Consider the following 46,422-nt stretch of genomic DNA (forward strand, 5'->3'; position numbering starts at 1 on the left):
TTAATTATGAGCGCCTTTTACAAAACGCTTCGCCTTTATTAGAACTCTCTCAAAACACCACTTTTAAAATCTATCGCAAAGCTTATCAAAAATCCTTGCCTTTGTTGCGCGTAATAAGAAAGTTGATTAAAAAATAGGGTTTGTAAAATTGGGGGGTAATCAAACCCCTTGCGCTATCATCGCAGACGCTACTTTTCTAAACCCAGCGATATTAGCCCCTAAAACAAAATTAGTAGGGTCTTTAAACTCTTTAGCGGTTTGAGAGACATTTTTATAAATCTCTTTCATAATATGGTGCAATTTCGCATCCACCACTTCAAAACTCCATGGGTGCATGCTCGCGTTTTGCGCCATTTCCAAGCCGCTCACGCTCACCCCCCCAGCATTAGCCGCCTTGCCCAAACCATAAGAAATTTTAGCCTGCAAAAACAATTCAACCGCTTCATTGCTTGAGGGCATGTTCGCCCCTTCAGCCACGCATTTACACCCGTTAGAAAGGAGGATTTTGGCGTCTAAAACGCTCAATTCATTCTCTGTTGCGCTAGGAAAAGCCGCAAAACAAGGCACATGCCATATTGTATTCCCCCCTTTGGGGTAGTTTTCTGTGGGCGTGTATTTCGCGCTCTTTTTTTCTAAAGCGTATTCTTCAATCCTCTCACGACGAACCTCTTTAATCTCTTTTAAAAGATCTAAATCAATGCCCTCTTTATCATAAATCATGCCATTAGAATCGCTTGCAGTTACCGGTTTAGCGCCTATTTGAAGCAATTTTTCAATCGTATAAATAGCGACATTACCGCTCCCAGAAACGCTGCAAACCTTACCCTCTAAAGAGCTGTTTCTTTCTTGCAACATTTCTTCAGCAAAATACACGCACCCATAACCGGTAGCTTCTTTTCTGCACAAGCTCCCCCCATAAGTTAGCCCCTTACCGGTCAATACGCCCTCAAAACGATTGACTAATTTCTTGTATTGCCCAAACAAATAGCCAATCTCTCTTTCACCCACTCCAATATCCCCAGCTGGCACATCGGTTGTGGCTCCAATATGGCGGTATAATTCATTCATGAACGCCTGGCAAAAACGCATGATTTCATGCTCGCTCTTTCCCTTAGGGTCAAAATCGCTCCCCCCCTTAGCGCCCCCCATGGCCAAAGTGGTGAGCGAATTTTTCAACACTTGCTCAAAGCCTAAGAATTTGATCACGCTTTCATTCACGCTAGGGTGGAACCTCAAACCCCCTTTATAAGGGCCAATAGCCGAATTGAATTCAACCCTACACCCCCGATTGACTTGGATTTGATTGTTATCATCTAGCCAACACACCCTGAAAAAAATCTCTCTTTCAGGCTCAACTAAACGCTCTAAAATTGCATGCTTTTCATAGCTTTTATCGCTGTCTAAAAGGGGTTTTAACGAAGTGATAGCCTCATAGACGGCTTGGTGGAACTCTTTTTGATAAGGGTATTTTTTTTGTAAAGACTGGAGAATTTTTTCAATATACATGAGCGGCATTCCTTTATTGTTTTTAGGTTTTTATTGTAACACTAAAAGGGTAATTAAGTTTTAATTCTTTTGGTTTTTCTCATTAAATAGGGATAGTTAAAATTTTGTTTTTAATTTTTCAAACTCAACTACTGCTTGATTAAATCAATTTTTTTATTTTAAAAAACTTTTTAAAATGCCCACAAACCCTCTATCAAAGCCGCTCAAATCCTTGTAAAACTCTGCATCATAACCGCAAAATTCCAAGCATTCTTTCAAGCTTTCCAACTGATCATGCCCCATTTCACAAACCAAAAAAGGGATTTTCAATCCAGCGGCTAAAAAAATGATTTCTTTTAAGATTTCATCGCCTTTAACCCCCCCAAAAAGGGCTTCATGCGGTTCTTTTAAAACGGATTTATCCAAAGGATAATTTTTAGCGATATAGGGCGGGTTAGAAACAAGCATGGGTGTTGTTGGCATATGATCCCAAAGATGCGTTTGTTTTAAAAAAATACGCTTTTTTAAGTCAAAGCGTTCAATATTTTTTGACGCCACTTCTAAAGCGTTGGGTGAAATATCGCTCGCATGAATAGAGAGATTAGGGTTTTCTAAAGCCAAACTCACCGAAACGCAAGCGCTCCCTATGCCTATTTCGCCTATTTCTTTTAAATGGTATTGAGTAATAATATCCAGCGCTTTTTGGACTAAAATCTCGGTTTCAGGCCGTGGGATTAAAACATGTTCGTTCACAAAAAAAGAGCGCCCATAAAAATTACAGCTTTCTAATAAATACTCTAGGGGGTAGTCGTTCAAACGCTTTTCTACCAGTTCAAAAAAGCGCATTTCTTCTTTATGGTTCAATTCTAAATGCTCATGCGTGTGCAAAAAAACCCTTTCTTTTTGCAAAACAAAGCCCAGTAAAATTTCAGACTCTAACCCCCCCCTAAAACCTTTTTGGGATAATTCTTTTTTGGCTTTGTTTAGGGCTTGTGAAAGGGTCATTCAATTTCGTAATCCAAAGCTTTCAAGCGTTCTAAAAGCGGCGGGTGCGTGAAATGCAAGAAAACATAAAAGGGGTGCGAATAGGGGAAGGCTTTATTTTCATTAACGATGGACACTAAAGCTTTGGCTAGAGTTTCTTTAGAGCTTAAGCTCGCCCCGAATTTGTCGGCATTGTATTCATTTTTGCGGCTAAAAAACCCGATCAAAGGCATGGCGTAAAAGGAAAATACCGGCAAAAATAAGAGTAAAATCGCAATCAAACTCGCTGGCGTTTGCGAGACATTAAAGCCTTCAAAAACCAATGGCGGCAAATGAGCGATCAAAGCAAAAACCAAAGCGAGCAAGCCTCCCATAATCCCTAAACTTTTCAACAAATCGTTATTTTTAAAATGCCCTAACTCATGCCCTAAAATCGCTAAAAGCCCCTCTGTGCCAACTTTAGAAAGCAAAGTGTCAAACAACACCACTCGTTTGTTTTTTCCCAACCCTCCAAAATACGCGTTCAAACGCCCATCTCTCTTGCTAGCGTCCATCACAAAAATGCCTTCGGATTTAAAGCCCACTTTATCCATCATGCTTTCAATTTGCTTTTCTAAATCCCTGTTGTTTAAGGGGGTGAATTGGTTGAAAAGCTGAGCGATTTTAGGGTAAAAAAGATTAGCCAAAATCATGAAAACAAACACGACAAAAAACGAGCTGATCTCCCAATGCTCCACATGTTCAATGATCATAATGAGAGTGTAAATCAACAACAACCCCACGCCTAAAGTGAGCAAAAAGCCTTTGAAAAAATCCTTAAAAAACAACGACAAACTCACCTTAGAAAAGCCAAATTCCTTGTCCAAATGCATGGTGGTGTAGTAATTAATGGGTAAGGATAAAACGCTTTGAATCGCTAAAAACAACAACGCAAACACCAAGTAACCGAGCGTTTCAGGAAGATTCAAATAATGCATCAAATCTTCTAAATGCGTCAAGCCAAAAAAGACCCAGCCAGCAAAGATGATGCCGTCTAAAATTTGAGAAATGATAGATAATTGCATTTTTCTAATTGCATAATGACCCGCTTCTTCATAATCCTTTTGAGAAAGTAAAATAGGCTTCTCGCAGAGCTTTTGGCGGATGCATTTCAATTGCAAAATATCGCCTACAATGTAAGGAGTCGTAAAAAAGAGCAAGTAGAAAATACAAATTATCATATCTATCCATACATCAAGCATGTTCTAAACTCCTTTCTCCATTAAATTTACCAATAAAAGTGTAGGAATTATAACAATTTTTCAAAAATTTACCATAAAATTAAATAAATATGGTAGAAAAAAGAGGCTGTTTTTGAGCGTTTTTAATCCAATCGTAAAAAGCTGTGTTATCCAACCCGCTATCAACAAAAAGGTCTGTCATGCCCTATTCTTTTAAAAAGCGTTTTTTGATGGTTTATCTTTTTTCTACCTTGCTTTTAGTGGGGGTTTTGTTGGTGCTATTTTTCTTTTATGCGAAAAACAACCTCTTAGAAAATACCCAAATACGCATGCAATACACCGCTGATGTTATCGCTAAAAGCCTTTTAGAACTCAATAACACCTCTTCTTTAGAGCCTTTAAAGATCTTAGAAGAGCGATTCAAAAACACTCCCTTTGTCTTATTGGATACAGACAACAAGGTCAAGTTTTCCAATGTTGGGGCGTTTGTGATTTCTTTTAAAAAGGAAGCCTTAATCAAAACCCCCTATTTTGTGCTTAAAAAACAGGGCTTTTACCTCATAGATGACGCCCCAAATAACCGCTTAGGGGTTTCTAAAATCATTATTATAGAAGAAGAAATTCAAAAAACCTTTATGCCCCTTTATAAAATGATAGGCTATGCGTTTTTGGGTGCGAGTTTGTTTGTTGCATTGATAGCCATGTGGCTTTATAAGATAAAAATCCAATAAGATCGCTTTTTAAGAGATGATCGCTTGATTAAAAACAAATTCTTTTATTAAATGCTTTTGAGTTTTTTTATCACCAATGCTCCGTTAAAAAGCTATTAAGAATTGGAATTAAAACAATCATTTTTCCACCAACACGGGCTTATTTTTAAAGCTTTTAGCCGCATTTTCAAGCTGTTTTAGGGCTTCTTCTTTGATCTTGTAAGGGCCAATAAAATAATGCGTGAGAGAGTCTTTTTTCTCTGTTTTATAAGGGAAATTTTTGAGCGTTTGCAAAAAATCCTTACTGGGCACGTTCAAAAAAGCCCCCACTTGCAAGTAATACCCTTTAGGGATACTCGCATCTTTTAAGCTCGGTTTTGTCAGGTTTTTTTGACGCTCATTTTTAGGCGGTTCTTTTTTTGCGGATTGGGATTGATTGATAGCAACCTCTTGCTTACGGGCTTTTTTGATTTTTCTTTTCACCTTTTTGCTCTCTATATAAAAATCATATAAATCATGGATTCTTTGCTTCACATAAGCTTCATAACAATTTTTATAAATGGGGCTATGTTCAATAGAAGCTTTTGGGCTTACTAACATGACTAACGCTATGCATTCTTCATGGGCGACTTTGAGCCATTCTTCTTCGCTTTGCTCTAGGATTTCTTTGATTTTAGGGAACTCATACTGCGTGCCTTTCCCCATATTTTCTAACATTTCTATAAGTTCTTCATGGACTTGATTGAGCCTTAATTGGATAGGGGGTAAATCTTTGGGCGTATTTTGAACGCTCTCAGGCTGGGTAGTCGCTTTTTTGTCCTCTAAACCAACAGCGTTTCTTAAAAAGAGGAAAACCAACAACAGAGTCATTTTCAATATACTTTTTTGCATTCACCACTCCCATGCCAAGCTTTCTGTCTTGTTGCTTTATGGTAGTAAAAAATACTAAATACCGCCATAAGAATGGTTTAAAACATGGGGTTTTAGTTACTTTATTTAAGGGGATAGGGGTATTTTGCGATAATTTAATAGCTTTGATATAATAACTTTCAAAAACCATGAAAGGCTTATGATGCAATCTTTAAGTTTGTTAAACCAATTGGGTGCTAAAATTGATGAATTGATTGAAAAAATCCAAAAACAAGAAGAAGAGTTGAACGCTTTACGCCAAGCAAACACCACCTTGAATGCGCAAAATGAAGAAAAAGACATTCAAATCGCTATTTTATACGATGAATTGAGCGCTAAAGATAAGGGCATTCAAGGTCTTTATGACAAAATCTCTGATTTATTGTCATAAACCATTAAAAACATGTCTTTAGAAAACGACAGCTTAGAAATCACTTATTTAGGCAAACGCTATAAAATCTCTCTCAATAACACCTTTAGCGATGAGATGAAACGCACCCTAAAGGAGCGTTTCCATAACCAAGAATTAAACGCCTTAGAGCTTTTAAAGGACTATTTGCATGAAAGTTGTCAAAACGAGTATTTGCATAATGAACTCCAAAAGCTTTTAGAAAAAATCTCATCATGTTCTATCACTTGATCGCTCCTTTAAAAAATAAAACCCCCCCTCTAACTTACTTTTCTAAAGAGCGACACCTTAAAGGAGCGTTAGTCAATATCCCTTTAAGGAATAAAACGCTTTTGGGCGTCGTTCTTGAAGAAGTTTCAAAACCCTCTTTTGAATGCCTAGAGTTAGAAAAAACCCCTTATTTTTTACTCCCCTTTCAAATAGAGCTCGCTATTTTTATCGCTCAATATTACTCGGCCAATCTTTCTTCAGTCTTAAGCCTTTTTGCCCCTTTTAAAGAATGCGATTTAGTGGGGTTAGAAAAAATTGAGCCTGTTCTTAATGCGTTGAGCCAAACGCAAACCAACGCTTTAAAAGAATTGCAAAAACATTCAGCAAGCTTGCTCTTTGGCGATACGGGCAGCGGGAAAACCGAGATTTATATGCATGCAATCGCTCAAATATTAGAGCAAAAAAAAAGCACTCTGTTGTTAGTGCCAGAAATCGCCCTCACCCCTCAAATGCAGCAACGCCTTAAAAGGGTCTTTAAAGAAAATTTAGGCTTGTGGCATAGCAAACTCTCTCAAAATCAAAAAAAGCAATTTTTAGAAAAGCTTTATTCGCAAGAAATCAAATTAGTGGTAGGCACACGAAGCGCGTTGTTTTTGCCCCTTAAGGAGTTGGGTTTAATCATTGTAGATGAAGAGCATGATTTTTCTTATAAATCCCATCAAAGCCCTATGTATAACGCTAGGGATTTATGCTTGTATTTATCCCATAAATTCCCTATTCAAGTGATCTTAGGCTCTGCTACGCCAAGTTTGAATAGTTACAAACGCTTTAAAGATAAGGCTTTAGTGCGCTTAAAGGGGCGCTACACCCCCACGCAAAAAAACATTATTTTTGAAAAAACCGAGCGTTTTATCACGCCCAAACTCCTAGAAGCGCTGCAACAAGTGATAGACAAGAACGAGCAAGCCATTATTTTTGTGCCTACAAGGGCTAATTTCAAAACCTTGCTGTGCCAAAGTTGTTACAAAAGCGTTCAATGCCCCTTTTGCAGCGTGAATATGAGTTTGCATTTAAAAACCAACAAACTCATGTGCCATTATTGCCATTTTTCAAGCCCTATCCCTAAAATTTGCAGCGCATGCCAAAGCGAAGTTTTAGTGGGTAAAAGGATAGGCACCATGCAAGTGTTGAACGAGTTGGAAGGCCTTTTAAAAGGTGCTAAAATAGCGATTTTAGATAAAGATCACACCAGCACGCCAAAAAAACTCCACAATATTTTAAACGATTTCAACGCTCAAAAAACCAATATCTTAATCGGCACGCAGATGATAAGCAAAGGGCATGATTACGCTAAAGTGAGTTTAGCGGTTATCTTAGGCATAGACAATATCATTAAATCTAATAGTTATAGGGCTTTAGAAGAAGGCGTGTCGTTACTTTATCAAATCGCTGGGAGGAGCGCTAGGCAAATTTCTGGCCAAGTGTTCATTCAAAGCACCGAAACCGATCTATTAGAAAATTTCTTAGAAGATTATGAAGATTTTTTACAATACGAATTGCAAGAAAGGTGCGAACTCTACCCGCCTTTTTCAAGGCTGTGTTTGTTGGAATTTAAGCATAAAAACGAAGAAAAAGCCCAACAATTGAGCCTAAAAGCCTCCCAAACCCTTTCTTCGTGTTTAGAAAAGGGTGTAACGCTCTCTAATTTCAAAGCCCCCATTGAAAAAATCGCCTCTTCTTACCGCTACCTGATTTTGTTGCGTTCCAAAAACCCTTTAAGCCTAATCAAAAGCGTGCATGCGTTTTTAAAAACCGCCCCTAATATCCCTTGCAGCGTGAACATGGACCCTATAGATATTTTTTAAAACACTTAAGTTTTCTATATTATCTTAAAAAACTTAAGTTTTTCTGGCGGCTAGCAGCGTGAAATTCACCCATTTAAACACCGCTTCCACATGCTTAAACCCCACGCTTTCTAAAAGCGCAATATTTTCTTTTAAACTATAAGGCACAAGCACATTTTCTAACGCTTCCCTTTTGAAAGCGATTTCATTGTGGCTGTAGCCTTGATTTTGTTTATAAAGGTAGTATAGCTCTATCATTTGCTTGTCTAATATCCGATCTTCGCTCATGGTCTTTTCGCCCACCAATAAAACCCCATTCAACGCAAGGCTGTTATAAATCTTTTTGAGCAACACCTCTCTTTGCATGGGGCGGACAAATTGCAACACAAAAAGCAATGAAAACGCATTCGCTTCTTTAAAATCAACCTCTAAAAAATCCATGCATTCAAAACGAGTATTTTTAAAATCTTTTAATTTTTCTTGCGCTTTTTTGAGCATGGGCATGGAGTTGTCAATCCCTATAAGTTCAATATCTTGTTGGATTTGTTGGTTAAGCACGATAAAAAAGTTTCCGGTAGAACAACCCAAATCATAGATCAAGGGTTTAGGATTGATGCTTTCTTTTAAATTTTGAGCGATAAAATACGCCCCTAAATTTAACATTTCATGGTAATAAGGGATAGAACGCTCTAGCATGTCATCAAAAACATGGGCGACTTTTTCATCAAAACAAAAGCGTTTGTTTAGAGCTTTGTTAAAAAGAGTGTCTTTCATCAAACAAAAAGCGTGGTTTAAAAGCTTTAAACCACCCTATTAAAATAACGCTTAAGCCTTTTTATGCACCAATTCGTTGATGTAGTAATCCACTGAGCCTAAGCCTTCTTTTTTCGCCCATTCATAGCATTGAGAGACAAAATGCCAGTTAATATGCCCATAGAATTTTTCCAAATACACAGGGCGTGCGTTTTTATGGTCAATATAATAAGCATGCTCCCACACATCTACCACTAAAAGCGGCACTTTTTTATCCGTTACTGGGGTTTGAGCGTTGCTGGTTTGAAGGATTTCAATTTTTTGAGTGTCTGAATTATACGCCGCCCAATTCCAACCAGAGCCAAACAAAGTGGTCGCGCTCTTAATGAATTCTTCTTTAAATTTCTCTAGTGAGCCAAAATCTTTTTCTAAAGCCCCTTTCAATTCATCGCTCAACGCAGTCGCTTTAGGGCTTAAGCAATCCCAATAAAAATCGTGGTTATAGATTTGAGCGGCGTTATTAAACACCCCTCCGCTAGACTTCGTCAAAATGGTGTATAGGCAACTTTCTTCAAACTCTGTGCCTTTGATTAAATTATTCAAATTATTCACATAAGTTTGGTGGTGTTTTCCATGGTGGAAATCAAACGCTACAGGGCTTAAAAAATCTCCCATGCTGTCTTTAGCAAAAGGTAATTCTCGTAATGTAAACATGTTTTCTCCTTGTGATTAGGTGAGCTTATTGTAATCATTTTTTAATACTTTTTGGTAAATCTTTTCTTAAAAATGGATCGTTATGCAAATTTTGTGGATTTTAGGGGGATTTTTCAAATTAAAACAACTTTTTTAACAAATCTTTCTTGAATTTTTTAATAGTTAATCTTAATGGACTATTATTCTAACGCAATATAGCAATTCAATGAGAAAGGATTTAACCATGCAAAAAGTTACTTTTAAAGAAGAAACATACCAATTAGAAGGGAAAACCCTAAAAGTGGGCGATAAAGCTCCTGATGTGAAATTGGTGAATGGCGATTTGCAAGAAGTCAATTTATTGAAACAAGGCGTGCGTTTTCAAGTCATTAGCGCGCTCCCTAGTTTAACCGGATCGGTTTGCTTGCTCCAAGCCAAACACTTCAACGAACAAGCCGGCAAACTGCCTTCTGTGAGTTTTAGCGTTATTTCTATGGACTTGCCTTTTTCTCAAGGACAAATTTGCGGCGCTGAAGGCATTAAGGATCTAAGAATTTTAAGCGATTTTAGGTATAAGGCTTTTGGGGAAAATTACGGCGTGCTGTTGGGCAAAGGTTCTTTGCAAGGCTTGCTCGCTCGATCCGTGTTTGTTTTGGACGCTCAAGGGGTACTCATCTATAAAGAAATCGTTCAAAACATTTTAGAAGAGCCCAATTATGAAGCGCTTTTAAAAGTGTTGGAATAAAAAATCCCTAAAAGGAGGGGGCTATAATCTGATAAATCTCAACGCAAAAACTTCGTTTATTAAAAGTGTTGGCAATAAAAATAAAAAGTTCTTTTGAAATCCGTTTGAAAAATTTCACGCTATTTTAAAAAAAGATTAAAAAAACTCTGTTTTGAACCAAACGCTAACAATAGATTATCGCTTAATTAAGCTTTTTTAATGGAATAAACCTTAAGCCCATGATAGGGGGCTTAGCTAAAAGTTTTAGAAGTCTTTTTTTAGGATTTCTTCCACCCTTAAAATGGTTACCAATCGGTCGTTTTGCTTCCCAATGCCATAGGTTAGATTGTTATTATCACTTAAAGTCTCTGGCACCGGGTCAATATCCGTTTGTTTGATGCGAATGGCTTCAGTCAAGCGATCTATAAAAAACCCAGCGATCTGGTCGTTATGACGCACCACTAGATAACGAGTGTCTTTATTTTGTTTTTCGGCTTTCAAGCCAAATTTCAGACGCAAACTAATCAAAGGGAAAACATTACCCCTTAAATTGAACACGCCAAGCACATAATTCGGCGTTTCAGGGACTCGTGTGTAGCCGATGGGTTTGACGATCTCTAAAATATTCAAAATGGGAATGGCATACTCTTCATCGCCGATAATAAAGCCAATGAATTGCAAAATTTCTTCACTATCTTCTGGTTTAGAACCCGCATTAGCTTCTTTTTGTTTTTCAAATAAATCTTTTAGTTGGTTACTCATGACTCGCCTCCTTCTAATTTAATACTGCGCTTCACTACGGTAGTTAAATACTCACCGCTATAAGGTTTGGTGATGTATTCAGTCATGCCGGATTCAACGCCACGCATCCTGTCGGTTTTGGTTACCCGACTAGTAACTGCAATCAAAGGCAAGTTTTTGAATTTATTGTATTTACGCACTTCAGAAGCGAAAGTGTAGCCGTCCATTTTAGGCATTTCAATATCCACTAAAATAGCGTCCGGGATTTTATCGCCATTTTTAAGCATTTCTAAGCCCTCCAACCCGTTAGTGGCCTCTAAAAGCGTGATGCCTAATGGTTTTAAACATTTGCGGATAATCGCCCTGTCTGTGCTGCTGTCATCAATCGCTAAAACAATATAATCGCTAGGAGAATTTTTGCTTTTCGTGTTTTCTGATTCATTCATTAAATTAGTGATATTGACCTTGATGCTTTTTGCCATATCCATCATCGCCCCCACATCTACAATGAGAGTGATTTTCCCATCGCCTCTTACCGTAGCCCCAGCAATGCCTCTAGTGTTTTTAAGGTAATAGCCTAAAGACTTTATGACCACTTCTTCTTGACCGATCAAATAATCCACGATCACGCCAATTTTTTGATCAGCCAAGCCAATGATGACCACATACACATCAGAGTTAGATTCCAAAATAGCATCCACTTTAAAAATATCAGAAAGGCGTACCAAAGAAAGCACCTCATCTCTCAAGCGCAACACGCTTTTGCCATCAACGGTGTAAATTTCATCTTGGCTGATGCGCACGGTTTCTAAAACCGAAGAAAGCGGAATAGCGTAATATTCTTCTTGAACGCCCACGAGCAAAGCTTGAATGATAGCCAGAGTGAGAGGGATTTTAAGCTTTTGAGTCGTGCCTACCCCCACTTCTGAATCAATTTCAATGATCCCATTAAGCTTTTCAATATTGGTTTTCACCACATCCATGCCCACGCCTCTGCCTGAAACATTAGAAACGGTTTTTGCAGTAGAAAAGCCTGGCTTGAAAATAAGGTTAAACGCTTCCCTATCGCTCATGCTTTCAGCGTCTCTTTCGCTAATCACCCCTTTTTCAACCGCTTTTTCTTTAAGCATTGCAGGATCTAAGCCCTTACCATCATCAGAGATTTTAATCACAATGTGGTTACCCTCATTATACGCGCTCAATTGCACTTTACCGGTTTCAGGTTTGTTAAGCCTTTTTCTTTCTTCCAACGGCTCAATCCCATGATCGCATGAGTTGCGGATAATGTGAATGAGCGGATCGCCAATTTCTTCCACAATGGATTTGTCCAGTTCGGTTTCTTCGCCTTCAATGATCAATTCAATGCTTTTGCCTAACTCTCGGCTCAAATCCCTTACCATGCGAGGGAATTTGTTAAACACCTTGCCCACCGGTTGCATTCGGGTTTTCATCACCGCAAGTTGCAAGTCTGTCGTTACCGCTGAAATAGAAGAAACCACCTGGTTTAATTCCTCTAAAAATTTCTCCCCATCATAGCGTTCTTCCACATCGCTATAGATTCTAATCAAGCGATTCTTGCCCAACACAAGCTCACCGATTAAATTCATCAAGTGATCCAAGCGGCGCACATCCACCCTAACGGTTTGCTCCACGCCAATAGAGGGGGCTTTATTTTCTTCAGTATCGGCTTTAGCCTTAGCTTTAGTTTCTGTTTTAGGGGCTTTGGGGGTTTCTGTTTTGGGGGGTTCTTTTGTTGGGGTAACTTCTTGTTTGGCTTCTTGTTTTTTTTGGGCTCTTCGCTCTTTATCGGCTTCTTGGCGTTTGTTCAGCAGGCGTTCAATTTCCGCTTCCACTTCTTCAGCGCTCATGTTAGCGTAATCCAAATCCGGCTCATCGGCTAGCGGGTTATCGCTTGCGGGATTTTCTGCAGTAGGGGTTTTATTTGCTTTAACTTCTTCTTTCGTTTTTTCTTTAATTTCTTCTTTTACTTCTTTTGGGGCTTCTTTAGTCCCTGAAGTTTCTTTAGCACCCTCTAGATTTTGGCTCGTAATGGCTTGAAGCTGTTTGACCGCTTCTTCAATCTCGTTTTCCTTGCCGTTATTGGTATCCGAGCCGGTATCTCTAATCGTTACGAGTAAAGTTTTCATCAAATCAATGGAGCGCAACACGACATCCATAATATCAGGCGTGATCTTGATTTCGCCTTTTCTGGCGCGATTTAAGACATCTTCCATGTTGTGCGTGAGGTGCGTGAGAATGTTGAGATTCAAAAACGAGCTAGAACCTTTAATGGTGTGAGCGACTCTAAAAATGCGATTGAGCAAGTCTAAATCTTCAGGATTATGCTCTAACTCCACCAAATCCTGATCCAATTGTTCATTCATTTCAAAGGCTTCAATCAAGAAGTCTTCCATTATTTCTTGCAAATCATCCATTTAAACCCCTTTAGCGTTTGAGATAAGAGTATTTTACAATTTTATAAAAAGAATTACGCATTCTTGTCTAAAATCTTAGAAATTTCTTCGGTGAATTTTTCTGCATCAAACTTGACTAAATACGCCACAGCCCCCATTTCTTTAGCCCTTTCAGCGCTATAATTATCGCAAATAGAAGAATTAAAAATCACCGGGATATAAGCAAACCTGGGGTCTTTTTGGAGCTTGAACAAGAAATGATAGCCATCCATTTTAGGCATTTCAACATCTGAAATAATGAATTTTAAATGATTTCTTAAATCGTCCCCGTATTTTTTAAATAGCATTTCTAGTTTGTTCAACCCGTCTTCCCCATCCACGGCTTCAGTGATGTTAAAACCCAATTTGCTCAAATGGTTTTTTAAGGTTTTTCTTGCGGTTTTGCTATCGTCTAAAAACAACACTTCGCCTTCAAAACGCTCTTTAGGGGTAGAATCCTTTGTCTTGTTAGCGTCTTCATTAAGCTTCAAATCGTCTAAAATGCTCTCTAAATCCAAAATGAGCAAGGTTTTATCGTTTTCAATGCGCGTGGTGCCGGTGATATTTTCTTTATTAATATTATTGGACGCGCTAAAGGATGCAGGCTCTACATCTTTCCAACTAATGCACCTGATACGCCTGGCTGAATGGACTAAAAAGCCTAATTTAACATGATTAAATTCCGTGATAATGACAATTTTTTCATTTTCCTTACTTTTATCCGGAATGATCCCTATCCATTTAGCCAAGTCAATAAGTGGGATGATCGTGGAGCGCAAATCAAACACGCCGATAATGTAATCCAAATTCGTGGGGTATTCAAAAAGGGTGGGCATGGGAATGATTTCTTGGACTTTGGCTACATTGATGCCATAAATCCCCTCATAAGGGACGCCCTCTTGCATGCCATAAATACGAAAATCCACGAGTTCTATCTCGCTTAGTTTTAAATCGTTAGCTGTTTTTTCTGCCATGATTTAGGCGTCCTTATTTTGAGATGGTTCTAAAACGCTTGATGATACCTTAAAAAGGCTTTGTTCGTAATAAAAGGAAGGCAGTGGGCAATAAATAGGCGCGCTTAAGGGGATTTTTGCACCGCTTTTGAGATGAAAATGCCCCTCTATAATGCCATCAATCCTACCAAGGTTAAGATCTTTAATATAGTTTTGATAGGCTTTTAGGCGCTTTTCAATAAAAGATTGCAATTTGTTTGGCTCTAATTCCCAAAGGCGGACGGGTTTTTGATAAATGAGTTTTTTCAAAAAAGGGTATAAGGTTTTAAAACTTAATAAATTTAAAAAAGTTAGAAAAAATCTAGCCCAAGTGGAAGTGAGTTGCGTGATGTAAAATTCATACGCCTTAGTAGTGAATAAATCCCCATGGGCCAGTAAAAAGCGTTTGTTATCGTATTGGAATAATACGGGCTGGTTTTGGCGCTCAAAAACCACCACTTTGGAATTGAATACAAAACGCGTGGAAAAATCATGGTTGCCTTCAAAATAAAAGACTTGTGAAATTTCGCTTAACGCATGGATTAAATCAATGATTTTTTGCTGCTCTTTATCTAGGGGTAAATAGCCCACAAGCGCATGGAAAATATCGCCCATGAAAAAGACTTGTGGGGGTTTGGCGCTTAAAAGTTCTTTAAGCGTATGGATTAAATGAGGGTTTTTGGGCAAAAAATGCGCATCAGAGATAAAAACAGCCCCATTTTTAAGCGCATAAGATTTTAGCATCTCACTCTTTGAACAAAAAAGAGCCAATCCTTAAAAGATTCGCCCCGCAAGCAATCGCTAATTCAAAATCATCACTCATGCCCATTGAAAGAACGCTCGCATTTTTTATTTGGTCAAAAAGCTTTTTGGTGGTGATAAAGGATTTTTCAATTTTCTTTTCATCATCGGTGTGCGCCCCTATACACATCAGCCCCTTAAGCTTGAGGCGCTTGCAAGTTTCACTGATTTGAGAATAAGTTTCTAGCGCTTCTTCAGGCACCACCCCGCTTTTACTTTCCTCATACGCGCTATTAACCTGTAAAAGAGCGTTTAAATTGACGCCCAATATTTCGCAACGCTTTTCTATTTTTAGGGCGAGCTTTAAAGAGTCTAAAGAATGCAAAAGAGCGGGTTTTAAACTCAAAAGCGCATTGATTTTATTTTCTTGTAAAGAGCCTATCATGTGCCATTCAAGGGGCAAATGCTCTAAAGAATGCATTTTAGTTTTTAAATCTTGAACTCTATTTTCTCCAAAAGCCCTTTGAGAGCAGTTGTAGTAATGTTGGATAGCTTCTAAGGAAGCGTTTTTTGAAACAGCCACGATTTTGACAATATGATGCCTTGAATAGGCGGTGCGAGCCTTTTCTATTTTGGTGATGAGGGTATCAATTTTTTGGCGGTAATCTAACATAATCCTTCTTTATGGCTTCTTCTTTATAGATCTTCTTTGTGCGTGCTGAAAGAATGCGTGAGATGGAATTTTTGATTCAACTTTTCAAAATCTTTTAAAAGCCCTTTCTTTTTCAAATTTTCTATGACTTCCATGGAGCAATTGGTTTCGGTGGGCCATTCTCTAAAATGTTTATCCATAACGCCCTTATTGGTAGCGTCTATAAAAAAACAATGTTTAGAGGTGAGAATATCGCGTTGTGCATCAATATTATTAACGATGCGCCATAACAGCATGTAAGGGTTGTTTAAATCGTTGCTGGTATGCTCTACAAAGATGACAATGCGCAAATGCTCTTCAAAACCGAGCAAGTTTTTAGCCAATTCAATGACGCTTTTGTCTTTCTTTTCCACGCTAATGACGCAAATGGGGTTACGGGTGTGCGGGTAGTATTGCTTCAAAAGAACGATATTTTGCATTTTATCTTGTAAAAGCGCTAATAAGGCGCTATCGTTTAAAAGCGTGGGGTTGGGGGTATTGCTTTTAGAGGTCGCATCAATACCGAGTTTCCCCCCCATAGCGTATTCAGGGCTTGCATGATCTAAGGCGTCGCATACGCCTTGAGAGATAAGAATTTTTTCTTTAGAAAAATTTTCTAGTATATACTCAATGATAGCGTTGGTGTCTCTTAGATTGGGAGCGTCTTCATTGACAAAAATCGCATGTTTGACAAAACTCATCTGCCCCACACCCCAAAAAGCATGCATGACTTGTTTGGCATGAGCGTTATAGCGCGTGTGTATTTGGGCTAAAATCAAATTATGAAACACCCCATTTTCTGGCATGCAATAATCTATAAGATTGGGGGCGTTCATTTGGAGTAAGGGCAAGAACAAGCGTTCGGTCAAATACCCCATGTATTTGTCTTCTAAAGGGGGCTTACCCACCACAGTGGCTAAGTAAATGGAATCTTTTTTATAGCTAATGGTTTTGACTTCTAAAACAGGGTAAGGCTCAATAGGGGTGTAATAGCCAGTGTGATCCCCAAAAGGCCCTTCAAGCTCTAATTTCTCGCAATCCACAAACCCTTCTATCACAATGTCGCAGTCGCTTGGCACGCTTAAAGAGTTGCTTAGGCATGGCATCACGTGCGCTTTTTTTCCTCTCATAAACCCATAGAGCATGAGTTCATAAACCCCATAAGGTAAGGGGGCTGTCGCGCACCATGTGTAGAGCAAATCCCCACCAATAGCGATACTGACAGGCATTTTGACTTTAGCCTTAGCGTATTCGTGGAAAAAGAGTTGGGAGTCTTTATGGATTTGCCAGTGCAAGCCTAAATGGTTTTTATCATAAACTTGCAAGCGGTACATGCCCAAATTCTTTTTTTTATGATCTAGGCTTTGGGTATAGACTTGCCCCATAGTGATAAAAGCCCCGCCATCTTTTTCCCAAGTTTTTAAAACGGGCAGATCCCACAAATTGACTTCTTTGTCTTGCTTGATGATGAGATCTTTAGGGCGAGTGGTTTTTTTAGGGAAAATGTGTCTTAAATCCCATAAATCTTTTAAGACTTTCAAACCCTCAGTGAAATTTTTAGGAGCACTAAAGTGCAAGAACGCTTGCATGCGTTGTTGCAGGCTTTCTATGGGGGTTTTTAATAAAAGATCCAAGCGTTTGAAAGAGCCAAAAGCGTTCATTAAAACCGGCATGTCAAAGGTTTTGATCTGGTCATGCTCTTTTCTTATGGGTTGCGTGAATAAAAGGGCTTTGCCCCCATTAGGTTTTTTCGCTTCTATATAGGCCAGATGAGCGATTTCTAAATCCACTTCAAGGGGGGTGTCAATGACTTCTAATTCATTATGTTTTTTTAAAAGCTTTAAAAAATCTCGCATCCAACTACCTTAAATAACCACATAATGAACGCTTAAGCACGCAGGAATGTTTTTAAGCTCTTCTAAAACTTCCAAAGAAACTTCTTCATCTACAATAATGAGCGCTAGGGCTTCTTTTTGCGTGTTGCGCCCCAAACGAAAATCAGCGATGTTAATGCCATGCCTAGCGAACGCATTCCCCACACTCCCAATAACGCCTGGAATATCCGTATTCCTGAATAAAAGCATTTTACCCTTTGGCTCTATATCAATATGAAACCCATCAATCTCAGTGAGTTTTAAAATATATTCTTCAAACACCGTGCCGCTCACGCTGATTGAACCATTAGCCGCATTGAGAGTTAAAGAGAGCATGTTTTTATAGGGCGAAGCGCTTTCTTTAAGGCTAACCTTAATCTCAATGCCTCTTTCTTTAGCCACAAAGGGGGCGTTAATGTAATTGATTTTATCCCCTACAACGGGTTTTAACACCCCTACTAGTGTAAAAGCGACAAGGGCGTCTTTGAATTGGTTGATCTCCCCACAAAGACTGAGTTCAATTTTTTGGCACACGCCCTTATGGATTTGACTGGAAAAATAACCCAATTTTTGCGCTAAATTCAAGTAGGCTTTTGCGTTTGCATCAAAAGCTTGCATGGGTAAATTCAAAGCATGCGGGTGGCTTGAACCTCTTAAAGATTCCATAACCCCTTGAGCGGCTTGTTTGGAAATTTCTTCTTGAGACTCTAAAGTGTTCGCGCCAATATGAGGGGTCGCATACACATTAGGCAAGTCTAAAAGCTTGTTATGAATGCCAGGCTCTTTAGAAAAGACATCAATGCCAAGCCAACGCACTTTTTTGGTTTCTAAAGCTTCATAAAGAGCGTCTTCATTATAAAGCCCCCCTCTAGCGCAATTAATTAAAATAACCCCTTTTTTCATGCGTTCAATTTCTTTAGCGCCTATCATGTTAATGGTTTCTTTATTTTTGGGGGTGTGGATAGTGATCATATCGCATTGCAAAATGTCTTCAAAATTTTTTGTGTAAATGACCCCTAAATCAGTGGCTTTTGAAGAAGGGATATAAGGATCATAGGCTAGAACCTCCATTTCAAAGGCTTTAGCCCTAATGCCCACCCTAGAGCCAATATTCCCAAAACCAATGATGCCTAGCTTTTTATTTTTCAATTCCGTGCCATACCAATCTTCTCTTTTCCATAACCTTTGGTGTTTGATTTGATCGTTCGCGCAAGGGAACGAGCGCACTGCATTGATCAAATGCGCCATGGTCAATTCCACAGCGGCAATCGTGTTAGCGGTGGGGATATTCATCACTACAATGCCTTTTTGAGAGCAGCTTTCTAAATCAATATTATCCACTCCCACGCCCGCTCTCACAATGGATTTTAAGTGGGTTAAGGGCTTTAAAAAATCGCTTGTGATAGGAGTCATGCTGCGAGTGATGAGCGCATCCATGGGGATGAGTTTCTCTAAAAGCTCCTTTTTGGGGCATTTGGAATAATCATGCAAGATAATGTCTTTTTGAGCTTCTAAAATTTGAATGCCTTTAGCATGGATGGGGTCGCAAATGGCTACTTGATACATTTTTATCCTTTGAATTTAAAAAACAGCATGATAGCGTATTTTATAATAGTCTAAATCAGCTAAAAAGCGTTCTTTTTTATTTTTATCTAAATAGATGATGAGGTTAGGTTGGTTTTTGGTGCTATCGTAAGCGTAATCAATTTGTTCTTTTTTAAGGATTTCTTTTAAACACCACCATTGATAACCCTTTAAATCCTTAATGATAAGCTTTGAATACTCCCTTTTTTTTTCTTCAAAAGGGATTTCAAAATAATGCTCTATAACGGGGTAATTGATAGATTCTTGTGCATCAAGGTTTTGAGAAAGGGCGTTATTGCGATTTTCTTCGTTATGGGGGGCTTTTTCATCGTTAGGGGTATTAGGATTATTGGGGCTTTCTTCTAGGTTGATTTCATGGCTTTTTGCATCTGTTTGAGAGAGACCTTCATTGGTTTGAGAGATCGCATGTGTTTGAGAGATCGCATGAGAAGTAGCGGGCATTTCTTTTTTAACGCTTAAAAACAAATAGGCTAAAACGCCAAGAGCGACAGCTAGGGAAATAAAAGCAACAACACCCTTAAATCTCATGCCATTCTCATGCTTTTAAAATCACTCTTTAGAGTTTTTCTTTAAGAATATCCCCTAAAGTCATTTTATCATCGCTCGTGTTAAAAGCTTGCAATTCTTCTTTTTCTTTTTTGCGCTCTAACCTATGCACAGAAGCACGCACCTTGTTGTTAGATTTTTCAATCACAACCACCACGCATGTGATTTCTTGCCCTATTTTGATTTCATCTTTTTTCAAGGGGTTCAAATCTTCATTTTTGATCAGCACATCAATGCCATCAGCATTAATGAAAACGCCAAAATCCTTAATACTCACCACTTTGCCTTGAATCACGCTGTCTGTTTTATGCTTTTGAGCGAATTCTTCTGTAGGGGAAGTCACCAAGTGCTTCGCGCTCAAAGAAATCTTTTTATCTTTTTTGTTGATTTTAAGGATTTTCACTTTGATCACATCGCCAATTTTATAGTGGTCTTTGCATTTTTTATCTTTATCCCAAAAAGCGTCATGATTGTGGAGCAAACCATCCACCCCACCCAGATTCAAAAACGCCCCAAAATCCGTTAAAGTCGCCACTTTGCCCTCTATAATGTCTCCTACTTGGTGTTTGGATTCAAAAACATCAAAAGGCCTGTTAGTGAGTTGCTTTAAAGAAACCCTTAAGCGGCGGTTTTTAGGATCAATGTCAATGATCTTCACATCAATTTCTTGCCCCACGCTCAAGTAATGGCTAGGGTGGCTGACATTTTTATCCCAAGAGATTTCAGAAACATGCAAAAAGCCTTCAATATCATTACCAATATCCACAAACACCCCATAATGTTCAATATTGCTCACCACCACCTTAATGGCGTATCCGGGTTTTAGCTTGTCTTGGATCTCTTCCCATGGGTCTTCTATGGTCGCTTTTATGGAGAGTGAAAGGCGTCTTTTTTCTGCATCATAAGCGATAGCTTTGACATAGACTTCATCGCCCTCTTTGTAGTATTTTTCAGGATTGACTGGCCCTTTATGACTGATTTCAGAATAATGAACCAAGCCCTCAATCCCCTTAGCTTCTACAAAAATGCCAAAAGGGGTGATCTGGCGCACAACCCCTAATACCGGCTCTGTGGCTTCTAACAATTCTTTAGAAACCTCAAGCTGTCGTTTGTCATTGACTTCAAAGAATCGTTTGCGAGAAATATTGATAGAATGGTTTTCCTTATCCACACGAATAATGCACGCTTTAATGCGTTTGCCGATATGGTTTGCGTCATTTTTTAAAGAAGAGTGCGAGCGGGAGAGAAAATACTCCACGCCTTGAGACTCCACGATATAGCCTCCTTTATTTTTGCCTACGATCTTGCCTTCAATAATGGCGTTTTCATAGTTTTCGCCCAATTCCTCAATTTTAGCCTGAATCTTTTGTTGGGAAATGGCTTTTTTGTAGGAAACGCTAGGGTGTTCACCTTTCTCGGACACATGCACGATAATGGGGTCATTTTTTTGATACAGCAACTGCCCCTTTTCATCGGTGATCTCATTCAAAGCCAAACGGCCTTCTGTCTTACCGCCCACGCTCACCATGGCATAACCATCATTCTCATTGATGGAAACGATTAGCCCTTCTTTGATAGTGCCTTTTTCTAAGGTTTCTTCTTTTTCTAATTGTTTTTTAAAGAGTTTTGCGAAGTTTTCCTCCTCGTCATTAAAGTTCTGATCATCTGCTATCTTGCTCATTGACTGCCTTACTATAAAATAAATATAAAATCCTTAAGGGCATTGTATCCTTTTTTGGCTTACAAAATCGTTTAAAAACTAACAATTAGCGGTTTTTTTAAAGAAAATTTTCAAAATGTGTTAAATCGTGCTGATTTTTTGCTTGACATTTTCTATAATCCAATCCGGCGTGGAAGCCCCAGCGGTAATCCCACACAATTTTTTATCCTTAAACCACGCCAACTCTAATTCGTTTTCATCTTCTACCAAGTAGCTGTCTTTGCAATGCTGTTTGGCGATGCTTAAGAGCTGTTTGGTGTTTGAAGAAGTTTTACCGCCCACGACTATCATAATATCCACTTCCTTACTCAAATCCAAAGCGGCTTTTTGGTTGTAGGAAGTAGCGTTACAAATCGTGTTAAAAATACGCACTTCAGTGCATCTTTCCACCAAATAAGAAGCGATTTGCAAGAGCTTTGGGGTCTGTTTGGTGGTTTGAGAAACTAAAGCCACTTTTCGTTGGAGCTTTTTTTCTTGCAATTCTTCTAACGAATTGACGACTAAAGCCTGGTTAGTGGCATAGCTTATCACGCCCTTGACTTCAGGGTGGTTAATATCCCCAAAAAGTACGATTTGATACCCTTCTTTGCTCATGGATTCCACAATTTGTTGGGGCTTGATCACATACGGGCAAGTCGCATCAGTGATTTTGACCCCCTTATTTTTCAAGTATTCTAAATCCTGCTTAGGAATGCCATGGGTTCTTATGATCACGCTCTTATTTTTAGGGATTTTTTTAGGGTCTTCTTCAATTTTCACATTAAAGTTTTTTTCCAAACGATTGATTTCTTTAGCGTTATGAATGAGCGAGCCAAAAATCAAGCTGTTTTGATTTTTTTCAGCGATTTGTATCGCTCTTTTGACGCCAAAACAAAAACCATAATCTTTAGCCATTTTAATTTCCATTAAGACTCCCTTTTTTGAATTGATTGAGCAAGCGTTTGAATTGTGGGAAAGAAATGTTTGCACATTCTAAATTATCAATTTCTAAAGGCAACGCTAAAGTTAAAATAGCAAAACTCATCGCAATCCTGTGGTCATTGAAGCTTTTGATAAGGGGGGGTTTAATCCTAGAAAAATGCTGTTTTAATGGGCTTATATCTTCTAATCCCTCTATGTAAAACCCGTCTTCAAACTCTTCGCACTCAATCCCTAAAGCTTTGAAATTAGAAACAACCGCTTTAATCCTGTCGCTTTCTTTGGCTCGTAAATCTTTAGCGTTTTTAATCATGCTTTTGCCTTTTGCAAAAAGCATAGCGATACTCAAAGCGGGGATTTCATCAATAAGACTAGCGATATTTTGCTCAATGCTGATCGCTTTTAAAGGGGCATGCTCTATATAAATATCGCCGATGATTTCTAAATCTTTGGACTGAATCGCATACTCTATGGAAGCGCCCATTTTTTTCAACGCTTCAAAAGCTTCTATGCGAGTAGGGTTGAGCAAGACATTTTTTAAAAGAAGGCGGCTTTTTGGCGTAATCGCGCAAGCGAGGGCGAAAAAAAACGCGCTAGACGGATCATTAGCTATCGTAAAATCAAAGGCTTCTAGGGGTTTTTCTAGGGGTGAAATTTTTAAAACGCCGTCTTGATTTTGAATATCAGCTCCCAAACTTTTAAGCATGATTTCTGTGTGGTTACGGCTAAGCTCACTTTCTTTATAAACGCTTGTGCCTTGAGCTTGCAAAGCGCTTAAAATAAAAGCGCTTTTGACTTGAGCTGAAGCGATAGGGCTTTCATAATGACAAGCTTTTAAAGGGCTCCCTACAATCACTAAGGGGGCGAAATGGTTATCCTCTCTCCCTAAAATCTTTGCTCCAAAAGCCTTCAAAGGCTCAATGATTCTTTTCATGGGGCGTGCGTTTAAGGAATTGTCCCCGCTTAAAACAAAAAGGCCTTTTTGAGCGCTTAAAAGCCCGCTGTATAAACGCATACTGGTGCCAGAATTGTTGCAATTTAAAATCTTACTAGGCTCTTTTATAGCCGTTGGGGGCGTGATTTTAAAAGAATTTTTTGCGGTATTTTCCACTTTAGCCCCTAAATTTTGAGCGATTTCTAAAGAGCTTAAACAATCTTCTCCCATTAAAAAATTCCGCACGAAACAAGGCTTTTGAGCGAGCAGGCTAAAAATAACGGCTCTGTGTGAGAGCGATTTATCGCTAGCGTTAATGTCAAGCTCTATCACATATTATCCTTTATATTATCCCTTAAGGCGGGCGTTAAATTCTTTTTCTAAAATTTCAAGCGCTTTTTGAACAACTGAATTGACCTCTTCATCATTTAAGGTTTTTTCTAAAGAATGGATCACGCAACGCACGCTTAAGGCTATGGTGTTATCGCTTTCTTTAAAAATATCAAGAGGTAGAATCTCGCTTAAATTAGGGATTTGAGCGTCTTTTAGGGCTTTTTTAATCTTGCTAAAAGCGGTATTTTCATCAATGATGAGAGTCAAATCCCTCACACTGCTAGGGTAAATGCTAAAGGGTTTTAACAGCATGGCGGGGCGTTTGAGTTTAGAAGCGTCTATCTCAGCGTAATAGCTTTCAAACAAATCTAATTCCTGGATCATTTTAGGGTGGATTTTAGCGATTACGCCTATGATTTCATTGTTTTGAATGATTTTAGCGCTCTGGTAGGGGTGGTTAATGGGGGTTTGAGAGGTCAGTTTTTCCAAGCTGAAATCCCCTATAACTTTTGAAACGCATTCGGCAAAAGAGTAAAAATCCCACGCCTTGCCCTTAGCGTCAGGGTAGCTTTCTTTTTTTTGTAAGCCGCTTACTAAAAAGCCTAGTTTTTGGATTTCTTCTCTTTTAGCGTTATACACGCTCCCCTTTTCATAAAGGGCGATGCTTTTAAACCCTAAATTTTTATTCCTTAAACTGGCGTCTAAAAGCCCGCAAACAAGGCTTGTCCTCAGGGTATTTAACTCCGTTGTGATAGGGTTTTGCAATTCTAGGGGATCTTCTAAAACTTCAAAGCCCAGTTTTTGCTGTTTTTCTTTAGAATAAAACACGTAATGAATGACTTCTTTAAAACCGCAAGCGAGAGCCTTGTGTTTAAGGTTTTCAAAAAAGCGGTGCGTTTCATAATGGGGGTTTGAATTTTTACTACTGACACTATTAAGGGGCTTTGAGGCTAGATTATCAATCCCTACAAAGCGCAAGATTTCTTCAGCAATATCTTGGATCGTTTTAATGTCATGCCTGAAATTTGGCGCAACAACCTCTAAAATTTGGGGTTTTGAGTTTGGCTCTTTTATGCTGACTTTAAAGCCTAAATTTTTTAAAATGCTTTGAATTTTTTCTTTCTCTACAGCAAGCCCTAAAATTTCAGTAATGTCTTCAAGCTGGAATGTAAGGGTGCGATCTTTTAAAGAATGCTTGGTTTGTTTGCTTTCTAAAATCGCCGCTTTCAAATGAGCGCTTAAAAAATTCAAGCCGTCTGATAAATTAGGGTTGCTCCCCCTAGCGCTCCTATAAATAAGGGCGTTGTCTTTTTGAAGCGTTTTATCTTTTAGGGCGTGTAATTTTAAAGACAGGCTTATCGGATCAATATAGCTCGCTTCTAAAAGCAAACACTCGCTCAAATCTTTTTGATCTTGATGTTTGATAGCGATCGTGGAGCGTTTTTGATGGTTGATATAAACGCTCTCAAGATTATTTTCATCGTTTTTCACGCTCAAATCCATAGGGGTTGCATTCAGGCTATAAGCGTTCATTATTACCCCACTAAAATGCGTGCTAAATTCTATGAAATTGTTCAGATCGTTCTCACTTAAGGCGTTGTTATGAGCGAGCGAAAGTTTGATATTTAAAGGGGTTTTTAAAGAATGGTTGCAAATCAAATGATAAGCCAGATGCGATTCAATATTTTCACCCACACTAAGCGTGATCAAATCGCTTTTGGGTGTAAAATTTAAAGCCTTGATAGGTTTTAGGGGCGTGTGATAAAATGCACTAATCTCTCTAGCAACGCCTAAAACGCTCAAGCAATCCCCACGATTGGGAGTCAATGAAATTTCTAAAACATGCGTGTTGAAAGGGGCGTATTCATTTAATTCTTTCCCTAAAACCAACTCTCCAACGCTCTCATCTAATTCCAAGATGCCATCATTGATTTTAGGAAAACCTAATTCGCTGCTAGAGCAAATCATACCACAGCTTTCAACCCCCCTAAGCTCAGTTTTAGCGATGGTGGTTGAGCCGATTAGCGCCCCGTTTAAAGCGACTGGCACGAATTGGTTTGGCGCGACATTTTTAGCCCCACACACGATTGGCAACACTTCTTTACCCACATCCACTTGACACACGCTGAGTTTTTCGGCGTTTTTATGGGGGGCTTTTTCTAAGACCTTACCCACAACTACATTTTTAGGAGCGATACAAGGGATACAGCTTTCCACTTCTAAACCTAAGCGACTCAAATCCTCACAGAGCTTAGCTATATCTTTAGGTGCATCTACAAAAACGCTCAAATCATTGACGCTCAGTTTCATTAAAAGCTCTCCAACACTCTCAAATCAGTTTCAAAAAAACTGCGCAAATCATTGATTTGACAAGTCAGCATGGCTAATCTTTCAATCCCCATGCCAAAGGCAAACCCGCTCACATTCTTATACCCTATGGCTTCAAACACCGCATTATTGACCATGCCACAACCCAACACTTCTAGCCAGCCTGTGTGCGAGCAAACCCTACAACCTTCTTGCTTGCAAAACACGCAACTAATATCCACTTCAGTGCTTGGCTCTGTGAAAGGGAAAAAGCTAGAGCGCCACCTTAATTTCACGCCGCCAAAGAAATAATGCAAAAAGTCTTCGATCACGCCCTTTAAGTGCGTGAAACGGATATTCCCTTTTTGATCCACGACAAGCCCTTCAATTTGATGGAACATGGGCGTGTGGGTCAAATCATAATCGCGCCTAAAGGTTTCGCCTAAACAAATCATCTTAATGGGTGGGGTTTGTTCTTGCATGGTGTGGATTTGCACGGGCGAAGTGTGGGTCCTTAAAAGCTTGTGATCTTTAAAATAGAAAGTGTCTTGCATGTCTCTTGCAGGATGGTAAGGGGGCAAGTTTAAAGCGCTGAAATTATGGAAATCGTCTTCCACTAAAGAGCCGATTTCAAGCTTGTATCCTAATGGGGTAAAAAATTCAATGATTTTATTTTTAGTATAATTCAAAGGGTGAGAAGAGCTTGTTTTAATAGCGTTAAACAAACTCACATCAATTTTTTCTTTTTTCAAGCGTTCTTCTAATTCAAACTCTAAAATAGCCTTTTTTTTCCATTCAAAGGCTTTTTCAAACGCTTGTTTATAATGGTGGATTTCTTTAGCAAAGGCGTTTTTTTCTTCGCCGTTAAGGTTTTTGAGCTGGTTGAATTTATCTGCAAAAACCCCTTTTTTACCCAAAGCATTCAAGCGCGCTTCTTCTAACTCTTTGCTATTAGTAACCTTTTCTAATCGCTCTATTAAGGTGTGCAATAACGATCCTTATATTTTATTTTTAAAAAGCTATAATACAACTTTAATAAAAGAAAAACCTTAAAAGGGAGCAAAAAAGCATGAATGTGTTTGAAAAAATAATCAAAGGCGAAATCCCTTGTTCTAAGATTTTAGAAAACGAGCGTTTTTTATCCTTTTATGACATTAACCCTAAAGCTAAAGTGCATGCGTTAGTGATCCCTAAGCAAAGCATTCAGGATTTTAATGGCATCACCCCAGAGCTTATGGCACAAATGACAAGTTTTATTTTTGAAGTGGTGGAAAAATTAGGCATCAAAGAGAAGGGTTACAAGCTTTTAACGAATGTGGGTAAAAACGCAGGGCAAGAGGTGATGCATTTGCATTTTCATATTTTAAGTGGGGATAAACATTAAAAGCGTTGGTGGTAGTTCGTGCAAGCGTTTTTAAACAGGAGTTTTGCCCCCTTACTCAACCCTAACGAGAGTCCTTTAGAGCAAGTTAAATCCAGTATTATTTTAAAAAAAGGGGTATCTTATTTTGACTGGGGGGCTTCAGGTTTAGCGAGCGTTTTAGTGGAAAAGCGCGTGAAATCCTTACTGCCTTATTACGCGAACGCTCATTCTGTCGCTTCTAAACATGCGATTTTAATGGGCATGCTTTTAAAAGAGTGCCAAGAAAAGTTGAAGCGTTCTTTAAATTTGAGCGCTAATCATTGCGTCTTGAGCGCAGGGTATGGGGCGAGTTCAGCGATTAAGAAATTTCAAGAAATTTTAGGGGTGTGTATCCCTTCAAAAACGAAGAAAAATTTAGAGCCGTATTTGAAAGATATGGCTTTAAAGCGTGTGATTGTAGGGCCTTATGAGCATCATTCTAATGAAATCAGCTGGCGTGAAAGCTTGTGTGAAGTGGTGCGTATCCCTTTGAATGAACATGGCTTATTGGATTTAGAAATTTTAGAGCAAACTTTAAAAAAATCCCCTAACAGCCTGGTTTCTATGAGTGCGGCTTCTAATGTAACCGGACTGCTTACGCCCTTAAAAGAAGTTTCATCATTGTGTGAGGAATATAAGGCCGCTTTGGCTTTGGATTTGGCGAATTTTAGCGCGCATGCTAACCCTAAAGATTGCAAATACCAAACCGGTTTTTATGCACCTCACAAGCTTTTAGGGGGCATTGGAGGGTGCGGTCTTTTAGGCATTTCTAAAGATTTGATTGACACGCAGATCGCCCCGAGTTTTAGCGCAGGGGGCGTGATTAAATACGCTAATCGCACACGGCATGAATTTATTGATGAATTGCCTTTAAGGGAAGAGTTTGGCACGCCAGGATTGTTGCAATTTTATAGGAGCGCTCTAGCGTATCAATTGAGAGATGAATGCGGTTTGGATTTTATCCACAAGAAAGAAAACAACCTTTTAAGAGTGCTAATGCATGGCTTAAAAGACTTGCCCGCTATTAATATTTATGGGAATTTAACAGCGCATCGGGTGGGGGTAGTGGCTTTTAATATTGGAGGGATTTCGCCCTATGATTTAGCGAGAGTTTTAAGCTATGAATACGCTATTGAAACCCGGGCAGGTTGCTCTTGCGCAGGGCCTTATGGGCATGATTTATTGAATCTTAACGCTCAAAAGTCAAGCGATTTTAACGCTAAACCCGGATGGCTTAGAGTGAGCTTGCACTTCACGCATTCCATAAACGATATTGATTATTTGCTAGACAGCTTGAAAAAAGCGGTTAAAAAATTGCGTTAAGCTAAAACTATTTTTAAGGAAAAATTTGGATATTTTAGATTTGAATAAAGCGCAAGCGACACAACAAAATGAGCGAGAGGTAGAGGATAAAGAAAAAGAGTCTAAAGAGCCGGTGGTTTTAGAGGATTTGAGCGCTTTAGCATGGCTTGAATTAGAAGAGTTCAGCCGCCTTTCAGGGCTTCCTAAAGAAAGGATTTTGGAATTAGTCAATCTTGGTAAGATTAAAAGTAAAATAAGCCACAACAAGCTTTTAATTGATGCGAGCAGTGGGACAAACGCTTTAATCAAAAAGGTAGAAAATAATTTGATTTCTATGGATATGAACGGGCGTTCTTTAGAGCCTGTGTTTGTGGAAAAAACCATTAACACGATTTTAAATTTGCATGATAAAGTCATTGGCGCTAAAGATGAAACGATTTCAGCCTTTAAAAATGAAAACATGTTTTTAAAAGACGCTTTAATCTCTATGCAAGAAGTCTATGAAGAAGATAAAAAAACCATCGATCTTTTGCGCGATGAACTCAATCAAGCGAGAGAAGAAATTGAATTTATGAAGAGGAAATACCGCTTGATGTGGGGGAAAGTCGCTGATATGAGCAGCGTGAATAAAAAGTAGTTTTAAATTAACGCCCATGATGAGGGCTTATTAGCGGTAATTTTAGGTGAATCTATGTTAGAATTTGGGGTATTTTAACAGAATGCAAGCTTGAAGGAGAACCATGTCCATTTCACGCAGAAGTATCCTAACAAAAATCCCCATCGCGCTCGCTAGCGCTAATGTTTTGAAAGCTGTTGGTGTTTTTGAAAAAGTAGAATCCATTCCGCATGCAACGCATTTTGGCCCCTTTATCGCAAAGGTTCAAAATGGAGTGATTAAAGATATTGTCCCCCAAAAGAGCGATTATAACCCTACTATGATGTTAAAAGCGATGGCAGATAGGGTGTATTCAGATAGTAGGGTGAAGTATCCTTGCGTGCGCAAGAGCTTTTTAGAAAACAAAAAAAACCACAAAGAATTGCGCGGGAGAGAAGAGTTTGTGCGCGTGAGTTGGGATGTGGCGTTGGATTTAGCGGCTAAAAAGCTTAAAGAAATCCCTAAAGAAAACATCTATAATGCCAGTTATGGTGGTTGGGGGCATGCGGGCAGCTTGCATCGTTGCCATCATTTAGCATGGCGTTTTTTTAACACGACTTTAGGGGGGGCTATTGGCACTGATGGGGAATATAGTAATGGCGCGGCCGCAAGAATAAACCCTATGATTGTAGGGGATATGGAAGTTTATTCGCAACAAACCACGCATGAAGAGATGATTAAAAATTGTAAGGTGTATGTCATGTGGGGGGCGGATTTATTCAAGTGCAACCGCATTGATTATTTTGTGCCAAACCATGTCAATGACAGCTACTACCCTAAGTATAAAAGAGCCGGTATTAAATTCATTAGTATTGATCCCATTTATACCGAAACCGCTCAAGCCTTTAATGCTGAATGGATACCCATTCGCCCTAACACTGATGTAGCGTTAATGCTAGGCATGATGCATTATCTTTATACAAGCAATCAATATGATAAAGCGTTTATCGCTAAATACACTGATGGTTTTGATAAATTCTTACCTTATTTGCTAGGGGAGGGCGATAATGCGCCTAAGACTTTAGAATGGGCATCTCAAATCACTGGAGTGAGTGCAGAAAAAATCAAAGAATTAGCGGATTTGTTTGTTTCTCAACGCACTTTTTTAGCGGGTAATTGGGCCATGCAAAGAGCTCAATATGGCGAGCAACCGGATTGGGCGTTAATTGTTTTAGCTAGCATGATTGGTCAAGTGGGCTTATCGGGTGGGGGCTTTGGCTTTTCTATGCATTATGGAGGGAACGCTCAAGCGAGCTCGGGGGCAAGAATTGTTCCTATGATTTCGCAAGGGCATAATTCTGTAAAAAGCGTTATTCCAGCATCTAGAATTTCTGAAGCGATTTTGAATCCGGATAAAGAAATTGATTTTATGGGTAAAAAACTCAAATTGCCTAAAATCAAAATGATCTACAATTGCGGGACGGATTTGTTGGGGCATGAAGCTGATACGAACGAGCTGATTCGTGCTTTAAGGACCTTAGATTGCGTGATCGTGCATGAGCCTTGGTGGACGCCTACAGCGAAATTTGCTGATATTGTCTTTGCTTCCACTAGCACTATGGAAAGAGATGATATTACTTTTGGAGGGAGTTATTCTAAGAATATGGTTTATGCCATGCGTAAGGTGGTAGAGCCTGTTTATGAATCCAAAGACGATTATGAGATTTTCAGGCAGCTTGCTTTGCGTATTGGGGGCAATGAAACAGAGCAGAAATTCACTGAATCTAAGAGTTACATGGAATGGATTAAGGGCCTTTATGAAAAAAGCGATGGCCCTACTTTGAAATCGTTTGATCAATTTTGGAGGGATGGCTTTGTGGAGTTTGAAATCCCTGAAAATGCGAGAAAGTTTGTGCGTCATGCGAAATTCAGGCAAGATCCTATTAACAATAAACTGGATACAGAGAGCGGGAAAATTCAAATTTTTTCTCAAAAATGCGCGGATTTTAAACTGGCCGATTTTAAAGGGCATCCTGCTTGGTTTGAGCCAGCTGAGTGGCTAGGCTCTAAAATGGCTGAGACTTATCCGTTCCATTTGATCTCTCCGCACCCAAAATACCGTGTCAATTCACAGCTTGATAACACTTGGGTTAGGAATGTGTATAAAATTCAAGGCAGAGAGCCTGTGATGATCAACGAACTAGACGCTAATAAGTTAGGCATTAGGCATGGTGAAATTGTAGAAGTGTTTAACGCTAGGGGGAGGTTGTTAGCAGGGGCGTTTGTAACTAAGAATATCCGTCAAGGGGTTTTGAGTATCCAAAAAGGGGCGTGGTATGACCCAGAAGATGAGAGGGTTAGAAACCCACGATGCAATGGAGGGCATGTGAATACGCTCACTTCTTTACGCCCCACAAGCAGCATGACACAAGCCATTTCAGCCAATACCGCCTTAGTTAATATTAGAAGACTTAGAAGGTATGAATTAGTCAAACCCTATCATTCTATTTCAACACCAAGCATCATTGGGGCTTAAACGGAGTGAAAATACTAGCATGAGAGTGTTTTTACCCAATAAAGACTTAATAACTAAAGACTTGACTACTAGCCAAGCCAAAGCGTGGGGTGATTCTCAATTTTTATATTATAATACTTTGTGTCATGTAACTTGTGGTTATGCAACCGATGATAAGTCAAGGATTATAAAAGATGAGCGTTTTTCAAATGAGTTTGAAATGTTGCGTGGGGTTGGTTTTGTTTATGGGGGTCTTATTAGGGGATTTTAAAGCTTTTAAGGTTAGGGTGGATAAAAGTTTAGCTCTGCCCTTTTTGAATGTGCTTTCATTAGCTTTTAAACAAGACATGAGAAAAGAGATCGTTTTTGTTTTCACCAAAAGCAACAAGTTGAGTAAAAAAGCGCTTTGTGGTTTTGACGCTTTTTTATTGCCTGAATCTCTGATGAGCAGCATGCCTAAAAAAGCGCTATTCCATAAGGAGTTTTTATTCCAGTCTAAAGAAAGTAAGACGCTCTATGCGTTTTCGCTGATTGATTCTCAGTATTGCTCCAAAGGTGGAAATTACAGATACGAACTAGAAAAATTAGAACGCTGGTTTGTGCAAAAAGCTCCTGAGTTAGCTGAGAGCCACAGAGTGGATTATAAGAGCCAGTATGATAAAACACAAACAAAAAAACAAAAATAAAGAATGAGCGATGATTTTAGTATTAGATTTTGGGAGCCAATACACACAGCTGATTGCTAGAAGATTGAGAGAGAGCGGGATTTATGCAGAAATAGTCCCTTTTTTTGAAAGCATAGAAAACATTCAAAAAAAAGCCCCCAAAGGTTTGATTTTGAGTGGGGGGCCAGCGAGCGTGTATGCTAAAGACGCTTACAAGCCTAGCGAGAAAATCTTTGATTTGAATGTGCCGATTTTAGGGATTTGCTACGGCATGCAGTATTTGGTGGATTTTTTTGGGGGCGTGGTGGTTGGTGCGAATGAGCAAGAATTTGGTAAGGCTGTTTTAGAAATCGCTCAAAATTCCGTGATTTTTGAAGGCGTGAAGATTAAAAGCCTTGTGTGGATGAGCCATATGGATAAAGTCATAGAACTGCCTAAAGGCTTCACTACCCTTGCAAAAAGCTCTAATTCCCCCCATTGCGCGATTGAAAACGGCAAGATTTTTGGCTTGCAATTCCACCCAGAAGTCATTCAAAGCGAAGAAGGGGGTAAGATTTTAGAAAATTTTGCCCTTTTGGTTTGCGGCTGTGAAAAAACTTGGGGGATGCAGCATTTCGCTCAAAGAGAAATCGCGCGATTGAAAGAAAAAATCGCTAACGCTAAGGTGTTGTGCGCGGTGAGTGGGGGCGTGGATTCTACGGTGGTCGCTACGCTATTACACAGAGCCATTGAGGATAATTTGATCGCTGTTTTTGTGGATCATGGCTTGTTGCGTAAAAATGAAAAAGAAAAAGTCCAAGCGATGTTTAAAGACTTGCAAATCCCTTTAAACACGATAGACGCTAAAGGAATCTTTTTGTCTAAATTAAAGGGCGTGAGCGAGCCTGAATGGAAGCGAAAAATCATCGGCGAAACCTTTATTGAAGTGTTTGAAAAAGAAGCCAAGAAGCACCATTTAAAAGGCAAAATTGAATTTTTAGCCCAAGGCACTCTATACCCTGATGTGATTGAATCTGTGAGCGTTAAAGGGCCTTCAAAAGTGATCAAAACCCACCATAATGTGGGCGGACTGCCTGAATGGATGGACTTTAAACTCATAGAGCCTTTAAGGGAATTGTTTAAAGATGAGGTGCGCTTATTGGGTAAAGAATTGGGCGTTAGCCAGGATTTTTTAATGCGCCACCCTTTTCCAGGGCCTGGGCTTGCTGTAAGGATTTTAGGCGAAGTCAGCGAGAGTAAGATCAAGCGCTTGCAAGAAGCGGATTTTATTTTTATAGAGGAGCTTAAAAAAGCCCATTTGTATGACAAGGTTTGGCAAGCTTTTTGCGTGCTGTTGAATGTCAATTCTGTGGGGGTGATGGGGGATAATCGCACTTATGAAAACGCTATTTGTTTAAGAGCGGTGAATGCGAGCGATGGCATGACGGCGAGCTTTTCATTTTTAGAGCATTCTTTTTTAGAAAAGGTTTCTAATCGCATCACTAATGAAGTGAATGGTATCAATAGGGTGGTGTATGATATTACTTCTAAGCCGCCAGGAACGATTGAATGGGAATGATTATCTTAAAAATAGCGCTAAAAGTAGGATTTTTTGGGTAAGATTAGGAATTGATTTTAAAGAAAAAGAAAGAAAGGAATTTAATGAAAAAAGGTAGTTTGGCAATCGTTTTAGGATCGTTATTAGCGAGTGGGGCGTTTTATACGGCTCTAGCTGATGGAATGCCTGCAAAGCAGCAGCACAATAACATGGGTGAGTCCGTGGATTTGCATTTCCACTATCCTATTAAAGGCAAGCAAGAGCCTAAAAATGGCCATTTGGTTGTCTTAATCGATCCTAAGATAGAGGCTAATAAAGTTATCCCTGAAAATTATCAAAAAGAATTTGAGAAGTCTTTGTTTCTCCAACTGAGTAGTTTTTTAGAGAGAAAAGGCTATAGCGTTTCGCAATTTAAAGATGCTAACGAAATCCCTCAAGATATCAAAGAAAAAGCGTTGCTCGTTTTACGCATGGATGGGGATGTGGCTATCTTAGAAGATATTGTAGAAGAGAGCGATGCGCTTAGCGAAGAAAGAGTGATAGACATGTCTTCGGGGTATTTGAACTTGAATTTTGTTGAGCCAAAAAGTGAAGATATTATCCATAGTTTTGGTATTGATGTTTCAAAGATTAAGGCTGTGATTGAAAGAGTGGAATTGCGACGCACCAATTCTGGAGGTTTTGTCCCCAAAACTTTTGTGCATAGGATTAAGGAAACCGACCATGATCGAGCCATTAGAAAAATCATGAATCAAGCCTATCATAAAGTGATGGTGCATATTACCAAAGAGTTAAGCAAAAAACACATGGAACATTATGAAAAAGTTTCTAGTGAAATGAAAAAACGAAAGTAGTTTTTAAGAAACAAAAAGCTTAAAAATCCTTTAGAGCTGTTTTTAAAAAGTAGCTTTTTAAAAGGGTGGGGGAGTTGGAATTAATACAATTTTTGAGTTCCGCTTTTGATTTTAGTGGCATTTTTGAAAAATTACGCTCAAAAATTAGAAAATTCAGCTATAATAATGCTTCATGTGAAAATTTCGGGGCGTAGCGCAGTCTGGTTAGCGCACTTGGTTTGGGACCAAGGGGTCGAAGGTTCGAATCCTTTCGCCCCGACCACTTTTTTGCATAATTTATTGTTCTGTTTAAGATTCTTTGGTAGAATGTTGCTTCCTTTGAATGGTGGGAGTAGCTCAGTCGGTTAGAGCATCAGATTGTGGTCCTGAGGGTCGTGGGTTCAATTCCCATCTTCCACCCCATCTCATTAAATAAGCGTTTTACCAAGTTTTATGTTAGTCATTCCTTTATTTGAATTGTAAGCGTTCGTAGCTCAATTGGATAGAGCACCAGACTTCGGATCTGGGGGTTAGGGGTTCGACTCCCTTCGGGCGTACCACCTAACATTAATACCATTCAATGCGCTTGTAGCTCAGCTGGATAGAGCAACAGCCTTCTAAGCCGTAGGTCGCAGGTTCGAGTCCTGCCAAGCGCACCACTTTTGACATTCTTTAAAGAGGAGTTATGGATTCTTTAGAGTGGGGATTACTCATTTTCTTAATTCTTGTTTTTCTTATAGGCATAGGATACTACATTTTTATGGTTCTTTCTTCTAAAGATTGATCATCAAAATAGCCCAATGACAAGAGATAGAGTTGGAAATCTCTAAGACATAGATCTTATATGAAAACATTCAATAAAAGCGGTTATAAAAACATAAAAAGTGAAACATGTAAGAATAAAAGACATGCACATTATCCGTGACTTTATCGCACCGAACAGGGAAAGCTTTTTGACTACGGTCTATTTGAAATCCTACTATAAAAATATTAAATAAAGCAAGATTTGTTAGAAATTAAGGCTTTGTTTTAATTGTAAAATGTAAAAATACTCAAAGCATCGCATCAAGCGATGTAGCGATCTAAAAAGAGGCTCACAATTGAGCTAAAGCCCGCTTTTTAGGGATAAATAAAAAGCGTTTTCAAATTGCATGGGTAACTTTATGGGGCGAAGCGTTTCTAATTTTTGGTATAATCGCTAGAAATTATGAGAAAGATTTTATCTTGTTTGAGTGGGGTTTCGCATGCGTTTATTATTGTGGTGGGTATTGGTATTATCGCTCTTTTTAAATCCTTTGAGAGCGGTTGAAGAGCATGAAACAGATGCGGTGGATTTGTTTTTAATTTTCAATCAAATCAACCAGCTCAATCAAGTCATTGAAACTTACAAAAAAAACCCTGAAAGAAGCGCTGAAGTCTCTCTGTATAACACCCAAAAGAATGATTTGATTAAAAGTTTGACTTCTAAAGTGTTGAATGAAAGGGATAAGATCGGGATTGATATCAACCAAAATTTAAAAGAGCAGGAAAAAATCAAAAAGCGTTTGTCTAAAAGCATTAAGGGCGATAATTTCTACACTTTCATGAAAGATAGATTGTCTTTAGATATTTTGTTGATAGATGAAATTTTGTATCGTTTTATAGATAAAATCAGGAGCAGTATTGATATTTTCAGCGAACAAAAAGATGTGGAAAGTATCAGCGATGCTTTCCTTTTGCGTTTAGGGCAATTCAAACTCTACACTTTCCCTAAAAATTTAGACAATGTCAAAATGCATGAATTAGAGCAGATGTTTAGCGATTATGAATTGCGTTTGAACACTTACACTGAAGTCTTGCGTTACATTAAAAACCACCCTAAAGAAGTGCTTCCTAAAAACTTGATCATGGAAGTGAATATGGATTTTGTGTTAAACAAAATCAGCAAGGTTTTGCCTTTCACAACCCATAGCTTGCAAGTGAGTAAAATCGTGCTGGCTTTGATGATTTTAGCCTTATTGCTGGGTTTAAGGAAGTTGATCACTTGGCTTTTAGCCTTATTGTTAGATCGTATTTTTGAAATCATGCAGCGCAATAAAAAAATGCATGTCAATGTGCAAAAGAGCATTGTTTCGCCGGTTTCTGTCTTTTTAGCGTTATTTAGTTGCGATGTGGCTTTAGATATTTTCTATTACCCTAACGCATCGCCCCCTAAAGTTTCTATGTGGGTGGGTGCGGTGTATATCATGCTTTTAGCATGGTTAGTGATAGCACTCTTTAAAGGCTATGGGGAAGCGTTAGTTACGAATATGGCTACCAAAAGCACGCACAATTTTAGAAAAGAAGTGATCAACTTGATCTTAAAAGTCGTGTATTTTTTGATCTTCATTGTCGCGCTTTTAGGGGTTTTGAAACAACTAGGGTTTAACGTTTCAGCCATCATCGCTTCTTTAGGGATTGGGGGGTTAGCGGTGGCTTTGGCGGTTAAAGATGTGTTGGCGAATTTCTTTGCTTCGGTCATTTTATTGTTAGACAATTCGTTTTCTCAAGGAGATTGGATCGTGTGCGGTGAAGTGGAGGGAACGGTGGTGGAAATGGGGTTAAGGCGCACCACGATCAGAGCTTTTGATAACGCTCTTTTGTCCGTGCCTAATTCAGAGTTAGCTGGAAAACCCATCAGGAATTGGAGCCGTCGTAAAGTGGGAAGGCGTATTAAAATGGAAATAGGCTTAACCTATAGCTCCAGTCAAAGCGCTTTACAGCTTTGCGTGAAAGACATTAAAGAAATGTTAGAAAACCACCCTAAAATCGCCAATGGAGCCGATAGCGCTTTGCAAAATGCGAGCGATTACCGCTACATGTTTAAAAAAGATATTGTTTCTATTGATGATTTTTTAGGGTATAAAAACAATTTGTTCGTCTTTTTGGATCAGTTTGCGGATAGCTCCATTAATATTTTGGTGTATTGTTTTTCTAAAACGGTGATTTGGGAAGAGTGGCTAGAAGTCAAAGAAGATGTGATGTTAAAAATCATGGGGATTGTAGAAAAACACCACTTAAGTTTTGCTTTCCCATCACAGAGTTTGTATGTGGAGAGTTTTCCAGAAGTTAGCCTGAAAGAAAGGGCTAAAATCTAAAATTATTGATAAATATATTCTTTGGTTAAGGGGAAGGTGTTATCCACGCTGTTAGTTAAAAGCAATTGGAATAAATCCGCACTCCCTACCCTAAAAGCCGATGCACAAGTGTTTAAATACAAATCCCACATGCGGATAAACCTTTCATCATAGCCGAGTCTTTTCACTTGGTCTAAATTGTGGTTAAAGTTGTCCCGCCAAATGTCTAAAGTTTTAGCGTAGTGGATGCGTAAGCTTTCAGCCATGAGCAAGTGGAAATCGCATTCGCTCATCACGCTCATCACTTCTCTCAAAGAGGGCAAGTAGCCGCCCGGGAAAATGTATTTATCCACCCATGCGTTAGTCTTGCCTTCAAAACAGCATAAAATGGAGTGGAGCAAAAACATCCCGCCCGTTTTTAACACTTCTTTAACTTTTTTGAAATAAAAAGGTAGATTATCCTTACCCACATGTTCAAACATGCCCACGCTCACCACCTTATCAAAGCGATACAACCGCCCATCTAAATCCTGGTAATTCAATAATTTGATCGTAACTCTATCTTCTAAACCTAATTCTTGGACTCGCTTGTTAGCCTGTTTGTATTGCTCGTTAGAAATGGTGATCCCCATCACTTCTGCCCCATATTCTTGAGCGGCTTTGATAGAGAGATAGCCCCAGCCACAGCCTATATCTAGCAGTTTTTCGCCTTGTTTTAAATGGAGCTTTTTTAAAGTGTGATCTAATTTTTGGAGTTGGGCGGTATGGAGAGCGTCATCGTCCTTTTTAAAATAAGCGCATGAATAGCTTAAGGTTTCATCTAGCCAGATAGAATAAAAGTCATTCCCTAAATCGTAGTGTTTAGAAATGTTAGAGCTTTCTTTAAGGGGTTTTTGAATGGCTTTAGCACCATCATGTTTATGCAAATGTTCGTAATTGGTTTGCAAATACAAAGAATGCATCACCTCATCCATAGAGCCTTCAATATCAATCACGCCGTCCATATAAGCTTCAGCAATCGTTAAAGACATGTCTTTTTTAATGTCGCTAAATTTCAGGGGGCGATGGATTTTAAGGGTGAATTTAGGCGAATGTTCGCCATTCCTATAAACGCTATTGTCCCAAAAAACGACCTGATAATCGCCGTTTTTCCACTGCTTGAACATGCTTTTGAGCAAAAATTTTGAAATCATGGGTGTGTTCCTTAATTCTAATTCTTCAATTTTTTGAGCGTTAATTATAATGCATTTTCTATAAATAAAATAAGCATCAATTTAACCTCTAGCCTTTAAATTGCATGGCTTTATTTTCAAAAGCATGTTAAAATTAATGCGAATTTATGGAATGTAAAAAATTTAAGGTTATACGATTATAAAAATGCAAAAATCACTGATCACAACCCCCATTTATTATGTGAATGACATCCCTCATATTGGTCATGCTTATACGACTTTGATTGCGGATACTTTAAAGAAGTATTACACGCTTCAAGGCGAAGAAGTCTTTTTTTTAACCGGCACCGATGAACATGGGCAAAAGATCGAACAAAGCGCAAGACTGAGAAATCAAAGCCCTAAAGCTTACGCCGATAGCATTAGCGCGATTTTTAAAGACCAATGGGATTTTTTCAATTTAGATTATGATAGTTTTATCCGCACCACAGACAGCGAGCATCAAAAATGCGTGCAAAACGCCTTTGAAATCATGTTTGAAAAAGGGGATATTTATAAAGGCACTTATAGTGGGTATTATTGCGTGAGCTGTGAGAGTTATTGCGCGATCTCTAAAGCGGACAACACGAGTGATAAAGTCTTATGCCCTGATTGCTTGAGGGAGACTGCACTTTTAGAAGAAGAGAGCTATTTTTTCAGATTGAGCGCGTATGAAAAGCCTTTATTGGAGTTTTACGCTAAAAACCCTGAAGCGATTTTGCCTATTTATCGTAAAAATGAGGTAACTTCTTTTATTGAGCAGGGTTTATTGGATCTGTCTATCACGCGCACGAGCTTTGAATGGGGCATTCCTTTGCCTAAAAAGATGAACGATCCTAAACATGTGGTGTATGTTTGGCTGGACGCTTTATTGAATTATGCGAGCGCGTTAGGGTATTTGAATGGTTTAGACAATAAAATGGCGCATTTTGAACGCACTAGGCATATTGTGGGTAAGGATATTTTACGCTTCCATGCCATTTATTGGCCGGCTTTTTTGATGAGTTTGAATTTGCCCTTATTCAAACAGCTTTGCGTGCATGGGTGGTGGACGATAGAGGGCGTGAAAATGAGTAAGAGCTTGGGTAATGTTTTAGACGCTCAAAAGCTCGCTGTGGAATATGGGATTGAAGAATTACGCTATTTTTTATTGCGTGAGGTGCCTTTTGGGCAGGATGGGGATTTTTCTAAAAAAGCGTTAACAGAAAGGATCAACGCGAATTTGAATAACGATTTGGGGAATTTGCTGAACCGCTTGCTAGGCATGGCTAAAAAATATTTCAATTATTCTCTAAAAAGCGCCAAAATCACCGCTTATTATCCTAAAGAGCTAGAAAAAGTGCATCAAATCTTGGATAATGCTAATTCTTTTGTGCCTAAAATGCAATTGCATAAAGCTTTAGAGGAATTGTTTAATGTTTATGATTTTTTAAACAAACTCATCGCTAAAGAAGAGCCGTGGGTCTTGCATAAAAACAACGAATCAGAAAAACTAGAAGCCTTATTGAGTTTGATCGCAAACGCGCTGTTACAATCAAGCTTTTTACTTTATGCGTTCATGCCAAAGAGCGCTGTGAAATTAGCGAGCGCTTTTCATACAGAAATCACGCCCAATAATTACGAACGCTTTTTTAAGGCTAAAAAATTACAAGATATGATTTTACAAGACACCGAGCCTTTATTTTGTAAAATGGAAAAAGTGGAAAAAGCCTCACCAGAAAAAGCTCCACTAAAAGAAAATCAAGAAAAAGAAAAAAAAGATAGAAAAGAAAAAGCCCCACCAACACAAGAAAACTATATCAGCATTGAAGATTTTAAGAAAGTAGAGATTAAAGTGGGGCTTATCAAGGAGGCTCAAAGGATTGAAAAATCCAATAAATTACTGCGCTTGAAAGTGGATTTAGGCGAAGGTCGTTTGAGGCAGATTATTTCAGGGATCGCTTTGGATTATGAGCCTGAAAGCTTGGTGGGTCAAATGGTGTGCGTGGTGGCTAATTTAAAACCCGCAAAGCTTATGGGTGAAATGAGTGAGGGCATGATTTTAGCGGTGCGAGATAATGATAATCTGGCTTTAATTAGCCCTACCAGAGAAAAAATTGCAGGAAGTTTGATCAGCTAAATGCGATTAGGGGTGAATGAAGCCGTAGAGTTGAGTTTGGGCGAATTGCAAAACACGCCCTCAATCAGCTATTTTAATTCTATTGTTTTGTCTTTAAGCAAAGTCCAAAAAGGCTCTTTATTTGTCGCTAAGGATCATGCTCTCATTCCTAAAGCCTTAGAGTTAGGGGCTTATGGGATTTTATACACAGGAGAGTATCTTTTAAGCGATAGGGATGTGGCATGGATCAAGCTTAAAGATATAGAGCATTCTTTGAATCATTTGTTTAAATTTTGCTTGTTGAATGAGCGCGTGGTCGGGGCGTTGTTAAGCCCCATAGAATTAGAGATCGCTTCTAAAATCATGGTGAGCAATTTTGTGTGGTGCTTGAAAGAGAGCCTTGAAGATTTATTCATTATAGAGGGGTGTAAAATAGCCTTTTTTGATAAATTGGAGTGGCTCCATCTGTTTTATAAGCAAGAGCGCTTGAAAGAAGATTTAAAGGAAGATTTAAAAGAAAGCCGTTTAATGATTCTCAACCAATCGTTTTTTTGCAGCGCTTTAATCTATGAAAAACAAGAGTATGAGTTAAAAATGCCATGCATCTTTTTAGAGCCTTTAAAAAGGGTCATTCAATTGTGCGAGAAATTACAAATTGCGTTTGATTTGAATCTTTTGGGCAAAAAAGAATACCCACTAGATCATTGCAAACCCTTTTTTGTGAATAAAAATTTAGAAATAGCCCCTTATGGCGCAACGGCAAGGGTGGTTGTCGCTGAGACTTCAAAAGAATTGTTTGAAATGATGCTTCAAAAAGCCTTTGAGACTTTATCGTGGGGGAAAATTGTCGTGTTTTGTCGTAAAAACAGCACGGCTTTCTTTGAAAAAAATAACCCTTATTGTTACACCACCCAAAACAACTTAAAAGAGCAATTAAAAAATTTAGCGTTTAATTTCGCTTTTATTTATGGGATTAGCTCTCATCATTTAGAATCCCTTTTAAACCCCCCTCTTTTTAAAAAAACCCCCACGCTATGGTAAGTCATGCTCATTTGTAACGATAAAATTAATCCAAAAACCCTTTTAGAAGAAATCATGGCGTTAAAGCCATGGCGTAAAGGCCCTTTTGAAATTTCTCAAATCAAGATTGATAGCGAATGGGATAGCTCCATTAAATGGGATCTAGTCAAAAACGCCACTCCTTTAAAAGACAAAATAGTGGCTGATGTGGGTTGCAATAACGGCTATTACTTGTTTAAGATGCTAGAACATGGGCCTAAAAGTTTGGTGGGGTTTGATCCGGGCGTTTTAGTCAAAAAACAATTTGAATTTTTAGCCCCCTTTTTTGATAAAGAAAAAAAAATCATTTACGAGTCTTTGGGGGTAGAGGGTTTGCATGAAAAATACCCTAACGCTTTTGATGTCATTTTTTGCTTAGGGGTGTTATACCATAGAAAAAGCCCGCTAGAGGCTTTAAAAGCCTTATATCATGCTTTAAAGATAAAAGGGGAGCTGGTGCTAGATACGCTTATTATTGATTCGCCCCTAGACATCGCCCTTTGCCCTAAAAAAACTTATGCTAAAATGAAAAATGTTTATTTTATCCCTAGCGTTAGCGTGCTAAAAGGGTGGTGCGAAAGGGTAGGGTTTGAAAATTTTGAGGTTCTTAGCGTTTTAAAGACCACGCCTAAAGAACAGCGTAAAACGGATTTTATTTTGGGGCAAAGTTTAGAAGATTTTTTGGATAAAACGGATCCCTCTAAAACTTTAGAGGGGTATGACGCTCCTTTAAGGGGGTATTTTAAAATGCTTAAACCAAGCAAGCGTTAAATAAAGGATTAAATAGTGCAAGAATCAGTCGTTCGTGTGGATTATGACTCTTTAGAGACTTGTAAGAATTTCAAACCAAGCGTTGGCACTGAATTGATCGTTTTAGAAAAAGATATAGCCCATGCGCGTTTTAAAGGCAATGAAAGCATGGTGTATGAAGAAAATTTTGTGCATGCCGGGTTTGTGCTTATTGCGTGCAATTATGCGGCCTTGTGTGCGTTGAATAAAAGACACAGCGTGGTGGTTTCTAATAACATCAATTTTTATGCCCCCCTAGAATTGAATCAAGAAGCGCTCATTAAAGCGCAAGTGGTTCAAGATGGCGTGAAAAAAGCGGAAATAAAAATAGAGGCGTTTGTGTTAGACATTCAGGTTTTAGAGGGAATGATAGAAATCGTGGTGTTTGATAAAAAGCCTTTTAAATTTAATTTTAAAGAAGAGTAGTTGAATGGTTATTGTGTTAGTTGTGGATAGCTTTAAAGACACCAGTAATGGCACTTCTATGACAGCGTTTCGTTTTTTTGAAGCGTTGAAAAAAAGAGGGCATGCAATGAGGGTGGTCGCCCCTCATGTGGATAATTTAGGGAGCGAAGAAGAGGGGTATTACAACCTTAAAGAGCGCTACATTCCTTTAGTTACAGAAGTTTCACACAGACAGCACATTCTTTTTGCTAAGCCGGATGAAAAAATCTTAAGAAAGGCTTTTAAGGGAGCGGATATGATCCATACTTATTTGCCTTTTTTGCTAGAAAAAACAGCCGTAAAAATCGCGCGAGAAATGCAAGTGCCTTATATTGGCTCTTTCCATTTACAGCCAGAGCATATTTCTTATAACATGAAATTGGGGCAATTTTCTTGGTTTAACATGACGCTTTTTTCGTGGTTTAAATCTTCGCATTACCGCTATATCCACCATATCCATTGCCCGTCAAAATTCATTGTAGAAGAATTAGAAAAATACAACTATGGAGGGAAAAAATACGCTATTTCTAACGGCTTTGATCCCATGTTTAAATTTGAACACCCGCAAAAAAGCCTTTTTGACACCACGCCCTTTAAAATCGCTATGGTAGGGCGCTATTCTAATGAAAAAAATCAAAGCGTTCTCATTAAAGCGGTTGCTTTAAGCCGATACAAACAAGACATTGTATTATTACTCAAAGGCAAAGGGCCTGATGAGAAAAAAATCAAACTTCTAGCCCAAAAACTAGGCGTAAAAACGGAGTTTGGGTTTGTCAATTCCCATGAATTGTTAGAGATTTTAAAAACCTGCACCCTTTATGTGCACACAGCCAATGTGGAAAGCGAAGCGATTGCGTGTTTAGAGGCTATTAGCGTGGGGGTTGTGCCTGTTATCGCTAATAGCCCTTTAAGCGCGACTAGGCAATTCGCGCTAGATGAACGATCATTATTTGAGCCTAATAACGCTAAAGATTTGAGCACTAAAATAGATTGGTGGTTAGAAAACAAGCTTGAAAGAGAAAGAATGCAAAACGAATACGCTAAAAGCGCTTTAAATTACACTTTAGAAAATTCAGTCATTCAAATTGAAAAAGTTTATGAAGAAGCGATCAAAGATTTTAAAAATAACCCCCATCTCTTTAAAACCTTATCGTAATAAAGGATAAAAAATGCAAGAAGTCCATGATTATGGGATTAATTTTTGGAGCAATAACGAATTTAAGATAGAAAAAGGCTTGGTTAAAGTTTGTCATGGCAAAAACCCCTCGCTTTTAGAAATCGTTCAAAGCGTGCGCGATAAGGGCTATAGAGGGCCTTTGTTGGTGCGATTCCCCCATTTGGTGCAAAAACAAATCAAAAGCCTGTTTGATGCGTTTTCTTCAGCGATTAAAGAGTATCAATACAGCGGGGCTTTTAAGGCGGTTTTCCCTTTAAAGGTCAATCAAATGCCATCGTTTGTTTTGCCTTTAGTGCAAGGGGCTAAGGGTTTGAATTACGGGTTAGAAGCCGGGAGCAAGTCTGAACTCATCATTGCGATGAGCTACACTAACCCTAAAGCCCCTATCACCGTGAATGGCTTTAAAGACAAAGAAATGATTGAGCTTGGTTTTATCGCTAAAAGCATGCAACATGAGATTACTTTAACGATTGAGGGTTTGAATGAGCTAAAAACCATTATCGCTGTGGCTAAACAAAACGATTTTGTAGCATGCCCTAAAATTGGCATTCGCATCCGTTTGCACAGCGCTGGCACTGGCGTTTGGGCAAAGAGTGGGGGGATCAATTCTAAATTTGGTCTTAGCAGCACTGAAGTTTTAGAAGCGATGCGCCTTTTAGAAGAAAACGACTTACTAGAGCATTTCCACATGATACATTTCCACATAGGCTCTCAAATCAGCGATATTTCGCCCTTAAAAAAGGCTTTAAGAGAAGCGGGTAACTTGTATGCAGAATTGCGTAAAATGGGCGCTAAAAATCTCAATAGCGTGAATATTGGAGGGGGGTTAGCCGTAGAATACACCCAGCACAAGCACCACCAAGATAAAAACTACACTTTAGAGGAATTCAGCGCTGATGTGGTGTTTTTATTGAGGGAAATTGTGAAAAATAAGCAAGAAATCGAGCCGGATATTTTCATTGAATCAGGCCGTTATATTTCTGCTAACCATGCCGTTTTGGTGGCCCCGGTGTTAGAATTGTTTTCGCATGAATACAATGAAAAATCCCTAAAAATCAAAGAAAGTAATAACCCCCCCTTGATTGATGAAATGCTAGACTTGCTCGCTAATATCAATGAAAAAAACGCCATTGAATACTTGCATGATAGTTTTGATCACACCGAGTCGCTGTTCACGCTTTTTGATTTGGGCTATATTGATTTGATTGACAGGAGCAACACTGAAGTTTTAGCCCATTTGATCGTCAAAAAAGCGGTGCAATTGCTTTATGTTAAGGATCATAACGATATTTTACGCATTCAAGAGCAGGTCCAAGAGCGCTATTTATTGAATTGCTCGTTTTTCCAAAGTTTGCCGGATTATTGGGGCTTGAGACAGAATTTCCCGGTCATGCCCTTGAATAAATTAGATGAAAAGCCCACCAGGAGCGCGAGCTTGTGGGATATTACTTGCGATAGCGATGGGGAAATCGCTTTTGATTCCACGAAGCCCTTGTTTTTGCATGATATAGACATAGATGAAGAAGAATACTTTTTAGCGTTCTTTTTAGTGGGAGCGTATCAAGAAGTTTTAGGCATGAAACACAATTTATTCACGCACCCTACGGAATTTAGCGTGGTTTTTGATGAAAAAGGCGATTATGAAGTGGAAGATATTTGCGAAGCCCAAACGATTTTAGATGTGCTAGACGATTTGGACTATGACACCAAAGAAATTGAGCGCCTTTTAAAACAAAAAATTGAAGACAACAACCAACTAGACATGGAAGAAAAGAAAGAAATCATGGGGCGCTTGTATGTCATGTTGAGTGAAAACGGGTATTTGCGCACGATTTCTTAAAAGAACGCTATAAATTGGTTATAGCATTCTAACGATACAAGAAAAAAGAAAGAAGAGAGATTAG

General features: G+C 38.8%; 38 protein-coding genes, 4 tRNA genes and 2 pseudogenes. 24 read left to right on the top strand and 20 right to left on the bottom strand.

The window, feature by feature from the left end; genetic code table 11:
• Positions 1–137, top strand: a pseudogene (locus tag QT74_RS08210) (glycosyltransferase family 10 domain-containing protein); the annotation flags it as partial.
• Positions 138–159: 22 nt separating this feature from the next.
• Here the strand turns inward: QT74_RS08210 and gdhA are convergent.
• The 3 genes from gdhA to QT74_RS05440 all read right to left on the bottom strand — a co-directional run bounded on the left by gdhA (position 160) and on the right by QT74_RS05440 (position 3,710).
• Positions 160–1,506: an NADP-specific glutamate dehydrogenase gene (gene gdhA, locus QT74_RS05430; protein ID WP_033765239.1), complete on the bottom strand. Its 1,347-nt coding sequence runs from the start codon at positions 1,504–1,506 to the stop codon at positions 160–162.
• 153 nt (positions 1,507–1,659) lie between these two features.
• Positions 1,660–2,490: a peptide chain release factor N(5)-glutamine methyltransferase gene (locus QT74_RS05435; RefSeq protein WP_033765241.1), complete on the bottom strand. Its 831-nt coding sequence runs from the start codon at positions 2,488–2,490 to the stop codon at positions 1,660–1,662.
• The gene (locus QT74_RS05440; protein ID WP_033618437.1) at positions 2,487–3,710 is read right to left on the bottom strand and encodes a M48 family metallopeptidase; all 1,224 of its coding nucleotides are present in this window, start codon (positions 3,708–3,710) and stop codon (positions 2,487–2,489) included. Before QT74_RS05440 ends, QT74_RS05435 begins: the two co-directional genes overlap by 4 nt.
• Positions 3,711–3,889: 179 nt before the next feature.
• Between QT74_RS05440 and QT74_RS05445 the strand changes: the two genes are divergently transcribed.
• The gene (locus tag QT74_RS05445; RefSeq protein ID WP_033765243.1) at positions 3,890–4,420 is read left to right on the top strand and encodes a hypothetical protein; all 531 of its coding nucleotides are present in this window, start codon (positions 3,890–3,892) and stop codon (positions 4,418–4,420) included.
• 117 nt (positions 4,421–4,537) lie between these two features.
• Here QT74_RS05445 and QT74_RS05450 read toward each other — a convergent pair whose 3' ends face one another.
• A complete protein-coding gene (locus QT74_RS05450) occupies positions 4,538–5,290 on the bottom strand; it encodes an SPOR domain-containing protein (protein ID WP_033765245.1) in 753 nt (250 codons plus the stop codon).
• Between the two features lie 181 nt (positions 5,291–5,471).
• Between QT74_RS05450 and QT74_RS05455 the strand changes: the two genes are divergently transcribed.
• The 3 genes from QT74_RS05455 to QT74_RS05465 are packed head-to-tail and all read left to right on the top strand — an operon-like array spanning position 5,472 to position 7,792.
• Positions 5,472–5,699: a hypothetical protein gene (locus tag QT74_RS05455; RefSeq protein ID WP_001191194.1), complete on the top strand. Its 228-nt coding sequence runs from the start codon at positions 5,472–5,474 to the stop codon at positions 5,697–5,699.
• A gap of 12 nt (positions 5,700–5,711) precedes the next feature.
• Positions 5,712–5,948, top strand: coding sequence for a hypothetical protein (locus QT74_RS05460; protein ID WP_000051172.1), 237 nt, complete (start codon positions 5,712–5,714; stop codon positions 5,946–5,948).
• Positions 5,933–7,792, top strand: coding sequence for a primosomal protein N' (locus QT74_RS05465; RefSeq protein ID WP_033765247.1), 1,860 nt, complete (start codon positions 5,933–5,935; stop codon positions 7,790–7,792). Before QT74_RS05460 ends, QT74_RS05465 begins: the two co-directional genes overlap by 16 nt.
• A gap of 33 nt (positions 7,793–7,825) precedes the next feature.
• Here QT74_RS05465 and cmoA read toward each other — a convergent pair whose 3' ends face one another.
• Both cmoA and sodB read right to left on the bottom strand, forming a co-directional pair.
• A complete protein-coding gene (gene cmoA / locus QT74_RS05470; RefSeq protein ID WP_033765249.1) occupies positions 7,826–8,545 on the bottom strand; it encodes a carboxy-S-adenosyl-L-methionine synthase CmoA in 720 nt (239 codons plus the stop codon).
• A gap of 51 nt (positions 8,546–8,596) precedes the next feature.
• A complete protein-coding gene (sodB, locus tag QT74_RS05475) occupies positions 8,597–9,238 on the bottom strand; it encodes a superoxide dismutase [Fe] (protein ID WP_020972655.1) in 642 nt (213 codons plus the stop codon).
• Between the two features lie 223 nt (positions 9,239–9,461).
• Here sodB and tpx point away from each other — a divergent pair, with 223 nt between their 5' ends.
• On the top strand, positions 9,462–9,962 hold the full coding sequence (tpx, locus tag QT74_RS05480; protein WP_021435711.1) for a thiol peroxidase: 501 nt from the start codon (positions 9,462–9,464) through the stop codon (positions 9,960–9,962).
• Between the two features lie 243 nt (positions 9,963–10,205).
• On the opposite strand, the gene cheW is transcribed toward tpx, so the two are convergent.
• The 13 genes and pseudogenes from cheW to pheS form a co-directional block, all read right to left on the bottom strand.
• Positions 10,206–10,703 carry a chemotaxis protein CheW gene (gene cheW, locus QT74_RS05485; protein ID WP_020972653.1) on the bottom strand — a complete coding sequence of 166 codons (498 nt, stop codon included), beginning with the start codon at positions 10,701–10,703 and terminating at the stop codon, positions 10,206–10,208.
• Positions 10,700–13,117 (bottom strand): chemotaxis histidine kinase/response regulator CheAY2, encoded by a 2,418-nt coding sequence (gene cheAY2 / locus QT74_RS05490; RefSeq protein WP_033765251.1) that lies wholly within the window; start codon positions 13,115–13,117, stop codon positions 10,700–10,702. Before cheAY2 ends, cheW begins: the two co-directional genes overlap by 4 nt.
• A 53-nt stretch (positions 13,118–13,170) precedes the next feature.
• Complete coding sequence (cheV3, locus tag QT74_RS05495) at positions 13,171–14,109, bottom strand: chemotaxis protein CheV3 (RefSeq protein WP_033765253.1); 939 nt, start codon at positions 14,107–14,109, stop codon at positions 13,171–13,173.
• Between the two features lie 3 nt (positions 14,110–14,112).
• Entirely contained in the window at positions 14,113–14,871 is a 759-nt protein-coding gene (locus tag QT74_RS05500) for a UDP-2,3-diacylglucosamine diphosphatase (protein ID WP_033765254.1), read from the bottom strand.
• Position 14,872: 1 nt separating this feature from the next.
• Positions 14,873–15,541, bottom strand: coding sequence for a YggS family pyridoxal phosphate-dependent enzyme (locus QT74_RS05505; protein WP_033765256.1), 669 nt, complete (start codon positions 15,539–15,541; stop codon positions 14,873–14,875).
• Positions 15,516–17,415: pseudogene (locus QT74_RS05510) on the bottom strand (menaquinone biosynthesis decarboxylase). Before QT74_RS05510 ends, QT74_RS05505 begins: the two are co-directional and overlap by 26 nt.
• A gap of 9 nt (positions 17,416–17,424) precedes the next feature.
• On the bottom strand, positions 17,425–18,999 hold the full coding sequence (gene serA / locus QT74_RS05515) for a phosphoglycerate dehydrogenase (RefSeq protein WP_033765259.1): 1,575 nt from the start codon (positions 18,997–18,999) through the stop codon (positions 17,425–17,427).
• 15 nt (positions 19,000–19,014) lie between these two features.
• A complete protein-coding gene (locus QT74_RS05520; protein ID WP_023592524.1) occupies positions 19,015–19,566 on the bottom strand; it encodes a hypothetical protein in 552 nt (183 codons plus the stop codon).
• A 28-nt stretch (positions 19,567–19,594) separates the two neighbouring features.
• A complete protein-coding gene (locus QT74_RS05525; RefSeq protein ID WP_033765264.1) occupies positions 19,595–21,265 on the bottom strand; it encodes a 30S ribosomal protein S1 in 1,671 nt (556 codons plus the stop codon).
• A 120-nt stretch (positions 21,266–21,385) separates the two neighbouring features.
• Positions 21,386–22,210, bottom strand: a complete 825-nt coding sequence (locus tag QT74_RS05530; protein ID WP_000403575.1) for a 4-hydroxy-3-methylbut-2-enyl diphosphate reductase — start codon at positions 22,208–22,210, stop codon at positions 21,386–21,388.
• The gene (gene aroA, locus QT74_RS05535; RefSeq protein WP_033765266.1) at positions 22,200–23,489 is read right to left on the bottom strand and encodes a 3-phosphoshikimate 1-carboxyvinyltransferase; all 1,290 of its coding nucleotides are present in this window, start codon (positions 23,487–23,489) and stop codon (positions 22,200–22,202) included. The genes QT74_RS05530 and aroA overlap by 11 nt, the downstream gene beginning before the upstream one ends.
• Before the next feature lie 15 nt (positions 23,490–23,504).
• Complete coding sequence (pheT, locus tag QT74_RS05540) at positions 23,505–25,799, bottom strand: phenylalanine--tRNA ligase subunit beta (protein ID WP_033765268.1); 2,295 nt, start codon at positions 25,797–25,799, stop codon at positions 23,505–23,507.
• Positions 25,799–26,785, bottom strand: a complete 987-nt coding sequence (gene pheS, locus QT74_RS05545) for a phenylalanine--tRNA ligase subunit alpha (protein WP_033765269.1) — start codon at positions 26,783–26,785, stop codon at positions 25,799–25,801. The genes pheT and pheS overlap by 1 nt, the downstream gene beginning before the upstream one ends.
• Positions 26,786–26,865: 80 nt before the next feature.
• Here pheS and QT74_RS05550 point away from each other — a divergent pair, with 80 nt between their 5' ends.
• From QT74_RS05550 to QT74_RS05610, 12 genes are all read left to right on the top strand, one after another.
• Positions 26,866–27,180 (top strand): histidine triad nucleotide-binding protein, encoded by a 315-nt coding sequence (locus QT74_RS05550; RefSeq protein WP_001100331.1) that lies wholly within the window; start codon positions 26,866–26,868, stop codon positions 27,178–27,180.
• An 18-nt stretch (positions 27,181–27,198) separates the two neighbouring features.
• The gene (locus QT74_RS05555; protein ID WP_033765270.1) at positions 27,199–28,521 is read left to right on the top strand and encodes an aminotransferase class V-fold PLP-dependent enzyme; all 1,323 of its coding nucleotides are present in this window, start codon (positions 27,199–27,201) and stop codon (positions 28,519–28,521) included.
• A 25-nt stretch (positions 28,522–28,546) separates the two neighbouring features.
• On the top strand, positions 28,547–29,137 hold the full coding sequence (locus tag QT74_RS05560; RefSeq protein WP_000352036.1) for a DUF3972 domain-containing protein: 591 nt from the start codon (positions 28,547–28,549) through the stop codon (positions 29,135–29,137).
• Positions 29,138–29,240: 103 nt separating this feature from the next.
• Positions 29,241–31,631, top strand: a complete 2,391-nt coding sequence (locus QT74_RS05565) for a molybdopterin guanine dinucleotide-containing S/N-oxide reductase (protein WP_033765271.1) — start codon at positions 29,241–29,243, stop codon at positions 31,629–31,631.
• 173 nt (positions 31,632–31,804) lie between these two features.
• Positions 31,805–32,296, top strand: coding sequence for a hypothetical protein (locus QT74_RS05570; protein WP_033765272.1), 492 nt, complete (start codon positions 31,805–31,807; stop codon positions 32,294–32,296).
• 10 nt (positions 32,297–32,306) lie between these two features.
• Positions 32,307–33,833, top strand: coding sequence for a glutamine-hydrolyzing GMP synthase (gene guaA, locus QT74_RS05575; RefSeq protein WP_033765274.1), 1,527 nt, complete (start codon positions 32,307–32,309; stop codon positions 33,831–33,833).
• Between the two features lie 83 nt (positions 33,834–33,916).
• Positions 33,917–34,666, top strand: coding sequence for an HpaA2 protein (gene hpaA2 / locus QT74_RS05580; RefSeq protein WP_033765276.1), 750 nt, complete (start codon positions 33,917–33,919; stop codon positions 34,664–34,666).
• A gap of 184 nt (positions 34,667–34,850) precedes the next feature.
• Positions 34,851–34,928: transfer RNA gene (locus QT74_RS05585), tRNA-Pro, on the top strand.
• Positions 34,929–34,991: 63 nt separating this feature from the next.
• Positions 34,992–35,068 (top strand) — tRNA-His (locus QT74_RS05590).
• Positions 35,069–35,128: 60 nt separating this feature from the next.
• Positions 35,129–35,205, top strand: a tRNA-Arg gene (locus QT74_RS05595).
• A gap of 22 nt (positions 35,206–35,227) precedes the next feature.
• Positions 35,228–35,304: transfer RNA gene (locus QT74_RS05600), tRNA-Arg, on the top strand.
• A 636-nt stretch (positions 35,305–35,940) separates the two neighbouring features.
• Entirely contained in the window at positions 35,941–37,761 is a 1,821-nt protein-coding gene (locus QT74_RS05610) for a mechanosensitive ion channel family protein (RefSeq protein WP_229261594.1), read from the top strand.
• Positions 37,762–37,763: 2 nt separating this feature from the next.
• On the opposite strand, the gene cfaS is transcribed toward QT74_RS05610, so the two are convergent.
• Positions 37,764–38,933: a cyclopropane fatty acid synthase gene (gene cfaS, locus QT74_RS05615; RefSeq protein WP_033765278.1), complete on the bottom strand. Its 1,170-nt coding sequence runs from the start codon at positions 38,931–38,933 to the stop codon at positions 37,764–37,766.
• A gap of 184 nt (positions 38,934–39,117) precedes the next feature.
• Here cfaS and metG point away from each other — a divergent pair, with 184 nt between their 5' ends.
• From metG to speA, 6 genes are read left to right on the top strand one after another with little or no spacing between them, the layout of a single operon-like run.
• Positions 39,118–41,070 carry a methionine--tRNA ligase gene (gene metG / locus QT74_RS05620; protein WP_033765280.1) on the top strand — a complete coding sequence of 651 codons (1,953 nt, stop codon included), beginning with the start codon at positions 39,118–39,120 and terminating at the stop codon, positions 41,068–41,070.
• Entirely contained in the window at positions 41,071–42,090 is a 1,020-nt protein-coding gene (locus QT74_RS05625) for a hypothetical protein (protein WP_033765282.1), read from the top strand.
• 3 nt (positions 42,091–42,093) lie between these two features.
• The gene (gene cmoB / locus QT74_RS05630; protein ID WP_033765284.1) at positions 42,094–42,879 is read left to right on the top strand and encodes a tRNA 5-methoxyuridine(34)/uridine 5-oxyacetic acid(34) synthase CmoB; all 786 of its coding nucleotides are present in this window, start codon (positions 42,094–42,096) and stop codon (positions 42,877–42,879) included.
• Between the two features lie 15 nt (positions 42,880–42,894).
• A complete protein-coding gene (locus tag QT74_RS05635; RefSeq protein WP_033765286.1) occupies positions 42,895–43,323 on the top strand; it encodes a hotdog domain-containing protein in 429 nt (142 codons plus the stop codon).
• 4 nt (positions 43,324–43,327) lie between these two features.
• Entirely contained in the window at positions 43,328–44,497 is a 1,170-nt protein-coding gene (locus QT74_RS05640) for a glycosyltransferase family 4 protein (protein ID WP_033765288.1), read from the top strand.
• Positions 44,498–44,510: 13 nt separating this feature from the next.
• Positions 44,511–46,358 (top strand): arginine decarboxylase, encoded by a 1,848-nt coding sequence (gene speA / locus QT74_RS05645; RefSeq protein ID WP_033765290.1) that lies wholly within the window; start codon positions 44,511–44,513, stop codon positions 46,356–46,358.
• Positions 46,359–46,422: the final 64 nt, after the last annotated feature.

Source organism: Helicobacter pylori SA213A (assembly GCF_000476275.1).
GTDB lineage: Bacteria > Campylobacterota > Campylobacteria > Campylobacterales > Helicobacteraceae > Helicobacter > Helicobacter pylori_CL.

What these genes read in the sequence shown, in the direction of transcription:
- QT74_RS05625 (WP_033765282.1), top strand. Translation starts at nt 41,071, where the DNA reads ATGCGATTAGGGGTGAATGAAGCCGTAGAGTTGAGTTTGGGCGAATTG.
- cfaS (WP_033765278.1), bottom strand. Translation starts at nt 38,933, where the DNA reads ATGATTTCAAAATTTTTGCTCAAAAGCATGTTCAAGCAGTGGAAAAAC.
- QT74_RS05520 (WP_023592524.1), bottom strand. Translation starts at nt 19,566, where the DNA reads ATGAGATTTAAGGGTGTTGTTGCTTTTATTTCCCTAGCTGTCGCTCTT.
- QT74_RS05445 (WP_033765243.1), top strand. Translation starts at nt 3,890, where the DNA reads ATGCCCTATTCTTTTAAAAAGCGTTTTTTGATGGTTTATCTTTTTTCT.
- QT74_RS05640 (WP_033765288.1), top strand. Translation starts at nt 43,328, where the DNA reads ATGGTTATTGTGTTAGTTGTGGATAGCTTTAAAGACACCAGTAATGGC.
- gdhA (WP_033765239.1), bottom strand. Translation starts at nt 1,506, where the DNA reads ATGTATATTGAAAAAATTCTCCAGTCTTTACAAAAAAAATACCCTTAT.
- QT74_RS05570 (WP_033765272.1), top strand. Translation starts at nt 31,805, where the DNA reads ATGAGCGTTTTTCAAATGAGTTTGAAATGTTGCGTGGGGTTGGTTTTG.
- QT74_RS05565 (WP_033765271.1), top strand. Translation starts at nt 29,241, where the DNA reads ATGTCCATTTCACGCAGAAGTATCCTAACAAAAATCCCCATCGCGCTC.
- QT74_RS05450 (WP_033765245.1), bottom strand. Translation starts at nt 5,290, where the DNA reads ATGCAAAAAAGTATATTGAAAATGACTCTGTTGTTGGTTTTCCTCTTT.
- QT74_RS05435 (WP_033765241.1), bottom strand. Translation starts at nt 2,490, where the DNA reads ATGACCCTTTCACAAGCCCTAAACAAAGCCAAAAAAGAATTATCCCAA.
- QT74_RS05530 (WP_000403575.1), bottom strand. Translation starts at nt 22,210, where the DNA reads ATGGAAATTAAAATGGCTAAAGATTATGGTTTTTGTTTTGGCGTCAAA.
- cheW (WP_020972653.1), bottom strand. Translation starts at nt 10,703, where the DNA reads ATGAGTAACCAACTAAAAGATTTATTTGAAAAACAAAAAGAAGCTAAT.
- cmoB (WP_033765284.1), top strand. Translation starts at nt 42,094, where the DNA reads ATGCTCATTTGTAACGATAAAATTAATCCAAAAACCCTTTTAGAAGAA.
- QT74_RS05505 (WP_033765256.1), bottom strand. Translation starts at nt 15,541, where the DNA reads ATGTTAGATTACCGCCAAAAAATTGATACCCTCATCACCAAAATAGAA.
- cheV3 (WP_033765253.1), bottom strand. Translation starts at nt 14,109, where the DNA reads ATGGCAGAAAAAACAGCTAACGATTTAAAACTAAGCGAGATAGAACTC.
- QT74_RS05525 (WP_033765264.1), bottom strand. Translation starts at nt 21,265, where the DNA reads ATGAGCAAGATAGCAGATGATCAGAACTTTAATGACGAGGAGGAAAAC.
- sodB (WP_020972655.1), bottom strand. Translation starts at nt 9,238, where the DNA reads ATGTTTACATTACGAGAATTACCTTTTGCTAAAGACAGCATGGGAGAT.
- hpaA2 (WP_033765276.1), top strand. Translation starts at nt 33,917, where the DNA reads ATGAAAAAAGGTAGTTTGGCAATCGTTTTAGGATCGTTATTAGCGAGT.
- guaA (WP_033765274.1), top strand. Translation starts at nt 32,307, where the DNA reads ATGATTTTAGTATTAGATTTTGGGAGCCAATACACACAGCTGATTGCT.
- serA (WP_033765259.1), bottom strand. Translation starts at nt 18,999, where the DNA reads ATGTATCAAGTAGCCATTTGCGACCCCATCCATGCTAAAGGCATTCAA.
- tpx (WP_021435711.1), top strand. Translation starts at nt 9,462, where the DNA reads ATGCAAAAAGTTACTTTTAAAGAAGAAACATACCAATTAGAAGGGAAA.
- cheAY2 (WP_033765251.1), bottom strand. Translation starts at nt 13,117, where the DNA reads ATGGATGATTTGCAAGAAATAATGGAAGACTTCTTGATTGAAGCCTTT.
- QT74_RS05440 (WP_033618437.1), bottom strand. Translation starts at nt 3,710, where the DNA reads ATGCTTGATGTATGGATAGATATGATAATTTGTATTTTCTACTTGCTC.
- QT74_RS05465 (WP_033765247.1), top strand. Translation starts at nt 5,933, where the DNA reads ATGTTCTATCACTTGATCGCTCCTTTAAAAAATAAAACCCCCCCTCTA.
- metG (WP_033765280.1), top strand. Translation starts at nt 39,118, where the DNA reads ATGCAAAAATCACTGATCACAACCCCCATTTATTATGTGAATGACATC.
- QT74_RS05455 (WP_001191194.1), top strand. Translation starts at nt 5,472, where the DNA reads ATGCAATCTTTAAGTTTGTTAAACCAATTGGGTGCTAAAATTGATGAA.
- cmoA (WP_033765249.1), bottom strand. Translation starts at nt 8,545, where the DNA reads ATGAAAGACACTCTTTTTAACAAAGCTCTAAACAAACGCTTTTGTTTT.
- speA (WP_033765290.1), top strand. Translation starts at nt 44,511, where the DNA reads ATGCAAGAAGTCCATGATTATGGGATTAATTTTTGGAGCAATAACGAA.
- QT74_RS05460 (WP_000051172.1), top strand. Translation starts at nt 5,712, where the DNA reads ATGTCTTTAGAAAACGACAGCTTAGAAATCACTTATTTAGGCAAACGC.
- QT74_RS05500 (WP_033765254.1), bottom strand. Translation starts at nt 14,871, where the DNA reads ATGCTAAAATCTTATGCGCTTAAAAATGGGGCTGTTTTTATCTCTGAT.
- QT74_RS05550 (WP_001100331.1), top strand. Translation starts at nt 26,866, where the DNA reads ATGAATGTGTTTGAAAAAATAATCAAAGGCGAAATCCCTTGTTCTAAG.
- pheT (WP_033765268.1), bottom strand. Translation starts at nt 25,799, where the DNA reads ATGAAACTGAGCGTCAATGATTTGAGCGTTTTTGTAGATGCACCTAAA.